Origin of the sequence: Mesorhizobium muleiense (assembly GCF_900099905.1) — a bacterium.
GTDB lineage: Bacteria > Pseudomonadota > Alphaproteobacteria > Rhizobiales > Rhizobiaceae > Mesorhizobium > Mesorhizobium muleiense.
Genome location: NZ_FNEE01000037.1, coordinates 1 through 43,123, shown reverse-complemented (window position 1 = coordinate 43,123; position 43,123 = coordinate 1). Strand labels below are relative to the sequence as shown.

Below are 43,123 nucleotides of genomic sequence, written 5' to 3'. Positions count from 1 at the left end.
GCCTTCAAACGTCTCAAGAGCCTGATCGGACTGCGCGCTCCCCCCGCCAAAGACCCAAGGATCGCAAAGCCTTGGATTCTTGCCCACTTCCTCATCGCGCTTGTGACCGAACCCCTCTCGCAGGAGTTTGGTGTCTCTCCCCCTTGAGCGACGGGCGCCCGCTCCTGTGGCGCGCCAGCCGCCAGATCGTCGCCTCCCTGATCGCGGCCATCTTTACTCAACCCCCCTTGGCAATCCTGCGCCAAAACCTCCGTGCCTTGCGACATCGATGGCGTGAGCCACCACGAAAGCGCAAATTTCAGGCCATGCCAAAGCTATCTTAGCGCATATGCCTAGATAGCGGTGTCACGCACCACCCAGGTCGAAAGCGAGGCGCTCTATCCTCTGAGCTACGCCACGATCTGCCTATGCATCGTTGTCCACGACCAGCTGCGGCTTCTTACGCTTCAACCGGTTCGATCTCTCCTCGGCCGCCTTCTTGATCTCGGCGGCCTTTTCCAGCGCAAACGGCTTGGCGGCCTCGATCAGGCCATCGAAATGATAGCGGTTCGTCATGCTGCCATTGGGCGTGTTGCGCCGTTCCTCCCGGCCAAGAAGTTTAAGGGCCTCGAGGGCGGCAATGCGTTTCTGAATGGTGCGGGGCGTCACCCCGATCGCCTTGGCGATGGTTTCGACCGAGGGGTGGGGAAGGTTGTCGGGCAGCCACCAGTACTGGACCAGGTGGATGATGATGTTCATGTCGAGCGCATCGAGGCCGAGAGCCTGCTGCTTCTCGATGATGATGTTGGGGAAAGCGCTCCAGCCCGTGGCCATGAGTGCCTTGGTCCACTTCTTCTCGTTGGTGCGTAGCTTGCCGACGTCTGCCTTGGCGGTTTCTGGCTGGGCCATCTGAGGCTCCCTGTGATGAACTGCGCCTAGATATGGTGGTTTCCCGTGATGACGCAAGGGCATTGGGGACGGTTCTGCATTCAGGGGGAGGGTGTTTCAAGGTTCGCCCGGCTTATGTCCCTGGATTCAGGGGCCGGGGAACCGCGCTGCACCCAAAGAAGAGGACTTGATAATATGAAGTGCCGATCAGACGAACCGTGCTATATGCAAGTGATAAGATAGGGACCCCCCGACCAGAGGTTCACCCGGGGTGTTGACAAAGAGAGCGTCAATACCCATACTTTGGGCGTGAGCATCGCTCCGGGGTTGGCGCCAGGCGCCAGCCGAACTTTTCAAAACGAAGGCCCGGCTAGTCCGGGTCTTTGTTTTTTATCCGTTCAAAGCAGCTGTATTTGATGCCGCAGGATGCCAGGTCCTCGGGCTGCAGGTGCGCGTCGATGAGACGCTTGTGGTCCATCAGGGCCCTGTAGGGCCGGTAGGACGGGTCATAGCCGCCCTTGGCCATCGGATAGAGGTAGAGATCGGCGATCTGCAACATCGGCGTGGCTTTGGTTCTGCCGCGGGGCTCCCCGCGCACGATGTCCCTGAACTCCTCGGCAGTTAACGACCCGTAGCTGGCGGAGTTGGCGCCGTCGAACGGCATCCCCTGCGTCTTCAGGATCCGCGTGTAGGCCACCAGGTCGCGGTCCTCGGCTTTGCCGGCGCGCTCGAAGAACACGCGCAGCTTGCGGTCCTGGCTGCGGGCATATTTGGCGGCGCGCTCGATCAGGATGCAGTAGGCGGTCTTGCACATGAACCAGAGCTGGTCCCGGTACCGGTCGCGGTAGCGGGCAACATAGCCCGGTCGGTCGATGACCGCGGCGATGCCGATCACGGGCAGCCCAAGCAGCATCCCCTGCAAGTCTCCCAGGAATTCAAAAGCGGACTCCGGCTTCTTCAGCCAGCCGAAGTCGCCACGGCCGCCCCGGATCGCCCAGGAGTGGAGCGGGTAGGTGATGCCGTGCTTCTGGCAGAAGGCCTTGTGGCGGGCATAGAGCTCATCGACGTCTTCCTCGTTGATGAGGATGCCGCCGAGGGCGAAATAATCCATTTCGTCCCGGCGCTTCTCTCTGGGCTCTCGGTCTGGCTCACGGCTGCCGCTGTCATCGAGGTAAAGGTGGATTTCGCGGTCGGTCACGGGCAGGCTTTCAATTTCCGCACCAGCTTGGCTCAAAAACCTGAACCTGTACAGCTTGGCGACACTCGTGCGCGCCACAGGGAACGTTGCAGCTCAGGCCGATTTCATCTGCACCATCAGCGTCTCGCAGCTGAGGGTGAGTTGGCGGGCATATGCCTTCGAGGCGTCAAGCGTGGCTCGCTTGGTGACGCCGAAGATCAGGTAGCCCGCATGCACGGCGGCGAGGATGCCGAGGGCCGCAAGCTTTCCATGGGTTAGCTCGGCAAACGATCCTCGTCGACATCAACATCCGCGCCGCCGCCGACGATCCCGAGGACGACACCTACGACGTTGCCCAGGATCTCAAGAGGCGCCTCTCCCGCGACGACAAGGGCCGGCTCTACGTCGACGCCTTCCTGCTCTCGCACCCGGATTCCGACCACGTGACCGGGCTCACGACGCATTTCCACCTCGGCCCGCCCGAGGATTTCCCGGAGGGTGACGAGAACCTCATCCTGATCCGCGAAATGTGGTCGTCGCCGATCGTGTTCCGGCGCGCCAGCAAGCAGCACAAGCTCTGCGACGAGGCCAAGGCGTGGGCCACCGAAGCGCGGCGCCGGGTCGCGCTGTTCAAAGAGAAGGGCCTGACCGGCACCGGTTCAGGCGACCGCATCCTGATCCTCGGTGAGGATAAAGACGGCAAGACCGATGATCTCACGGACATCCCGGTCAAGCAGGACGGCCTGCTGACCGCAGCTGACCGCGTGAACACGGGCCAGTTCGAAGGCCGCCTGCTGGCGCCGATGTACGTCGACGAAGACGACAAGGAGCTGATCGAAGTCCTCGAGAAGAACAACTCCTCGGCGATCGTGCGGTTCTCCATCGCCGGCGACGGCGTGGCCGACCGCTGCCGCTTCCTGACCGGTGGCGACGCGGACGTCTCCATCTGGGACCGGCTGTGGCAGCGCCACAAGGACAGTAACAAGGACTGGCTCAGCTACGATGTCATGGAGACGCCGCACCACTGCTCCTGGCGCACCCTGAGCCACGACCGCTGGTCCGAGATGGGCGAGAAGGTCAAGGTGTCCGAGGACGCCAGGAACGCACTCTCCCAGACCCGTGACGGCGCCATCATCGTCGCCTCCTGCAAGCCCATCAAAAAGGACGACGACAACCCGCCTCATGAGCGGGCCAAGCGGGAATATGTCTCGATCACCTCGGCCGAACGCTTCATCTGCACGACCGAGTATGCCGATGAGCACGACGGGCCGGTCGAGTTCAACATCACCGGCGTCGGCACATCCAAGCAGCTGGCGCTGACCCCGAAAAAGGCCGCCTCGATCGCCGGCGTGACCGGAGTGACGACGACGCCCAGATCCCACGGCTGAGCCATGGCCTCGGCAGACATGAAGCGGCACGCGGAACACTTTCTGCGTGTCGCAACAGAGATTCCGCAATGCCAGCGCTGTGGCCTGATCGCCGTCGGTGACGACGTGGCGACCCTGTTCCTTGATCTGGCCGTGGAGATGCCAACGCACTGGCACGCCAAGGGCACCGCCCCTAACGGCGTCCTGCCGGTCGAACGCGTTGAGGTCCTGCTTGGCGCTGACTACCCGTGGCGGTGCCCCACCTTCACCCTGCGCAAGGGCTTTCCGCGCAACCTGCACCATCTGACGCCCGGCTCGGAAAACGTGTGTCCAACCCCCTGTCTTGTGGATGGCAACCAGGACGAATATTTCAATCAGCACGGCCTGATCGAACTCGGCATCGGGGCCATCGTCAACCAGATGGGCGTTTGGCTCGGTCGCGCAGCAATTGGCACCTTGATGGATCCGGATCATGGCTGGGAACCCGTGATGCGCCAAGGCCTGCCGGACCGGCTTATTATCGATGCGGACTTCGCCCGAAGCCAGATCACCGACAAGTCCGGCTCGGTATGGCTTGCTACCAAATTCATGAAGGGCAAGGATCTCGCTGGCAAAAGGTCCTACACCCTCTCGGCGCACAATGAATTTGCCGCTGCCGTCGGCAACATGTCTGCTTTCCCCTTTGAGGCCGAAAGCGAAGGACGCTACAGCGGCATCACCGCGACGGTGCTGATCTGGCCGCCAAATGGCGCCATCACAAGTGCGGTGCTGCCTGAGACGGTAGCGAACCTTGACGACTTGGCACAACGCGCTGAGGCCTTCGGCTGCGGCGTTGAGTTTGCGAAATTCCTCGACAGGCTCCAGCGGCGCTGGGCGGGCAAAACCGATGACGCGACCTTCCCGATCGCCGTTTTGTTTGGCGTGCGGCGACCTTTTCGGCTGATCGGGCGGGCGTCGACGATCGAGTTGCTTCTTGATTGAAATCACGGCTCCGCAGAAGCGGGCCTCGCTGTTCGAAGGGCCCAACGCGAGAGCCGCCGTTGCCATGGAGCAACTGGGTCGCACGACGCCCGCGCTTCTCCGCGCCGTGTCGGCAGCTCCCTCTTATCCGCCATTCAGCCTGGTTGGCTGCGGCAGCGTCGGATCGAAAACCGCTCTGCATCTGGCCCGTGCCGGCGCCCAGATCTTGGCCGTCTCCGACAGCAACGAGCTGCGGCCCCACAACATGGCCCGGCACGCCCTCGTGCGGCCACCCCTGCCGTGGCCGAAGGCGTTTGAACTGTCTGACGAGCTGGCCCTGCTCGGGCAGAAACCGGAAGCCCATCTGATTGACGTGGTTAGGGGCCTGAAGCGTGCGGACAATCGCCTGCTGATTTCGCCGCCCGGGACCGGCACGCTGCTCAACACGACCGCATCGAGCCTGGTGCGCGATGCCCTGTCAATGGTGAGCCCTGCCGAGCTGCCGGCACGCATGGCGGAGATCGCCCTTTTCGGGCGCGGCCGTGGCGGTTTCGTATTTCATAAGGGAAGCAACCGCAATCCGAGCCTCGCCGACCTGCAGGCGGTGCTGTCCGCGACCGTGACGCCTTATGAACGGACATTGTTGTTCGATCCCGAGTTCGGGCTGACGCAAATTCAGATCGGGGAAGGCTGCGGCTCCATGACTATGCCGATGACCGACGCGCGCCTTTCGGCGATGACCGCCATGGCCACCGAGGAACTCATGCGCCTCGCCGGCGCCAATGCCGATGGCGGAGAACTGGTCGTGGGGGTGGCAGAGCCCGATAGCCCATCGACAAGTTGGCGCCGCCTCTCCGTGTCAAAATTCCTGGAAATCCCGGTCGAGGGCAGCGAATGGACTTTGCGTCTGTCGTCGCACGTCGCCGGCATGATCCGCGAAGAGACCGCGCGGTTTCCCAATGTCGAGACGGGAGGCCTTCTGATCGGCTCCTGCAGTTCTCTCATGAAGACTGTCACGGTGGTCGACCTGATCGAGGCGCCAGAAGACAGCGTGAGGACGCCGACGCTGTTCGTGCTTGGAACGAAGGGCATGAAGAATCGGATCGATGCCCGTTTCGAGGAAAGCGGCCGCTCGCTGCTTGATGTGGGTACCTGGCACAGCCACCTCGCCGAACAAGGTCCCTCGCCCACCGACCGCAAGACGGCCAAGCAGGTCGCCGTGGAGCGAGCGCCGCCGGCCATCCTTTCTCATTGCCACTCCAGCCACGTACCATGCCATCATGCATCAGGACGCGCCATGAACGATTACCTCGACGCCTACTCCATCAAGGCGCGCCTCGCGCCGGCAGCTCTGGCGATTGCCCCGGTCATTGTCCTGATTGTGCTGGCCTTCAACTGGGTTCAGCCGAGCCTCCCCGAGGCCATCATCGGTCTCGCCGTCATGGTCCTGTTCTTCGCTGCCTCGAATGTGGCCCGCCGCCTGGGCAAGAGGAAGGAGAGACAGCTGTTCGCGACGACCGGCGGGAGACCGGAAAATCGCGAACTGAACCACCTGGATAAGACACTCGACGAGCGGACCAAGGACCGCTACCGCAAATTCCTCGCCAAGCAGCTCGAGCAGCCGGCGCCGACGCGCGACATGGAAGTCGAGGACCCCGACGAAGCGGCTGCGTTCTATGTGCAGTGCTACAACTGGCTGCGCGAGAACACCCGCGACACCGAGAAATTTCGGATTCTTTTCAACGAGAACATCGCCTACGGCTATTACCGCAATCTCCTGGCGCTGAAGCCCTATGGCATCGTGCTCAATCTGCTGACCATCGCCGCCGCGGCCGCAATCATCTACTACAAGCCCGATTTCGCTTGTTGTCGAGGTTGATCAGCGCCATGTCCCCGTTGCCCACGGGGAAAAGGTCAGTTTTGCAGGCATCTGTGTCGGTTCCTATGGTTGGCCGGAACGGGCACGCAACGGATCATTTCCGTGTGCGCGCGCCGCCGGCAACTAGCCTGTGGCTTGTCAATGGAGCCTTGGGGCACTAGAACCGACTTGCAACGGTACGGACCTGTGGTCTGGGCAGTCTTACGGCGCCACGTCCGCAGGTACGCACAAACAGAAGGCAGGCGGTGGAATCACCGTCTGCCTTTTTTATGGCACAGCGTTAAAATGAAGTAAATACGTTCGTGCAGCGCGTTGCACTGAGGGTACGATTATTTGGCAAGTTGTCAACAGGCCAATCGGACCAAAACGCCGCAGGCGGCGATGCATGGCAGGTATGTCTTTTTACATATGGTAGCGGGACCCGAGAACGCAAGTCGCGCTTCACGTTGCTCGGTCGAGGGCCAGGTCGGTGAAGCTCCAGCTGCGCACAGGCCACGTTTGAGGCGCAAGCTTCACCGTCGCATGTGTGCCCTAGCATGGAAACGTCGGACGGCAGCGCCACCAGGGGGTATGTGGCTTCCCAGGCTTTCGTGGACAAATATCAGGCTCGCGGGCCGCTCAAAACATTGCTGCCCGCCCGCGTCGCTCAGGGCACCACGTTCAAGCCGACGCATCCGGACGCGGACGATGCCTACGAATGGATGGGACTGGAGGCCCGAAAAGAGATCTTTGCGCTTTTGGATGCAGCAGTAGCCGATCCTGCCGCAACGGTCAGCATGGTCGCCTACGACATGAGCGAAAGCGAAATCATGGACCGCCTGTTCGCGCTCGGTCCGCGCCTCAGGATGATCATCGACGACAGCGATAAGCATGGGCTCAAGACAAGTGGTGAGACCCAGTCCGAGACACTGCTCAAGGCTTCCGCTGGCGAGGACAACGTCAAGCGGGAACGGATGGGAGGTCTCCAACATAATAAGATGATTATCGTGGATGCGGCCGTCCCGCGCGCCGTCTGCGGTTCGACAAACTTCAGCTGGCGCGGGCTCTATGTTCAATCGAACAACGCCTTGCTGTTAACGGGCGCTCAAGCCGTCGCCCCCCTCAAGGCTGCGTTCGAGGCCTATTGGAAAAAGGATGGGTTCGCCAACGGTCCCTCACCCGACTGGCATCCGCTCGGCTTGGCGGGCATTGATGCCAGCATCACCTTTTCTCCCCATGACACAGCCCGTGCCCGCCTTGCGGAAATCGGCCAGGATGTCGAAAAGGCCCAGGCCTGCCTCCTCTATTCCCTGGCTTTCCTGAGCATCACAGGCGGTGCTGTAACCGACGCCGTGGAAGCGGCTACCAACAGCCCGGTTTCACCTACGGCATTTCCGACAACAACACCGGTGTCACCGTTCATAAGCCCAATGGCAACACTGCACCCGTCTATTTCGCTCGCCTCAACAAACACGTGCCGACGCCGTTTAAGGTCGAACCTTACACCGGCATCGGGCCAAATCTGCACCACAAGTTTCTGGTAATCGATTTCAACACACCTGACGCCCGCGTGTGGACCGGTTCTTACAACTTCAGCAAGCCCGCTGACCTTCAGAACGGAGAGAACCTGCTCCTCATCCGCGACCAAAAAATTGCGACATCGTATATGGTCGAAGGGATACGCATCTTCGACGACTACCATTTCCGCGTCACCCAGGAAGACGCTGCAGAGGCCAAAAAGACATCGTCCTTGCAAAAGGCGCCTACGGCCGGTGAAGACCCATGGTGGGCTGAGGACTATACAGACCCGTTCAAGATCCGAGACCGTGAGCTGTTCGCATAGAGCTACTCTTGCGCCAGAGCCCGGTTCTCAGGGGTTGGCAGGCACATTGCGATCTTTCAGGGTCTCAATGAGCTCCCGCAGAATGGCATTCGTTTCGTCCTGCCTGCGGCGAACTTCCTCGACAATTCTTCCGGTCGCCTGATCGTCGCGCTCCTTGAGCGCCTCAATTAGTTTCTGGTTGTCAGCGCTAGCCGCCCGATCGGCAGAAACCACCTCCCGCGTGAGAGCCTCGATCGCCGGAACGGTGCGATTTGGCGAAAAGTAATCAACGACCATCGGGGCGAAGGGACTCAGCGTGGCGATCACGAGCGCAAATACGCCGACAAGAATTGCTTTTTTGGCTGAACTGTCGGTCTGGCTGGAGGCCTCTTCGAACTTTCCTATAAAGGTCGTTGCCTGGGCTTGAATATCGTTGCCGATCCGCGCGGCGTTTGTCATGACATCCAGCATGCTTTCAAACTTCCGTTCGATTTCTGCCAGCTGCGCATTCGTGTCCAGAATGGGGTTTCTGGGCATCTGGAAATCCGGCATTCTAGGGGCCGAAATAGCTCGCTCGGTCAATAGCCCCCCGGCATCCGGCTTCGAGATTGAATCGAGCAGTCGCCTTTGGCCTTCCACCTGATCCAGTATGGACCTCATTGCAGGCGACGGCTGTGTGAGCGATTCAAAGCGCTTCCGAAGCGCCTCCGCCTCCTTCGAGGGCCGGAGCAAATCACTGAACTTGTCTTGCTGTTCCTGCAGGCGGATGGCCAAGTTTTTAGCAGGATTTACGTGTGACCCAATACCTGCAAGTGTTTTTGCAATCTCGCTCAATGGCTTGGCACCACTGCCGGTGCTTACCTTAAGGTCCTCAAGCTTGATGGGCTTGGGAGAGTCGGGAGAATCGTCACTCATCAGTCATGGTCCCCATGGGATAGCGCCGGTTAGATATAGGAATCCGGAGAACACAGTGCCAGTTCGAATGGCCCATCTCGCAGGCATGCACTCCGACAACCCACCGCCATTCCGGTGGTCTAAATCGGCAGCTTCGGCGCAATGTCGGCGACGAACAAGCGAAGCGCCATGGCGATCTCGCTGAATTCCTCCGCGGTGAAAGAGACCGTTTCCCCCAAGGCGAAGACACGAATACGCAAGTCTCTTTTGATTTTGATCGTCGCGCCCTTTTCAAAGTACTGGTTCTTGTGAACCTCGATCTCTTCCCCGTCGCTGACGGTAGAACATTTCAAACGGGGCAACTTCAGGCTAAGGGCCCCCGCGCCTTCGTCGCAGTCAATATGACCTACAACGCCATTGCGATGTTCCAGACAGTTCCGAGCCCTCTGAAGCGAGCGGTACTCCTCAAAGAAATCGAGCTTCGTCGCCAATTGCGCCTGCACGGCCAGCAGCAAATCTGGAAAATTGAGACTCGACGCCTTCTTTTCCGCCGCGAGATAAATGTCCTCGAACTCGCCCCAGGTCTCGACCTTGCGTCCTTCCCTCAAACCAAGCGTGTAGATGTAGGCTTGCTCGAGCGTAGCCCTCAGCCCCCTGGCCAGTTCCTGAAACGCCTTCCCCAATATCCACGCGCGATAAGCTAGCTTGGCCTTGGCTTGATCGGCGTGAGGCACGAAGCTCAGCCCGGAAAACCCGTCCCGAGGTAGATCGTTGAGATCTGTAGCCTCGATCGCTGACGTGCATACGGCCACCATTTCAGTCGCCAAGCGGATGGCCTGAAGCGCCGGCGCGATCACGCCGTCGCCGTTGAGGGTGACCGTTACACTGGGTTTGTCTTCTTCCGTCACGGCGTCAATGAATCCGTGTCGGCGATGCCGTCGCCCGTGTCGTGATGCCAAGGTAGGCTAATCTGCATGGGGCCATTTGTGCTCCATGGATTTAGCTTCACCACCTTAATTTTAGCTTTTGCACCCTTTTTCGGGCCGCAACTGCAGCCGCTTTTGTACTCCAGGTGAGTTGCTCGGCGGGGCCAAATGATTCACCGATTGGGGTCTGGGGTAAACGATCCCCTCCAGGCATTTTGCTGGTAACGACCCTTATTCTTTCACCCTGTTCGAGCGCCGCGATGTTGTCCAAAGCCGCACCCAGGCGAAATTCCATGACGTTCAGCATGTGCTTAACCCGCTCTTTGTCCGTGGTAGAGGGGAATGTCCGGCGGCCTTCGGAAAACGCTTGAGTTATGTCATCAAATTTCGCGTCTGTAGCCATCGCAAATAAGTCCTGTGGGAAGATGCGGTTGCGCCGTCCGGCCTGTAACAATCCGGGGGCACGGCGAGCATAGATCTTCTCGACCAAATCTGAGCAAAATGACGTTCGACTTGCCGCGTATTGCGAAAAACCCAGCAGGTAGTCATATCGCTGATAGCAAAAATAGAAGAAGTCATAAAACCAAGCACTTTGCTTGCTGATTTCGTGCTGGAGGGCGTCCAACGCGTTCTTGAATGACGGCTTTGGCCTCGCTCTCGGAAGTATGGAGGGTCGACGTAGGATGCGGAACTCTCCGGGAGCTAAGCTGTCGAAAATAGCTGACTCGGCGGCAATCATCACGCCGCTTTCTGGCGTTGCATCGGCCCAAATCCCGGAACCGACACAGACCATAACATGGGAGAATCGGGCCCCGTGCCTTCCAAGCGCTTTCTGCCCGATAACAATCAGCCGGCTCAACCAATCATGTTGATGAACGAACGCTATGTCGCCCACCTCGGAAAATGTGACGCCGGGAGGGATCGCCATTTAACGCCAATACGAGCGGCTTATGTAGGTGAGTGCAAGGCTTGTGAGAAACGCCACCAGCGCAACTGTCGCATAGATGAGGGCAGGGCTGGAAGTCGCGGCCGCTTCCGGCTTCAGGAGGGCGATGACCAGAGGATCGATTTTGCTGAACGCGTATCCGCTCAGAAATCCGTAAACGAGCTTTCCTAAGCTGGCAAACGCTTCGCGTTCACCATCCCCGTAAGGTGATATGAATATTCCGGCTGCCCATCCAAGGGATGCCCCGAGGGTGCCGCTGAGGAGACATGGGTAAAACAGTTCAGGCCTACTCGCATCGTAGTTCTTGGCGAACATAAAGAGGCATCCAAAAATCAGGATACTGGCGATCAAACCGACTATAAGATCTGAGCCATCGCCCCATTTTCCCCTTTCACGCCTGGCGCGCCGCTGATTGTCTGAGATCCTGGCGCGCTCATCTTCTGACAGTTGAGATGTCGACGGACTCGATAACTCAGCCATGACCCCCCTACGTCGTCTCCCGGTGGCCAGGCTTGCCTTGGTCCAGCAATCAACGGCCTTGCTGCGTCACCCGCCGACGGAGCAGCTAGGGAAGACGATGCCTGCGGTTTCGGGGATTGATAAAGCGGCTTGAACGTCCTGAACAAGCGTTCAGATGGGATGCTACAGGTCAGCCCAGGAGTGCGAACGGTTTAGAAGAAGTGTGCGGACGGGCGGCGACGCGCTAGCCCGGTGATGACGACCCGAAAGCGACCGTTCTTCAGAAAGTAAACCGGCAGGGTCTGGTGATCGAGTGCTCCGGTTATTCCGATACGGCAAGAACATTTTCCGTTTTTTATGCCTGTAAGCGCGCCGGCCATTGACCCGATGTTTCGAGCATGTTTCTAATAGAGTGAGGGTGTAATCTCGGTAAGTATTTCAATCGGTAGTGTTTGAAATACTAGGGATGGGGGAAATGCCATGTCGGGGCAATATACGGCTCCGCCTGTTCGCCGGTTGCGGGTCTATGCCTTCGACCCGCAGGCTTCTACGTCGGCTGCGACTGCAGGCGTTAATGTTGCAACAATTAAAATACCTTGGGAGCAGAGCTGGGAGGAAGAAATTCAGCCCGGCCCCATCAATGACTACCTTGAAGTTATTGATATCGATCCGGTCAGCGGCCAATTTTATGAGCCGGTGGACCTCAATCACCCCTACCTCCTGGCTCAGGACGGCTTGGCCCCCTCGGAAGGCGATCCCCGCTTTCACCAGCAGATGGTGTTCGCCGTTGCAATGAAGACTATTCGAACTTTCGAACGGGCGCTTGGCAGGAGAGTCTTCTGGGCTCCGCGTCGCGTTCCCAACGGGCGAAAATACGAGCCGGTCTATAAATTGCGTATCTATCCCCATGCCCTTCGCGAGCCCAATGCTTATTACAGCCGGGAAAAGAAGGCCCTCCTGTTCGGCTATTTTCAGACGTCCGCGCACAGCGCCGGCGCCAAATGGGTGTTTACCGCGCTTTCGCATGACATCATCGTTCACGAGGTCACGCATGCTATCCTGGATGGACTTCACCGGCGGTTTGCTGAACCGACCAGCGTAGACAGCTTGGCGTTCCACGAAGCCTTTGCCGATATCGTCGCTCTGTTCTCACATTTTTCGCTTGAGGAAGCAGTCAGCGCCCAGATTGCGAAAGACGGCGGTAGCCTCGACAACCGCTCCCTCCTCAGCGGCCTCGCCCGGCAGTTCGGCGAGGCTACCGGCCGGGACGGAGCCCTTCGCGAGGCGATTGACGATCACAGTGGCGCTGCGCCCGTGATCTTGCGCGACGACATGACGGAGCCTCACGAACGCGGCGCGGTCCTGGTGGCGGCCGTTTTCGATGCTTTTCTGTCGATCTATGAGAACCGCACCGCTGATCTGCTCAGAATCGCCGGCATCAGACCCGGCATTGGTCCCGACCAGAACCTCCATCCAGACCTGGTCAAACGATTAACCCGGGAGGCGAGCAAGGCGGCGGAACACGTGATGCGAATGTGCATCCGCGCCCTCGACTACCTGCCGCCAGTAGACGTCCGCTTTGGCGATTTTCTCCGGGCAATCATAACGGCGGACTATGACCTGGTGCCCGATGACGTGCTTAATTATCGGCTCGCCATCATAGAAGGGTTTCGGCGGCGCGGTATCATCCCGGAGGGCTGTCTCTCTTTGGCTGTCGACAGTTTGTTGTGGGAGGCGCCGGTCCATCATCTGGCGGCCGATTATGACGATTTGGACCTGGATTTGGAGCCAAAATTCGATCGGACGACGGCAATCAAGGCCGCTGAGGAGAACGCGGAGAGCGTGCATTGGTGGATCCTGGGATCGGAGAGCTTTCGGACCACCGAGGATAAGCCATGGCAAGAGGTGTGCGGAGTAGTCTTCCGACGAGGTTTGATCTCGTATGACGACCGCGAGACGATACTGAGCCGGCCAGGGGACCCGAAGGGATTTGCTCCGCCCGTGGAAATTCATTCTGTAAGAACCTCCCGGCGAACAGGACCCGACGGCCAGGATCTCCGCCAACTTATCATTGAAATTGTACAGCAGCGGCGCGGCTTCTACGATCAGAACGAACAGGAGCTTCAAGACAAGCACGGCGATAACCCGTCGGGCGCGGACTTTGTGTTCCGCGGTGGTGCCACACTCATCTTCGACCTTCGGGAGGGTCACCTGCGTTACGCAGTCCGAAAGCGAATTAGTGACGATGCCCGGCTGGAGCAACAACGCGATTTCCTTGCGGGTTACCGCTTCGGCTCGACTGCGTTCGGTTATGGACTGCAAGGGGGATCGACCGGCACTGCGTTGGACGAACCGTTCGCTCTGGTGCACCGGGGAGGTTAGGTGTGGGGATATTGAAGCTCTTGAGGATCAGGATGTATCGCGGCATCTTGGGCGATTGCTTCCTCATTCGCACCACGTTGGACGACGGCGGCGCGGAGTTGGAGCGATCCATACTTATAGATTGTGGGGTCCTCCAGAACGTTGCCGCTGGAGCCGATCTGATCGCCAAACTTGACCCGAAGGTCGTGAACCGGATCGGTAAAAAGCGCCTGTCCGAAGTTGAGGCAGGCCCGGCCCGCATTTCAGCGATCGCGAAAGACGTCCTGAAGACCGTCGGCAACCGGATCGACCTGCTGGTCATAACCCACGAGCACTACGACCATCTGTCCGGGTTTGCGTTCGAAAAAGGCGCATTCCTTGACGGTGCGGTTTCCATCGGCCGGCTTTGGATGGCTTGGACCGAAAACCTGAAAGATCCGCAGGCTCAGGTCCTAAGGGCACGATTTTCGAAGGGAAAGCAGGCTTTGGCGGCGGCGGCCACGCTGGCGCAAGGCGATGCGCATCCCGGCTTGCGAACGGCAGCGGCGCTTGCCGCTTTCGCCGGGCCAGTCGCCATAAACGGGCTAGGTGCATCGGGCGTCTTCGGGACGGCCGAAATCATGCAAATGCTGAAGGATAAAGCTGGTGCCGATTCAACATCTTATCTTGAGCCTGGACAGGTCATTGACCTCGACGAGTTCAATATCAAGGCCTTTGTTCTTGGCCCGCCTCGAGATGAAGTTTTGCTGCGAAAAGACACCCCATCCAAGGGACAGGCGAAGGAGGTATATCTGACGCGTCTGGACGCCGCCGCGGCGGCGGAAAGCACAGTAAATGCCCAGCTCTCGCTTCTTGCCAATCGAACCGACACAGTCCTGCCTTTCTCGGCCGTTTACCAAAGACCCCTGAAAGAGAAAACCCGTCGCAAGAAGGCGACCAAGTCGGGGGTCCGCAAACTGTATGACGCTCCGGCCGAAAAGTGGCGTAGGATTGACAGCGACTGGACAGGCTCCATCGAAGCTTTGGCCCTGAAGATGGATTCGGATACAAACAACACCAGCCTGGCACTGGCGTTTGAACTCCCCGATGGCCAGGTATTGCTGTTTCCCGGAGACGCCCAGGTGGGGAATTGGCTGTCTTGGAATGACCAGACCTATCCTCCCGCCGCGAAGACTATGTCCTCGGGCAAACCTGTCACCGCAGAGGACCTGTTGCGCCGGACAACCTTTTACAAGGTCGGACACCATGGGAGTCATAATGCCACGGTCAAAGCGCTCGGTCTGGAGCGCATGGTCGACCCACGACTAGTAGCCGCGATACCGGTCGTAGAGGCGGTCGCGGCCATTCAAGGTAAGGGTCGAGCGGAACCTGGAAGCGGGTGGAGGATGCCGTTCGAGGAGCTTTACAAGGCGTTGCAGGAAAAGACCAAGGGACGCATCGTTCAGGGCGACGGTAATCCAACCGTCGAAAAACGAGCTTTCCGAAACAACCCGACGTCAGCAAAGCGGCCGGTCAAGATCGAACACAGCGATCTTTTTGTTGAGATGACGTTCGACCTTTCATGATGCCAGCTGCTCGGGTCGGCGGGGAATTCTCAATGGGGGGTATACGATGGTCGTTCTAATCAACGGCGAAACCAAGAAACTTGGAATTGCGCTCTCGGGGGGCGGGTTTCGTGCTGCCGCGTTCCATGTAGGGACGTTTACGGCTCTCCAGGAACTCGACTTACTCGACAAGCTTGATCTCATCAGCTGCGTGAGCGGCGGGAGCGTGGCAGGCGCCTACTTGGCGCTGAATTGGGGCAAACAGGATGTGCTGAAGGGCCTTTCGGACTATCTGCTGACAAAGTCGATCGCCGTCTCTTCGATCATCGGAGGTATCCTGGACCCCTTCGAAACACGCCTGGAGAAGCTTGGCGCAAGCTACGATCGGGATCTGTTCGCGGGTGCACGGCTATCCGCTCTCAGAGATGGTCCACGAATCTATCTCAACGCCACCAACCTGGCCACCGGCAACATGTTTTTCTTTGTTGCAGGCAAGGCATTGGCGCCCGGAGAAGACGCTGGAGAAACGATGGGGGAGCACGAGAGCGGCACCGCGAATGCGAGTAACTATCCAATCAGCTTGGCCGTGGCAGCATCCTCGGCTTTCCCGCCCGTGTTTCCCCCGCTACGGCTCAATGCCGACATCTATCCCAATTCCCTCAGCGAATACGCGACGCTGAGCGATGGAGGCATTTACGATAATCTGGGCGTGAACCCGTTGATGCGAGCGCGGCGCAATCCCGTCGATGTGTGTTTTGTAAGTGATGGCGGCAAGCCGTTCGCCGTGTCCCCTCATCCGACGGAGTCCGGGACAATCGTGCTCAAGGAGGCGATCAACATCATGATGGAGCAGGTAAGAGGTCTTCAATTTGCTCGTCTGCAATTGTCGTACGACGCGAAAAAGGGCCCGAAACCCATCTGGTTTTCAATCGACAGCCGGGTAGGCGAGGAACGGCCTGGCGACGCCGCTTTCGCCTCGCTGGTGGCAACAGATTTAAAGAGATTGGAGGCCGAAGAGCATGAGGTTTTGGTGCGACATGGTCGGGCCCTCACGATGGCACGCGTCAAATCCTATGCACCGGAACTCCTTAAGTAGCAAAGTGTCAAACGCGCCGCCTTGCCGCTTACCCGACACGGACTGCAAGGACGTTATCGTTGGATATATCGCCTCATATTCTATCCAGGACAAGCAGTCCTCAACGCCAAGTGCCTGCCGCGGCGAGATTTGTACCCTCAGTCTCTACATCAGGGACAGCAAGCTCGACTGGGACATCCAGAAGCAAATTTCAGGCACTGGCAAGGCCATCTTCGTGAAGACCTTTGGTGAGCCCGACCCCGAGACCAAGTGATGCGCCATAGTGCCTCCAAATGGCCGCTGCTCTGGGCTGTCGGCGCCGCCATTCTCATATCTGCTCCGGCAAGGGCCCAGGAAGAACCAACGCAACCGAACCCGACACTGAGGTTCAAGCTCGACCGGCGCGACGGGTGCTTCCGCTACATAGGCGATGCCTGTCGAATTCATCGGCCGCTTCAAGACCGGGAGCTACGTCGGCGTGTCCATGATCACCATCGGCCGGCCCACGACCAGCAGCCGCGACTACTCGATCTTGTTCGCGCCTCGTGCCGCTTGGGGCAGTTCAGCCTTTGTCACCATCTGTGGCCGCGTTACCCCACCTTCTTAGCAACCGGACAGAATCTCCGGAGGGCGCTGACTTAGGACCGCTGGACAGCCGCCATATGTCGTGGTCTGTCTTCCTTTTCAAGGAAGCGAAATGGAATCATTATCGGCAGCGGGACCGGGTAAGAAGCGGCTGGCGGTTTTCCTTGATGGAACCTGGAATTCCGTGTCGGACAACACCAATGTCTGGCGCTTGCGCGCCCTGTGTTCAACGAAAGACACCGGAAACCCAGCCCAGCTCGCCTACTATGATATCGGGGTGAACGGAGTCATTGGCGGAGCCTTTGGGAAGGGGCTGCTCAGGAATATCCTTGATGCCTATGAGTGGCTGGTCGAAAACTACAACGATGGTGACGACATCTTCGTGTTCGGCTTCAGCCGTGGCGCCTTCACTGCGCGTTCTCTGACAGGCTTTATCACCAAGTGTGGCCTGTTGAGGCCGGGTGCCCCGTTAAGCGTCAACCAGTTGTTCGCCCGGTACCGCCGACGCGACGCGCTGACCGTGTGGAAGCTTCATGACGACTTGGTCGCAGGCCCGCTGAAGGCCTCTGCCCTGGAAGAACGCTGGATGCTGAAATACTCCCGCCGCGTGCCGATCAAGCTGGTGGCCGTCTGGGACACTGTCGGCGCGCTCGGCATTCCCGCGTTCAGCTGGGAAGGCATCAGTCGGACCAGTTTCCGATTTCTGGACACGGGCTTGAGGGTGCCAATCGAGAATGCGTTTCACGCCCTTGCCCTCGATGAGCATCGCAACAGCTTCATGCCGACGTTATGGACGAAGAGAATCCCTACCGATCCCCAGGCGGTGATCGCACCGCCGCGTCCCTACAGCAGTGTCGAGCAGCGTTGGTTTGCTGGCGCCCACGGTAATGTGGGCGGCGGATACCCGAATGATCTGCTTGCACAGGCTCCTCTCAGCTGGATCATCGAAAAGGCCCGGTCCCACGGTCTCGCGTTCAGGAGCGACATCGAGGTGGACGACGGGGCCCTCGACGCTCCGATTTCAGACTCTTACCGGGAGTTCATGCGCGGCTCCTACGCCATCCTCAGCAAGAGGCATCTTCGGCCCATTGCATCCCCTCCCGGCCGGGACCCGGATGCGACGTACATCAATGTCAATGAGACGATTGATGGCTCGGTCTTCGAGCGGTATCGCCACTCGTCAAGCTACCGGCCCGCCAATTTGGTTGAGTGGTCGACTCGCAAGGGCGTCGATCTTGACGCGGTGATGGGTTGGGTCGATGCCGAACAGCCTGGAAAGGCGGTTGGCGAGATCCACTGACCGCTGAGTGGCGTGCAGTGCCGCCGTCTGCTTCCAGGATCTGGCCGTTCCGGCTGACATGCAGAGCGCGAAAGATGCGCCGTGGGCGGAAATGGAGTAAACGTCGTCCACCTAGATAGTAGATGCTTTGCGCTCTGCCTCAGACGGGAGGGGGAGCGCGAGGGGCGGGCCAGGGGCACGCTCGCCTGGCCTTGGCGGGTTCGATACCGGCTCGAAAGACATTCCGGACGCATTCAAGGTCGGGGCATCGCTGCCCTGACCTTGAATGCGAACCGTGCTTAGTCGGCGGCGATTGCCATACTTTCGCTTTCTACTTTGACCGTCGCCCGCAACGCTGCGGGAAGCCAGCCCTTGCCGTCCAGTTCCTTCTCGGCCTGCAAGAAGCTTCGGGTTTCGGGGCGCGTTCCACCGTCGGCCCACGACTTGCAAAAATGTTTGAGGATGCCTTCTCGCAAAAAGGAACGTCGGCTGGCAGGCCCGTGGCCCGGGACTGGGTGGCTGCCTTGGCCGAACTTGAAGCGAACCTCAAGCAGTGCTCCGCCAATTCCAGCCACTGGTCACTTGGCTCATCGCCGTGCCCTTGGTGCAAAATGGAAGGCGCCACTGGCGTCCCGCTGTTCTCAACCGTTGTTCCCGCCAGCGGGGCGACGCTTTTCGATATCGCCGGATTCCAGCGCAGGTGGACGCCATCCCGCATCCCGGGCCGGTGCCGACCGTCCCCGAGAAGAATGTGACACCAGATCCCAACGCCTTGAAGCTCAAGGGGCACGCGCGCCGCACCAACTTCCGGGCAGGAGTAGCGGCCGCAGTAGTCGGCGTCGCTGGCTTGATGATGGCGCAGATCTGGGTGCTGGGCATTGCCTTGGGGGTTTTTCTGGGGTTGAGAGGTTTCTTGAACAGGGACAGTGAGGCTGCGGAATACCGGCGCATCGCCGGCGAGGCCGCCACCCAGTGGAAAAACGCGCAAACCACGTGGATGCAGAGAGCCGGGCCGGATGCCTTCGACAGGCAAAAAACGGTGCTCGCCGGGCTCAGGCGCGAATGGGACATCTTACCTTCCAAACGGTAGCCAGGATCTCGGAGCTCGAGCGCAACCGCCGTCAGGCGCAACTGCACCGGTTCCTGGACAACTTTGAAATCTCATCGGCAAAGATCGAGAGCATCGGACCGGGAAAGAAACAGGTCCTGGAGTCGTATGGCGTCGAAACAGCGCTCGATGTCGAGAGGAACAAGCTCTACAGCGTGTCCGGATTCGAACCCAAAACGGCGCAGAAGTTGTTAAATTGGCGAAGGTCCGTCGAAGCCCGCTTTGTCTTCGATCCCTCACGCGCGATCGATCCACGCGATATCGCGCAGATTGACCAGGATATTCTCGGCGACCGCAAGCGGCTGCAGGGCGCCTTGGTTCTCGGTCTTGAGCAACTCAAGCAGACAAGAGCCCAGATTCTTGCCGCCCGTGAACACAGTCGCCCGGAAATGGAGCGGTTGGCATTGGATCAGTCGTCGGCAAACGTTGCCGCGATTTCAGGTTGAGACGGCTAACGCTGGATCGCCAATCAGGCTCGGTGGGTTTTGGCATACCTTCATCACCCCGGGTTGCGCGTCAGTGTGAAATACCCATTTCACCTTGTTGGAGGCCTCGACGATTTTGGCCGGTCGGAGCGCTGACTCGAAGGAGAGGTGAACGGCGGCTTTGCGCCTCATTCCAGCCGCTCGAATTGCCCAAGCCATTTCCTGAAAGCTGCCGATCCAGGGGATCCGTCTGGACGTCGATGGCAAGGGTGGTGGACGTACGGCTTCGCCACCAAGCAGGCCGCAACGGATTTCAGGATGTTACGGGTTAGGCGGTGACCCTTGGGCCACTCATGCAGCCATGTCTCATGCTGTCTCGAATCACGTTGTTGACGGTGCAAGCATCGCCGTCAAATCGCTCAGTCCGAGCGTGGCGGGCGCGCAACACTCAATCAGGTATAGCAGTCGCTAGGGCTATATGCATTTAGTGACACGGCCACCCGATCTTTGCGGTCGCAAGTCTTTACCAAGTGTCGTTTCTCGGCAAGGCTGATCATTGAGGCACTCACGCCGCGAGGATTGAAGAATGCTTAACCAGGCAGAAACACTCTACCCATCTCTGACCCCTCTTGCGGTCCAGGTCCGCTGGAAGGTTCCAACCGAATTTCCGGCGTGCCCGGACGAATTCACCGACGACGCCCTTCTTCTTTATGAATCGCGCCTCTCTTTCGGAAGTATCTTCGCGCGCAACCAGCTCTCCACGAGCCTCGTCGTCGACCGGAATCTCAAGGACGATGACCTGATCGTACTCACTCATTTTGCCGGCGACGCCATAAAGAATTGGGCAGTGGCCCACATTTCAATCCATGATGGCCTTTTCCATCACCGAAGCGAATTCACCTTCTTCAGTCTCAAGGGCGCTCTGAAGCACTTCTGCGAACTAGCTGGAGAGGACCTTGGCGACTCGATCGATGACTATTGCTGATGACGTATCAGCTGATGTCGATGCAGAAATGTTGCTGCATATTGACGATTCCGGTTGAGCGTGGGTGTCGAGTGTGAGCGATGACCTTGTGACGTCGGTCAGGTTCGAAGTCATGGTGCCAAGCAGTATCAATAAGGATGATGCCGGAGGGGCCAAGATGGAACATGAGAACCTGCTAGTCGTCGGTGCCGACTTCTCGAAAATGCGCACGCGCTGAATACGACGTGGTGATCTGCAGACCGGAGGTGCGTTTGAGTTCCATATAGACCTAAACTCGCTATAAGATACGCATCATGCGTTGGAGTTGCACCTCCGGGCTGTGCGCAACGTCGTGGCGGATGACTCCTTTCTACCCAGTGGTCCGCAAAGCCGCCTGTCAGCTTGCGGGCCCAACGCGGTCATTTCGGAACATGCAAGCAGACTAAATAGCGATTGGAACTCAATAACCACGCGGCCACAGCGTTCATGGTTTGTACTTCTAAAGTCGCATAATTGGCAGACTGGAACATGGAACTTGGGTCGCGAGGTGGATCAAATGCGTTACGCAGGGTCGCAGAACGCGCAAGAGACATTGCAGGTCATCTATAATCGAGCTGTCGGCCCAGCCGACTTCCTATTCGTGCCAGTGAGCAATGGCAATCGTACCAGCGACAGCACCCATTGCTCGCTGCTGCTCGTTGATGGCCGCAACCCGGAGCGGGTCGCCTATCACCACGACTCCTCCCGGACAGGGCCACAACGACGAGCCTGCAAACCAGCTCGCAAGGGTGCTGAACGGCACCTTCGAGGCAGCCCCCATGACCCGACAGCCGAATGCTTATGACTGCGGCGTGTTTGTGTTGGCACGTGGGCGCCGATTGGACAATTGATGGCCGGGCAGCGGCGCCGGGTCGCTGCGACGACCTCGTCGCCGACCGGCAGGCGCTGCAAGACCGGCTGAGGCGGCGCTTCCACACGGGATTTGTCTAAAATTCCAAGGGGGATTTGTGGAGGTATGACGCCGACAGGCCGCCTACCGCCAGACTACCCCGCTCATGAACGCGACGCCGGCAGCACTCCCATCTCCTTGAGCAACCAGGCAGCGCCGTCAATCTTGTCCATGGTCCAAAGCATGAAGCGACTGTCGACATGGATGCTTCGACTGCGGTCTGCGGCATATGCCCAATCGGAGATCACTCCATCGAGCGTGCCATCAAAGGCGAGACCGACGAACTCGCCGCGCCCATTCAGCGTGGCCGAGCCGCTATTGCCATTGGTAATGTCGACCGTGGACATGAAGTCGACCGGCAAAGTGCCCAGCTCCGGCGCGACATAGGGGCCATAATTCTTGGCCCGGATCGCAGCGACGGCGGCGGCGGGCGCATCAAACTCGCCCTTGCCAGTGTGCTTGGCCAGAAGTCCCTCAGCCGTGGTGAATGGCGTCCAGATCTGCCCGTCGCGTGTTCGCCCCGACACCTTGCCCCAGGTGATGCGCAGCGATCCATTCGCGTCGGGATACACCGGCCGGCCAATCGCCTGCCAGTAGGCGCGCAGGCCCTGCATATAAGTCGCGCGCGCCGCCTGCGCTCGGCCAGCGCGGTCCTTCGCCGCGCGCTCCGCAGCTATGTCGCCGGGATAGAGCGCGACCGCCAGCTTGATGAAAGGATCGTCCGACGCCTCGAAGGCAGCAGCCCGCTTGTCGAGCCAGCCGAGCCGCGTGGCCGTGTCGGCGAGTTTGGTTTCTGCATAAAGTCGGTCAAGGCCGATTTGGTCCAGAGCCGTTTCGAACGCAGTATCGCGGTCCTTTGCGTCTAGCCGGCGATATTCATCGAGCGCGGCCTCAAATAGCTTGCGATCGATGTCGGGCAGGTAACCGCGTTCGATCTGCGTCAGTTGATCCACGGTCTGGTTACGGTCACGATCCTGAAAGCCGCGTTCGCGGTCTTCATCGAGCTTCTCGTGCTCCTTGGCCCAGCGATACAGAGTGCGCGCGGATGAGAGCATTTGCGCGCGGTTCAGCAGCGCCTGGCGCAGCCCCTCGAGCGAGGCCTGGCTATTCTCGTCCACCATGGCGCCCAGTTCGCCGATCGCTGCGCCATAGCGCGCCTGCCGCGCGGGATCGTCGGCGACCCAGTCGAGATAAGCTTTCTCCTCGATCGCCTTGCGCACGTCGAGCCCGATCGCATTGGCCCCGGCGAGATCGCCCGCCAACTTCTTCTTGTAGTTTTCCACGCCTTGCAGGATGGAGGCGTAGCGGATCTGCGCTTCTCGATTGCCTGCCGTGGTTTGGTTTATCTGGGCCGCATAATCCGACAGCAAATGCTGCAACAGCGGTTCGTACCGCGCGAAATTGAACCGTACTTCATCCGCCGTGCGGAACCGATTGGTTTCTCCGGGAAAGCCGACGACCATGACGAAATCGCCGTCTTGCACGCCTTTAGAGGCAATGCGCAGCCAGCTCTTCGGCCGGTAGGGCACGTTGTCGCGCGCATAAGGCCGGGAGGAACCATCAGGAGCGACATAAGCGCGGTAAAAACCGAAGTCGCCTGTGTGGCGCGGCCACGTCCAATTGTCCGTTTCGCCGCCGAAGTTACCGATGCCGAGCGCGGGCGCATAGACTAGGCGCACGTCCTGAATTTCGAGCTTCTGCTGGAGATAGTAGGAGGCGCCGCCATAATAGGACTCCACGTCGCAGCGGCGATTGGGCTGTTCTTCACATGCGGCGATCAGCGCCTTCCGGTTCCTGTCGAGCCGCTCATAGCGGGCAAAGCCGTTCAGCTTGTCCGATACGCCCTTGAGCATGTCGGCGGTCACATCACGGATATCCTCGATCACATAGATGCGGCTGCCGGGCACCGCGGGTAATTCTTCACCAAGGCTTTTCGCTAGAAATCCCTTGGTGAGATAGTCTTGACTCTCCTTGCTGTTGTACTGGATCGATTCCAGCACGCAGTGACGGTTGGTCGCAACCAGTCCTTGCGGACTGACGAAGGAAGCTGAACATCCGCCCAGTGATACGATCGCGTTGAGCGGGGCAGTGTCTAGACGGCTGAGCTGCGCGGGATCAAGCTGGAGTCCATTCGCGCGCATGGCCGCGCCAAGTTCCGTAATCTGGGCCGGCATCCACATGCCTTCGTTCGCCGACGTCCAGAGCAAGTTCATAGCGGTGGCTTGGGCCAAACGACTAAAATTCGAGTTCATGCTGATCTCGTTCCCATTCTGTGTATTGTTCTCCGCTGATCTGGATCGATGAGCTATCGGGCTGACCGGCGTCCGCAAGCGCCTGCGCGGCAGCCACTGGGTGAAGAGTGAGTGGACGGTCAACACAAAAATCTGGGTGACGCTCCCCTCACATTGTATCGGCAACGTTTGCGGATCATCCGTTGCACTAATCGTGCCAAAGGATGCCTGAGACGCCCTTCGGGTCCCGCGGAGAAGTCATTCGAGACGCCTCTAACAATATCTCCCGCATTGCGGGCCGGCCATTGGAGCGCCTCGTCAATAAAGCTTTCAATCACCTACGTGGTAAGGGCCTTGCGTGTCCGACCTCCGACATTTGGGTCCGACCTCCGACATTTGGTTGTAGACCCGACACTCTCGTCCTCGCTCGCGACGAAGCCCACTGCCGAACAGCCGTCGTTAATTGTGAGAATGCGTGCTATCGTTTCTGTTACGTGCGGTGTTGCGCGAGGACGAGGGTGCGAGGAGTGCCCGGACTTCCCCTTGCCGCAAATCCGCTCGGCGCTTGGCGACATAACCCGGCGGACTATGTGCGCGAGTGCCGGCGTGAGGCGCGAAAGTAAATCTGGGATGAAACGTCGACCATCCGAATCGAGCATGGAAACCTCATCAAAGCGACAACCGCCAACCGGGTTCGCGAGGCAGGCGCGTTCGTCGTCCCGACGAACATCACCTTTGCTGTCGTCGCTCGGGACGGAGCCAGATACGGCATGTCCGCCGAATCCCTTGAAAAGGTGAGCTTCGTTCTCGATGCCGGCTTGTCGGCGCTCGAAACGCTTCAAAGCGCTGGCGTGACCATGGGCTACGGCTCCGATCTGCTTGGCCAGATGCATAGGCACCAATCAGAGGAATTTCTTCTGCGCGGCCGCGTTCTCAAGCCTCGGGACGTGATCCGATCCGCGACGGTGGATGCTGCCCGCGTGCTCAACATGGAAGGCCTCATCGGCACCATCGCGCCTGGCGCTCACGCAGATCTCATCGCCGTCTACGGCAATCCGTTGAAGGACCTCGCGATTTTGTCCGATCCCGCCCGGCTTCGAAAGATCATCAAGGGCGGGTGAGTGGTGAAGAATGAATAACCAGACGCAGGTAATCCGTTGCCATTCAGGGGAATTACGCAACACATATACAGGCAGGAGCACAACAGAACGTATTGAGCAGCTACCGATGGTTCCGAAGGCATGACGCTGCGATTGCCGCCTTCGTGCTGCCGGTGCTCAAAACTCTCAATCGTCCCTGACCAGCCTTGAAATCTCGGCGCTAATATCGGCTCCTTCGTAGGGCAATGCCTGAGGACGTTTCTCGCACGCCTAGCCGTCATAATACACGCGCTCATTTGATTGCGTGGCATCGGTGGAGAGCGCTGTCACAAACGGCTGGACGACATTCCTCATATCGCGCCGGCGGAGCCTGTTTTCACCAAAGTCGAACTCGCGGGTGACGCCTACGGCCCCTGCCAAGTTAATCCCATTTGAGATCGAATGCGGTGGGCGTGCCGCTCCTAGCAGCGCCGTTTTTCCCATTGACGTGAAAACATCAGAACAAAGTACCTTATGTCTACAGATTTCGTAGAATATCGTTTGGTTTCGGTGGTGGCCTATGGCGCATGTGTGGGAGATAGATGACTTGGCACGATTATCGGTTCTTGGAATATCCGGCGGTGTAAGCAACCCGTCCCGCACCACGGCGGTCGTCAATGCGCTGGTCAAGGCGGTCGCGTTGCGCCTGCTTGCCGACACCGGTCTGATTGAGATCACGGAGGCAGCACCGTCGCTTTTCGCCGGACTATCCCGCGGCGCACTTGGCGCATCTGGAGAAGCGATTATCCAGCGTGTCGAGAAGGCCGATTTGCTCGTGGTCGGAACGCCTGTCTATAGGGCTTCCTACACTGGCGCTCTCAAGCACCTGTTCGACCTGGTCGACTATCGCGCGTTGACGGGCAAGACCGTGCTTCTCGCGGCGACCGGCGGGAGCCCATACCATGGCCTGGTGCTCGAACATCAGCTCCGGCCATTGTTCGGCTTTTTTGGCTCTGTCACCGTCCCTACGGGCGTCTACGGCACGCCCGACGATTTCGTCGATGGCGAAATCGTCGGCGCAGCCATCATCGAGCGTATTGCAAGGGCCGCTACCGACGCGGTCTCCTTGCTCAACTCAAGTCACGCAAATGCCGCCGTCGCCACCCGCGTCGGCTGAGCCAATCAACAGGGGAAACGACGACATGAGTTCGCATTCCGACGCCATCAAATTCGCCTACTGGGTCCCGAACGTCTCCGGCGGCCTGGTCATCTCCAACATCGAGCAGCGGACGGGTTGGGATATCGACTACAACCGCAAGCTCGCCCAGATTGCCGAGGCCAACGGGTTCGACTATGCGCTGAGCCAGATCCGTTTCACAGCCGGCTATGGGGCCGACAACCAGCACGAATCAGTCTCGTTCAGCCATGCCTTGCTTGCCGCGACCACAACGCTGAAGGTCATCGCAGCGATCCTGCCCGGTCCGTGGAACCCTGCGCTGGCGGCCAAGCAGATCGCTACCATCAACCACCTGACCAATGGCCGCGTCTCCGTCAATGTCGTCAGCGGCTGGTTCCGAGGCGAGTTCGCCGCGATTGGCGAACTCTGGCTCGATCATGACGAGCGCTATCGCCGGTCGGAGGAATTTATCCGAGCGTTGCGCGGCATCTGGACGGAAGACAGCTTCACGCTGAAGGGCGATTTCTACCGCTTCACCAACTATTCCATGAAGCCGAAGCCGATCGAGCCCTTGCCCGAGATATTCCAGGGCGGCTCGTCGCGAGCCGCTCGCGACATGGCGTCTCGTGTCTCCGATTGGTATTTCACCAACGGCAATACCCCGGAGGAGATCCGGAAGCAGGTCGACGACATCCGCACCAAGGCGAAAGCCAACGGCCACAAGGTTAGGATCGGCGTCAACGCTTTCGCCATCGCCCGCGAGAGCGAGCAGGAAGCGCGCGCCGTGCTCGACGAGATCATCGCCAAGGCGAATCCGGAGGCGGTGCAGGGCTTTGCCGATCAGGTCAAGAATGCCGGCAAGGCCTCGCCGGAAGGCGAAGGCAATTGGGCGAAGTCGTCCCTCGAGGATCTCGTTCAGTACAATGACGGCTTCCGCAGCAATCTCATCGGCACGCCGGAACAGATCGCCGAACGCATCCTGAAACTGAAGGACGCCGGTGCCGACCTGATCCTGCTCGGCTTCCTGCATTTCCAGGAAGAGGTCGAGTTCTTCGGCAAGCGCGTCATTCCTCTGGTGCGCGAACTGGAAGCAGCTCGCGACAGGGAGCTTGTCGCCGCGGAATAGGACGGGCGCGGCCCACGGGGCCGCAGCCGACACGCCTTCAAAAGCAGGAATGTTTCATGATTGGTGCTTCGCTGGGAGCGGCCGCATACGAGCGCGCGTCCGAAATTTCCGCCATCCTCGCGGTGGCTAACCCCGTCGGCGACAGGCGTCTGGCACGCCTGTCGTCACGGCCGGATGTGGTTCTCGCGCTGAGCGGGATCGGCATTTCCTTTGGCGGGGTCAAGGCGCTGAGCGATGTTGATCTCGAAGTGGAAGTCGGCGAGATCCGCGCGGTGATCGGCCCCAACGGCGCCGGCAAGTCCTCACTGATCAACATCATCAGCGGCCTCTATCACGCCGACCGCGGCAGGATTGCGATCGGCGGGCAGTCCTTCTCCCGGGTGCCGGCGAGCCGTCTAGCACGGCTCGGCGTTGCGCGAACCTTCCAGAACCTGGCGCTATTCGGCGGTCTGTCCGTGCGCAACAACATCGCGTGCGGCCGCGTCCACACCAGGCGCGCCAGTTTCGTCGAACATATTGCAGGTCTGCCACGCGCCCGGAGCGAAGATGCGGGAATCGCCGAAAAGACCGATCAGATAGTCGCCTTCCTGCATCTCGAAAGCGTCGCCGACCGCCTCGTCGCCACCTTGCCTTACGGCCTGCAGAAGCGGGTCGAGCTGGCGCGCGCGCTGGTCGCCGAGCCGAAGCTGCTGCTGCTCGACGAGCCGATGGCCGGCATGACGGCGACCGAGAAGGCCGAGATGGCCGGCTTCGTGCGCGCCGCGCGCGACCGGCACGGCGTCACCATCATCCTGATCGAGCACGACATCGGCGTCGTCATGGGCCTCTCCGACCGCGTCGCCGTGCTCGACTACGGCCGCAAGATCGCAGACGGGACGCCGGCCGAGGTCAGGGCCGATCCGGCAGTGATCCGGGCCTATATCGGCACCGCCGAGGGCGAGAATGGCGAGGACATCTGATGAGCTACTATGATTTCCTCTTCGTCATCGAAGTGCTGGTCGGCGGCCTGCTCTCTGGCGTCATGTATTCGCTTGTCGCCATAGGTTTCGTGCTGATCTACAAGACGTCGGGCGTGCTGAACTTCGCGCAGGGGTCGATGGTGCTGTTCGCAGCGCTCACCTTTGTCAGCCTCGTCGAACGCGGCATCCCCTTCGCGCTTTCGCTGCTCATCACCTTCGCGGTCATGGTCGCGCTCGGCTTCACCATCGAGCGGACCGTGCTCAGGCCACTGGTCAACCGCTCGCCGATGACGCTGTTCATGGCGACGCTGGGGCTCTCCTACATCATCGAAGGTGCCGCCCAGCTTATCTGGGGCACGCAGGTGCACGGGCTCGACCTCGGCATCGACGACACCCCCTTCGAGGTCGGCGGCATACTGATCTCATCCTTCGACCTGCTGGCGGCGGCGATCGCCGCCGCCATGGTCGCAGGCCTCAGCGCCTTCTTCTATTGGACGCGGATCGGCCTTGCGTTTCGCGCCGTCGCCGACGATCAGTTCGCGGCCCTCGCCGTCGGGCTGCGGCTGCCTCGCATCTGGGGCACCGTGTGGACGGCGGCCGGCTTCGTCGCGCTGGTCACCGGACTGTTGTGGGGCGCGCGTCTCGGCGTCCGGTTCTCGCTGTCGCTGATCGTGCTGAAGGCGCTGCCGGTGCTGGTGCTTGGCGGCTTCGATTCCATCCTCGGCGCCATCGTTGGCGGCCTCATCATCGGCGCCAGCGAGAAGCTGGCCGAGGTCTATCTCGGCCCGTTCGTCGGCGGCGGCATCGAGGGCTGGTTCGCCTATGCGCTGGCGCTGGTTGTGCTTTTGGTGCGCCCCTCCGGCCTGTTTGGCCAGAAAACCGTCGAAAGGGTCTGAACCATGGCCGTGCAAGCTCTCGACGCCGCAAGGCTTCCAGTCGACTGGGCGAAACTCGTTCAGAAGCTGGCGTTGGCGACCGCCCTGTTCGTCGTCGCCTACGGCGTGGTCCCTGCCTATGCTTCGGGCTATCTGGTCGAGGCGATCCTGCTGCCATTCCTGGCGCTCAGCCTGGCGGCGGTCGGCCTCAATTTGCTGACCGGCTATTGCGGCCAGCTCTCGCTTGGCTCTTCCGCCTTCATGGCGGTGGGCGCGTTCGGCGCCTACAATTTCAACCTCAGGGTCGAAGGCCTGCCGCTGGCGGTGACCATGATCCTGGCCGGAATTTCCGCCGCCGGCTTCGGCGTCGTGTTCGGCCTGCCCAGTCTCAGGCTGCGCGGCTTCTACCTCGCCGTCTCGACGCTCGCCGCCCAGTTCTTCGTGCAATGGGCGCTGACCAAGTTCGGCTGGTTCTCCAACGACAACCCGTCCGGGGTGATCTCGGCGCCGCACCTGGCCGTCGCCGGTCTTTCGCTCGACAGCGCGACCGGCCGCTATTTGCTTTCGGTCACCACGGTCATGGTGCTGACGGCCCTCGTCTGGCGCTTGGTCAACAGCGCGACCGGTCGCAACTTCATCGCCGTGCGGGACAACGAAACCGCCGCACGCGTCATCGGTGTGCCGGTGCTGCGAACCAAGCTTCTGGCGTTCGCCATCTCGTCGTTCATCATCGGTATCGCCGGCGTGCTGTGGGCCTTCACCTATCTGCGCACCGTCGAGCCGGCAGGCTTCAATCTCGACCGCTCATTCCAGATCCTGTTCATCATCATCATCGGCGGGCTGGCCTCGATCCGTGGCGCGTTTTGGGTGCGGCGTTCATCGTTGTCCTCCCGCTCTTTCTGTCCCGGCTCGGCGCATTCCTGTTCGGCGGCCTGTTCGATTCGGGCGTTCTCGACATGAGCCAGCGCATCGTGCTCGGCGCCATTATCATCATCTTCCTCATCGCGGAACCGAGCGGGCTGTCGGCCCTCTTCGACCGCCTCAAACGACGGATCGGCTCAAGGTCCAGCTGATTGCCGCTCAACTTCCTCCTCCGCTCGGACCAACCCATCAGGAGACGTAAGCAATGACCTTCTTCAGTCACCTAAGAAAAGCGGCGATCGCCACGGCCTTCGTGCTCGGCGCGACGGCGGTTCACGCCGAAGAACAATACTTTCCCCTGCAGAGCTACCGTGTCGGTCCGTATGCGGCCGGCGGAACCGGCTTTTTCGGTGGCTTCATCGACTATCTCAACCTGATCAACATCCGCGACGGCGGCGTCAATGGCGCCAAGCTGGCCTGGAGCGAAGGCGAGACGCAATATGAGGTCGAGAAGGGCGTCGAGGTGTATGAACGGTTGAAGAGCAATCCCGGCATCGCTGCCTGGAATCCACTCTCGGTCGGCATCGCCTATGCCATGATCGATCGCATCACCGACGACAAGGTGCCGCTGATCACCATCAACCACGGCCGCACAGACACGACCGACGGGCGGGTGTTCCCTTACGTCTTCCCGCTGCTGCTCAATCCTTACAGCGAGACCTCCGGCATCGTGAACTACATCGCGTCCAAGGAAGGAGGCCTCGACAAGCTCAAGGGCAAGAACATCGTCGTGCTCTATCACGGCTCGCCCTATGGGAAGGAGACGATCCCGATCTATGAGCTGCTGTCGCAGAAATACGGCTTCGAGCTGTCGCAGATCGAGGTGCCGCATCCCGGCAACGAGCAGCAGGCGCAGTGGCTGACCATCCGGCGCGAGCATCCTGACTATGTCGTGCTGCGCGGCTGGGGCGTGATGAACCCCGTCGCCTTGAAGACCGCGCAGAAGACAGGCTTCCCGGCCGATCACATCATAGGCAATGTCTGGTCGAATTCCGAAGAGGATGTCATCCCCGCCGGCGATGCCGCCAAGGGCTATACGGCCATCACCACCCAGGCCTCGGGTGAGCGGTATCCGGTGGTCCAGGAGATCGTCAAAACGGTCTACGGCGACGGCAAAGGCAATCTCGAGGACAAAAGCCGCATCGGCTCGGTCTACCACAATCTCGGCATCGTCAATGGCATCCTCAATGTCGAGGCGGTCCGCATCGCACAGGCCAAGTTCGGCAACCGCACGCTGACCGGCGACGAAGTGCGTTGGGGCTTCGAGCATCTCAAGCTCGATCCGGCGCGCGTCGAGGCACTCGGCGCCAAGGACCTGTTCCACTCGATCAACGTCTCCTGGGACAATCACGAGGGTGACGGCTACGTGACCTTCCAGCAATGGGACGGCAAGAAGTGGAATGTCGTCTCCGACTGGATCGCTCCCGACTGGAAGCTGCTGCGTCCGATCATCGAGAAGTCGTCCGAGGCGTATGCCAAGGAAAAGGGCATCAAGATCCGCACGGCCGAGGACGCCGACGCGGTGGTCAGCAACTGAATTTGGTATGGTGCGGCCGACAAATCTGGCCGGCCGCGCCATCCACCTTCCCGAGCGGAGTCATCGATGTCCATCCCGGAATACCCGATACTGTCAGTTAGCAGCGTGGAGGCTGTCTACAACGGCGCCATCGCCGCCCTACACGGCGTCGACTTGTTGGTTGGCAGGGGCGAGATCGTCGCGCTGCTCGGCTCCAACGGTGCCGGCAAGACGACACTGCTGCGCGCCGTATCCAATCTCCTCCCGGCCGAGCGCGGCGCCATTACCGCCGGTCGGATCACCTTCGGTGGCGAGGATGTTTCAAGGGCAAGCCCCTCGCACCTAGTCCGCAGCGGCCTTGTCCAAGTCCTCGAGGGCCGGCATTGCTTCCGCTCGCTGACGGTCGAAGAGAACCTCTTCACCGGCGCGCTCGGACGCTCGTCCTCTCGCACGGGCGTCAAGGCGGACCTGGATCGTGTCTATTCACTTTTCCCAAGGCTCGCCGAGAAGCGGCGAACCCGGTCCGGCCTCACTTCCGGGGGCGAGCAGCAGATGACGGCTATCGGCCGGGGTCTGATGTCGCGGCCGAAACTCTTTGTTCTGGACGAGCCGTCGATGGGGCTGGCACCGCTGATCGTCGACGAGATCTTCAGCGCCCTGAAACGGCTCAACCGCGACGAAGGCCTTTCGATCCTCGTTGCCGAACAGAATTCGGCGGTCGCGCTGAAATACGCCGACCGCGCCACCGTGCTCGAGAACGGCGTCAGCGTGCTGGAAGGATCGGCTGCCGACTTGCGCCAGCGCACCGATATCAAAACCTACTACCTCGGCGGCGCGCCGCTTCCACCGCAACATTTTCCCAAGGAGACAGCAGCATGACCATCCAATCCAGGCAGGCGTCGGATAGCCGCAGTGCCGTCCCGCCGGTCGAACGACCCTCTGCCAAGGCGCATGTGATCAAGGCCGATGCCGAGGCAATCGCTGTCGCCGAAAAACTCGCCGCCGAATTCGCCAGGGATGCCTCCAAGCGGGATCGTGAACGCATCTGGCCGAAGGAAGAGCTCGATGCGTTTTCGCAGAGCGGCCTGTGGTCGATCAACGTGCCGAAAGCCTATGGCGGGCCGGAGCTCTCCTATGTGACCCTGTCGAAGGTGATCACCATCATCTCGGCGGCCGATCCGTCGCTCGGCCAGATTCCGCAGAACCATCTTGGCGTCGTCGCCGCTATCCGCACCGTCTCCGACGAGGCGCAGAAGAAGCTGCTTTTCGCTGAGGTGCTGTCCGGCACGCGCTTCGGCAACGCGTTCTCCGAGTTCGGCTCCAAGCGCGCGGCCGACTTCGAGACAAAGTTCGTCGACGCCGGCGACCATGTCGTGGTCAACGGCCAGAAATTCTATTCGAGCGGTGCTCTGCTTGCCCATCTGGTTCCGATCGTGGCGCTCGATGACGAGGGGCGCGCCTGGTATGCCATCGCCGATCGCGGCGCGCCCGGACTGACGGTGATCGACGACTGGTCGAGCTTCGGACAGAAGACGACTTTGTCCGGCACGGTCCTGCTCGACAATGTCAAGGTGCCCAAAACGCATCTTGTCCCCGGCTACAAGGGCTATGACAGGCCGACGGCCGACGGCGCCATCTTCCAGATCATCCAGGCCGCGGTCGATCTCGGCATCGCCAAGGCGGCGATCGACGAGACTGTCGGCTTCGTGCGCACCAAGTCGCGCGCCTGGATCGACAGCGGCGTCAATCATGCCTGGCAGGATCCTTATACGATCCAGGCGATTGGCGACCTTCGCCTGCGGGCCAACGCGGCAGAGGCGGTTCTGGAAAGGGCCGGGCTTGCGGTAGATCGCGCCGTGGCCGACCCGAACGAGAAGACCGTCGCGGAAGCGCAGATCGCGGTTGCCGAATCCAAGATCCTCACGACAGAGATCGCCATCATTGCCACGAACAAGCTGTTCGAGCTCGCCGGCACACGCTCGACGCTGGCCGAGCACAATCTCGACCGGCACTGGCGCAACGCCCGCACCCACACGCTGCACGATCCGGTGCGCTGGAAATACGCGATCCTCGGCAACTACTACCTCAACGACGTAAATCCGCCGCTCCATGCCTGGAGCTGAGCGAAGCGCCTCCAAATCACAGAGGACCATTCATGAGCATTGCCACTCCCGACAGGATCAAGGTCCTGTGGTTTCTGCCGACTCATGGCGACAGCCGCTATCTCGGCACCTCAGAGGGGGGGCAGGGCGGTCGACTTGCCCTATCTCACCCAAGTCGCGAAAGCCGCCGATGCCATCGGCTACTATGGCGCGCTGCTGCCGACAGGACGCAGTTGCGAAGATAGCTGGGTCGTGGCGTCGGCGCTGGCACCGCTGACGCAGCGGCTTCGCTTCCTTGTCGCCGTCCGGCCGGGCCTGCAATCGCCGACGCTAGCCGCGCGCAGACCTCGACGCTCGACCGCATTTCCAGCGGACGGCTGCTCATCAACGTCGTCACCGGCGGGGATCCGGTCGAGAACAAGGGCGACGGCATCTTCCTCAGCCATGACGAGCGCTATGAGGTGACGCGGGAATTCCTCGACATCTACAAGGCGGTGCTTCGCGGCGAGACCGTAGCGTTCGCAGGCAAGCACTTCCGTATCGAGGACGGTCGCCTACTGTTTCCGCCCGTGCAGACGCCACATCCGCCGCTCTATTTCGGCGGCTCGTCCGATGCCGCTAACGCGGTCGCCGCCGAACAGATCGACAAATATTTGACCTGGGGCGAACCGCCGGCGGACGTCGCGGCAAAGATTGCCTATGTGCGCGGTCTTGCCGAGAAAGCCGGGCGCCAGGTGACCTTCGGCATCCGGCTGCATGTCATCGTCCGCGAGACCAATTATGAGGCCTGGGCCGATGCCGACCGCCTGATCAGCCGCCTGGACGACAACACGATAACCGAGGCGCAGAAGGTTTTCGCGCGCATGGATTCCGTCGGCCAGTCGCGCATGAGCCGGCTTCATGGCGGCCGCCGCGACAAGCTCGAAATCAGTCCGAACCTGTGGGCTGGCGTTGGCCTGGTGCGCGGCGGCGCCGGCACCGCCCTGGTCGGCGATGCGGCGACAGTTGCGGAACGGATCGACGAATACCGGCGCATTGGCATCGATAGCTTTATCCTGTCCGGCTATCCGCATCTGGAGGAGGCCTATCGGTTTGGCGAACTGGTGTTGCCGTTGTTGCCGCTCGATCATGAAATCTCGACGCGCCCGACGGCAGTGAACATGGGACCGTTCGGCGAAACGGTGGCCGGCGACCATCGGCCTTCGGCACTGCGCGCGAGTCAGTCTTGAGCGCCAGAGACTTGGGCAGGGGACCGGTCGTAGCCATCATCGGTGGCGGCTTTTCCGGTGCGGCGACCGCGTTTCATCTTGCGCGGCTGCTGCCCGCCGGTGCTGCCGATATCGTGGTCGTCGAGCCCAGAGAGGGGCTCGGCTATGGTCTGGCCTACTCGACGGCCGATCCTTCACACCGCATCAATGTGCCGGCGTCGAGAATGACGCTGATCTCCGGCCAGGACAGCCACTTTGCCGATTGGCTGGAGCAGACCGGCGCGATTCTCGACGATGCCGAGGCTATTGCCGCAAATGGAGCACTCTACCCACAACGACGCGTTTTCGGGCGCTACGTGGAATCTTATCTCCAACCCTTTCTGTTCGGCAAAGTGATCCGTCATGTCAGGTCCGCCGTCGCGTCAGTCGAGCTTAGTGGCCAGGGCTACATCCTGATTCTCGCTGATGGAAGGACGCTCGCAGCCGACGCCCTAGTGATTGCGGCGACGCATCCGCCACCGGCCTTGCCATCGGCCCTGCGGTCTGTGGCTGCTGCTGCCCGGCTGGTGGCCAATCCCTATGATCTCGGAGGGCTGCAAGCGATCGGCCGCGACGACCAAGTGCTCGTAGTCGGCACTGGATTGACGTCGGCGGATATCATTGCCACGCTGGACCGCAATGGGCATCGTAGCCGCATCGTCGCGCTGTCACGTCATGGTTATCGTTCGCGCAGCCACGCGGTGCTCCCGGGCGACCCGATTGGTGATTTCATCAGTCTGCCTTCACGCAGCGCAACAGTGATGCTCAGACGCATCCGGGCCACGATCCTAGATGCCAAGCGTCGGGGCGAAGACTGGCACCCGGTCCTCGATGCCGTCCGACGTCAGGGACAAATCATCTGGCAGGCCCTGCCGCTCGACGAGCAACGCCGCCTCGTGCGCCATTTGCGCACGCTGTGGGATGTGCATCGCTTCCGCATCGCGCCACAGGTCGCGGACGTGCTCGATCGCCGCGTTGCCGAAGGCATGCTCGCCTATCGCGCCGCATCGATCGTCGGCGCCGAGCAGGTCGACGGGCGCATTCGGGTCACGCTGCGGCCAAGGCGCCAACCCACTCAGACAACCGAGACGTTCGACAGGGTGGTCGTCACGACCGGGCCGGCGCATGCCGATATTTTCCGGACCAACACAGCAATTGCCGATCTCGGGCGAATGGGACTGGTCCGGCTAGACCCGATTGGCCTTGGCCTGGCGACCGACAGCCAAGGCCGTGCGGTCAGCACTTCCGGCCGACCGACCGACAGCATTTTCGTCAGCGGGCCGCTGGCGCGCGGCAGCGTTGGCGAATTGATGGGAATTCCCGAAGTCACCGCGCATGCCGAGCGTATAGCCGCTGAAATCCACCAATGGCTTGGATACCAAACGGCGTTGCGTCGTAAGGCGTCGTGAAGCTGCAAACACGATGAGGCTATCCAGATGACACTCACCGAGCGTATTGCGAAGGTGGAAGCCCATCGTGTCGTAAATAGGCCACTGGTCGCGTGCCGCTCCTGGCGCTTTTAGCAGATCCGCTCGACCTCGGAGGTGCCGATCTCCATGCCCAGACTTCGCACCGGCGTCCACCGCTTTGATGACGATCCGAGACGATCAGCCCACCGCGGCGGGTCGAGAAAGCACTGGGCGGGAAGACGCCTACAGCGAGGCTGCTCGCCTTGTGGCCGCAGAGAGGGAAAGAATCTGCCGCCGGACATCGACTTCAGTGGTTTAGAGAAGGCGGCTCGGCAGCGACCTCTGCGTGAACCCAGACGCCTTGAAAAGCCCGATGCGTCCGGATTTTGGCGGTGATCTTCATCAAATGCGATGAGCTGCAATTTCTGGCGACGGCCACGCTAAGGGCGGGCCTCCAGCACCATGTTGAACGGTGTCTCCGCGGCGCGACGCAATCGCTTGAAGCCGCCACCGGTCACCACCTTGCGCAGCCTCGCCTCACCGGCCTGGGCTCCAAGCGCGAGCCCGACTTCCTGCGACACGGACGCGGGCGTGCACACGAACGTGGAAGCGGCATAGTAAACGCGTCCGACGGGATTGAGGTTCGCCGCCAGATGATCATGCGCGAACGGCTCGACGATCATCCACGTGCCATCCGGCTTGAGCGATCCGTGGACATGGGTGGCGGCGCCCGTCGGGTCGCCCATGTCGTGAAGGCAATCGAAGAATGTGACGAGGTCGTAGGTTCCGGGATAGCTCTTGGCGGCGGCGACGTCGAACCGCGTGTTGACGCCGACGCCGGCTACCTCGGCCGCCTTGCGGGCGCGCTCAATCGAAGGGGCATGATAGTCGAAGCCGACGAAGCGCGAAATTGGGGAAGGCCTGTGCCATGAGCACGGTCGATGCACCATGACCGCATCCAACATCCGCGACGTCCACGCCGCGTTCGAGCTTCTCGACGACGCCCTCCAAGGCCGGCAGCCAGGAGTCGATCAGATTGGCATTGTAGCCTGGACGGAAGAACCGTTCCGTACCGCGAAACAGACACGCGCTATGATCGTGCCACCCGACGCCATTGCCGGACGGAATGCCTGCCTCACCTTTTCTTCATCGAGCCACAGCGCGGACAGGAACTCGAATGCGCCTGCCATGAAGGCCGGGCTGTCTTCATCGGCGAACACCAGCTCTTGCTCGGCGTTGAGATAGAATTTGTCGCTCGCTTCGGTGGTCGGGAATGACAGCCACCTCCATGCCGTTGAAAAGCAGGAAATCCGTCACGTTGCCCTCGTCGGTAACCGGCGGAGCCGGAGTGGTCGTCACCAGGGCAAGCCCTGTCGCAGCAGGTATCCTAGGGCAGCCCGTCAGAACATCGATGACTCCGGTTGTGGTGCCGGGGCGGGCGATCAGGGGCCAAGTGATTGTTCCGAGGCGGCTGTATGTTGTGGTAAGGTGATCATGCGAATTCTTGTTGGTCGGTCACGTGTTTTGCGGATGACCCGCATGTACTGTGCCAAATGAGAAAACCATTCAAACGCAATCCAGTAGATCTGACTGTATCCGACATTGTCGGAATTTGGACATCGCCGAACGCGAAGCGCTCGGGGCTTGTGACGATACTTGAGCGTGCTGCTTCGGAGGAGGGATGCGCCTCGAACCGGCCGCGAGGCCTTTTTCTGGCAACGGATATTCCGGCCGGGTTAGGCCGCGAGGAAAGCGACGGTGAATAAGAGGTAGAGGACCAACCGTTTTGAGCGGGTAGTTGCCGTGTTGCGCCCCCACGCAAAGGCCAGCACCACGGAGCAGTATTTCTGGTGGCGACACTACAACGCCTTTAAGTGCCGGTTACCCGTTTTTACCCGATGCTGGATACGACTACAACGACTCCTTCCCGAGCCTGCGTGCGGCGCTTACCTGGAAGATGGAAGCCGGTCAGATCGCAACGGGGGAGGGCGGCCAGATCTGGGCAATCCCGCATGCATTTGAGAACATCCAGCTGTTCTACCGCCTGTTCCCGCCAACGGCGGAGATCACGCCGTGTCACCCCAAGCACTTAAACCCAGCGTGCCGATGGCAGCCGAAGGACCTGGCGCGCGCGCCTCGTCCGGTTCGGCTTCGCTGGAGGGGCGTTCCATCGACTGTTTCAGCCTTGCAATCATCCAGGCGCTGGCCAAAAGCCAGATGGAGCGCCGGCTCAGGAACCGGCGCAAAAACTCGAGCCTGCCGGCGCTGATCGAGCTGGTGCTGGCGCGGCCGCTGGTGTCGGCAGGTCTGGTCGCGGCCGAGCTGAAAATTAGCCAGCGTGCTGCGCTCGGGCTGGTGCCGAACTCGGCATCCGTGAGGTGACCGGCAGGGGCGCTACCGGACGTGGGGCCCCGTTTAGCTGCGGCGGGCTTTGGCGAAAGCGACAGCACTGATGATTTTTAATGTACGCTCATTCTCCCTCATCTGCGCGTTGACAGAAAACCAGCAGCCGAGGGTCACTGCACGCTGTGCTCCCGCGATTTCCGGAAAACCAATGAAGAACGACTTTGATCTATCGCGCGGGACGTATCATTCAACCATGTCGAGAACGGGCGTGACGGCACGTACACTATGGACCAGAGAACTTTGTCTGGCGACTTTGCGCACGCCTGCAGAACTCTTCGGAAAACTTCCTTCTGTTGATCCAATGATCGTAATGAGCTGGAGTGGCATCGCCGCTCTCCCCGGTTCTTGCTCTCTCAGTTGAACTTGATGCTGGCCTGCACGAACACGCCGTAGCGCTTTGCCTTCCAATCGTCGGCCTGCGGGGAACCACGACCGCCCATTGCCTCTTCGAAATGAGCCGTGCCGTTATTCGCCACGGCCCAGTAGCGGGCGCCGACGCCGATGTTGAACAAATCCGTGACCTTGTAGTTCAACACCGCCTCGAGCTGGACGCCATGCCCATCGCCGTCTTCGGGAATTAGCTTGATCTTGGGGCGCATGTGGTGCTGATCTTTGCCGTCGAGCCGCGTGAAGAGGAACGCCACGTCACCAGAAAGGCTGAGTCGCGCGGTGAGTTGCGTCTGCCCGGCCAAGCCGAGTCGCAGCGAATGCCAATCGTTGTCCTGGCTGATGAGGTTGACGTAGGTCGGGACGGTTGGCACACAGGTCCTCCAGTTGGTCGCCTGCTGCGTGCAACCGAAAGCGTCGTAGCTCTCGTGCCAGAAATTGTTGCCAACAAAAGCACCGATGCGGTAGCGCGGCGCGTTCAAGAAATTATATCCAAGATCGGCGGTGAAATAGCTGACGCCGCCCCCGCGCTGATCACTGAATGTGTTTGAGTAGCCCCCCATTTCCGTAAGAAGTCCTCGTCATGAGAAAACCCTCCCTGATGCCGCCGGCACCGAGGAGGCCTTTACGAAAATGCCAGTCGGATTGTGGATCGCGTTGAAGAAGACTTCACTCGAATGCGCGTCTAGATCGTCATAGGTGAGCCGCGAGACCGGTGACGTACCTTTATGATTGTAAAGGTCCTTCGATGCTTGCCGGTACTGGGCCAGTAGCGTAGTCCACCCTCGAACGAAAAGACTGAGGCCGCCGCCCCGGCTACCGACGCCGACTCGAAATCACCGGCACTCGACGGCGGTTCGGAACTCCTCGGTGCCGCAGCGCCGGCCAAGCCGGGCCCGGTGAAAAATTCGTCGTCGAGGGCAAGGCGCCCGCTGCTTCGCCCGGCCGCGCCGACGATTTTTCTTGGCCGCCAAGGCGGCAGCCTGCGGCCGCGGCCACAACCGAAACGACCACGGCGATCGTCCGTAAACCTGCCCCCGGGACACCTGAAGGGCAAAGCGCCCTCAGATGGCCGCGGGAGTAGCGTTTCCAAACGGTCTCAGCGCGGCAGCACGCTCGATCCCATCAGCGCCTCGTCGATCGAACGCGCTGCCTGACGGCCCTCGCGGATCGCCCAGACGACCAGCGATTGACCGCGGCGCACATCGCCCGCTGCATAGAGCTTTTCGACGCTGGTCTTGTAGTCGCGATCATTGGCCTCGACGTTGTTCGAGCGGCGGCTGTCGATGGCGATCTTCATCTGGCCAGCCAGTTCCGACACTGGCCCGACGGCGGCCGGCCCGGCAAAGCCGATAGCGATGAAGGCGAGATCCGCGCGGATAACGAATTCCGTGCCGGCGATCGGCTTGCGCTTTTCATCGACCTCGCAGCATTTGACGCCGGTCAGCGCGCCGTCCTCGCCGATGAATTCGAGCGTCGCCACCTGGAACTCGCGTTCGGCGCCTTCCGCCTGCGAGGACGAGGTGCGCATCTTCGTCGCCCAGTAGGGCCAGACCGAAAGCTTGTCTTCCTTTTCCGGCGGCTGCGGCCGGATGTCGAGCTGGGTGACGCGAACGGCGCCTTGGCGGAAGGCGGTGCCGACGCAGTCGGACGCGGTGTCGCCGCCGCCGACGACGACGACATGCTGGCCGCCGGCGACGATCGGCGGCGACGGCCACGCCACCGACTGGATCGGCTCGCCGCCGATGCGCTTGTTCTGCTGCACCAGGTAAGGCATCGCGTCATGCACGCCATCGAGATCGTCGCCGGGAATGTTGGCCGGGCGCGGCGTTTCCGAACCGCCGCAATAGAGCACCGCATCATATTCGGCGAGCAGCTCCGCCACCGGCTTGTCGACGCCGACATTGATCCCGCAATGGAAGCTCACGCCCTCGCCTTGCATCTGCTCGATGCGCCGGTCGATATAGTGCTTCTCGATTTTGAAGTCGGGGATGCCGTAGCGCATCAGCCCGCCCGGCCGGCTCTCGCGCTCGTAGACGTGAACGTCGTGGCCGGCGCGGCCAAGCTGCTGGGCGGCCGCCATGCCGGCCGGCCCCGAGCCAATGATTGCGACGCGCCTGCCGGTTTTCCTTTCCGGCGGATAGGGCCGGATATGACCGGTTTCATAGGCCTTGTCGGCGATCGCCTGCTCGATCGTCTTGATGGCGACCGGAATGTCCTCGAGGTTCAGCGTGCAGGCTTCCTCGCAAGGCGCCGGACAGATGCGGCCGGTGAATTCCGGGAAATTATTGGTCGAATGCAGGTTGCGGATCGCATTGTCCCAGTCGCCATTGTAGACGAGATCGTTCCAGTCCGGGATCTGGTTGTGGACCGGGCAGCCGGTCGGCCCGTGGCAGTACGGAATGCCGCAATCCATGCAGCGCGCGGCCTGTTTCTCGACCTCTTTGTCCGACATCGGCAGCGTGAACTCGCGAAAATGCCGGATGCGGTCGGAAGCCGGCTGGTACTTGTGCACCTGCCGGTCGATCTCGAGAAACCCTGTTACCTTGCCCATAGTCCAGTCCCTGCTGTCCAGATGGCGCGTTCGACGACGCACCCGTTAACCTCATAAGGCAGCCATGGCAACCTTCAGTCCGAGGCCAGGATTGTTGATGAAGGCGTCGCCCGGGAAGCTTGGCTTCCCTGCAACTCCCAAAGCCTATTCCGCCGCAACGCCCATGCGCATGCGTTCCATTTCGATCAGCGCACGGCGGTATTCGACCGGCATGATCTTCCGGAATTTCGGCCGGAAAGTCGCCCAGTTGTCGAGGATTTCGCGGCCACGCACCGAACCCGTGTAATGGACGTGGTTCGAGATCAGCTGATAGAGCCGCTCCTCATCATGGCTGGTCATGTCGCCGGACACGTCGACGCGGCCTTTGTGGTCGAGATCGCCGCCATGATGGAGCAGTTTCTCCATCAGGTCGTCTTCTTCGGGAACGGGTTCCAGTTCGACCATCGCCATGTTGCAGCGCTCGGCGAAATCACCCACCTCATCGAGCACATAGGCGACGCCGCCCGACATGCCGGCGGCAAAATTGCGGCCGGTCTGCCCGATGACGACGACAATGCCGCCGGTCATGTATTCGCAGCCATGGTCGCCAACACCTTCGACGACGGCGGCCACGCCCGAATTGCGAACCGCAAAACGCTCGCCGGCGACGCCGCAGAAATAGGCCTCGCCCTCGGTCGCGCCGTAAAGCACGGTGTTGCCAACGATGATCGACTCGGCTGCGACAATCTTCGTGTTCTCAGGCGGGCGGATGACGATACGGCCGCCCGACAGGCCCTTGCCGACGTAGTCATTGGCGGCACCGACCAGCTCGAACGAAACCCCACGCGCCAGGAAGGCGCCGAAGGACTGGCCGGCGGTGCCGGTGAGCTTCACCGAGATCGTGTCCTCGCGCAGGCCCTTGTGCCTGAAGCGCTTTGCCACTTCGCCCGACAGCATGGCGCCGGTCGAACGGTCGACATTGCGGATCGGCAGCTCGATGCTGACCGGCTGCCTGGCTTCGAGCGCCGGCTTGGCCAACTCGATCAGCTTGCGGTCGAGCACGTCGTCGATCGGATGCTTCTGCCGCTCGGTCCAGTGCACCGCCTCATGCGGGGCATCCGGCTTGAAGAACATCCTGCTGAAATCGAGCCCGCGCGCCTTCCAGTGCTGGATCAGCGCCCGCTTCTCCAGGAGTTCGGTGTCGCCGATGATCTGGTCGAGATGGGTATAGCCCATCTCGGCGAGCAGCGCCCGGACCTCCTCCGCCACATAGAAGAAGAAGTTGATGACGTGTTCCGGCGTGCCCTTGAAGCGCTTGCGCAACACCGGGTCCTGCGTCGCGACGCCGACCGGGCAGGTGTTGAGATGGCACTTGCGCATCATGATGCAGCCGGCCGCGATCAGCGGCGCGGTCGAGAAGCCGAATTCGTCGGCGCCAAGCAGCGCGCCGATGACGACGTCGCGCCCGGTGCGCAGGCCGCCATCGACCTGCAGCGCGACGCGCGACCTGAGGCCGTTGAGCACCAGCGTCTGGTGCGTCTCGGCAAGGCCCATTTCCCACGGGCTGCCGGCGTGCTTGAGCGAGGTCA

35 protein-coding genes and 3 pseudogenes are annotated in these 43,123 nt (G+C 60.8%); 24 read left to right on the top strand and 14 right to left on the bottom strand.

What is annotated here, in order from left to right:
* Positions 1–405 precede the first annotated feature (405 nt).
* From BLT09_RS32170 to BLT09_RS34735, 4 genes are all read right to left on the bottom strand, one after another.
* Positions 406–888, bottom strand: a complete 483-nt coding sequence (locus BLT09_RS32170; RefSeq protein ID WP_091600499.1) for a helix-turn-helix domain-containing protein — start codon at positions 886–888, stop codon at positions 406–408.
* A gap of 349 nt (positions 889–1,237) precedes the next feature.
* Positions 1,238–2,101, bottom strand: coding sequence for a DUF3800 domain-containing protein (locus BLT09_RS32165; RefSeq protein ID WP_236473432.1), 864 nt, complete (start codon positions 2,099–2,101; stop codon positions 1,238–1,240).
* 57 nt (positions 2,102–2,158) lie between these two features.
* Positions 2,159–2,281 carry a hypothetical protein gene (locus tag BLT09_RS35605; RefSeq protein ID WP_268931439.1) on the bottom strand — a complete coding sequence of 41 codons (123 nt, stop codon included), beginning with the start codon at positions 2,279–2,281 and terminating at the stop codon, positions 2,159–2,161.
* A gap of 38 nt (positions 2,282–2,319) precedes the next feature.
* Positions 2,320–2,487, bottom strand: a complete 168-nt coding sequence (locus BLT09_RS34735) for a hypothetical protein (RefSeq protein WP_206533512.1) — start codon at positions 2,485–2,487, stop codon at positions 2,320–2,322.
* Here BLT09_RS34735 and BLT09_RS32160 point away from each other — a divergent pair, their 5' ends adjacent.
* The 5 genes from BLT09_RS32160 to BLT09_RS32140 all read left to right on the top strand — a co-directional run bounded on the left by BLT09_RS32160 (position 2,488) and on the right by BLT09_RS32140 (position 8,072).
* Positions 2,488–3,432 carry an anti-phage 6A-MBL system MBL-fold protein gene (locus BLT09_RS32160; protein WP_189347894.1) on the top strand — a complete coding sequence of 315 codons (945 nt, stop codon included), beginning with the start codon at positions 2,488–2,490 and terminating at the stop codon, positions 3,430–3,432.
* A 3-nt stretch (positions 3,433–3,435) separates the two neighbouring features.
* Positions 3,436–4,392, top strand: coding sequence for a hypothetical protein (locus BLT09_RS32155; protein ID WP_091600498.1), 957 nt, complete (start codon positions 3,436–3,438; stop codon positions 4,390–4,392).
* Entirely contained in the window at positions 4,385–6,250 is a 1,866-nt protein-coding gene (locus BLT09_RS32150) for an anti-phage 6A-MBL system cap2_3 protein (RefSeq protein WP_091600497.1), read from the top strand. The genes BLT09_RS32155 and BLT09_RS32150 overlap by 8 nt, the downstream gene beginning before the upstream one ends.
* A gap of 536 nt (positions 6,251–6,786) precedes the next feature.
* Positions 6,787–7,773 carry a phospholipase D-like domain-containing protein gene (locus BLT09_RS32145; protein ID WP_091600496.1) on the top strand — a complete coding sequence of 329 codons (987 nt, stop codon included), beginning with the start codon at positions 6,787–6,789 and terminating at the stop codon, positions 7,771–7,773.
* The gene (locus BLT09_RS32140) at positions 7,704–8,072 is read left to right on the top strand and encodes a phospholipase D-like domain-containing protein (protein ID WP_164748213.1); all 369 of its coding nucleotides are present in this window, start codon (positions 7,704–7,706) and stop codon (positions 8,070–8,072) included. Before BLT09_RS32145 ends, BLT09_RS32140 begins: the two co-directional genes overlap by 70 nt.
* Before the next feature lie 27 nt (positions 8,073–8,099).
* Here BLT09_RS32140 and BLT09_RS32135 read toward each other — a convergent pair whose 3' ends face one another.
* The 4 genes from BLT09_RS32135 to BLT09_RS32120 form a co-directional block, all read right to left on the bottom strand.
* The gene (locus tag BLT09_RS32135; RefSeq protein ID WP_091600494.1) at positions 8,100–8,966 is read right to left on the bottom strand and encodes a hypothetical protein; all 867 of its coding nucleotides are present in this window, start codon (positions 8,964–8,966) and stop codon (positions 8,100–8,102) included.
* Between the two features lie 119 nt (positions 8,967–9,085).
* Complete coding sequence (locus BLT09_RS32130; protein WP_091600493.1) at positions 9,086–9,853, bottom strand: hypothetical protein; 768 nt, start codon at positions 9,851–9,853, stop codon at positions 9,086–9,088.
* 97 nt (positions 9,854–9,950) lie between these two features.
* Positions 9,951–10,799 carry a hypothetical protein gene (locus tag BLT09_RS32125; RefSeq protein WP_091600492.1) on the bottom strand — a complete coding sequence of 283 codons (849 nt, stop codon included), beginning with the start codon at positions 10,797–10,799 and terminating at the stop codon, positions 9,951–9,953.
* Positions 10,800–11,132: a hypothetical protein gene (locus BLT09_RS32120; protein ID WP_091600491.1), complete on the bottom strand. Its 333-nt coding sequence runs from the start codon at positions 11,130–11,132 to the stop codon at positions 10,800–10,802.
* 624 nt (positions 11,133–11,756) lie between these two features.
* Here BLT09_RS32120 and BLT09_RS32115 point away from each other — a divergent pair.
* From BLT09_RS32115 to BLT09_RS32095, 4 genes are all read left to right on the top strand, one after another.
* Entirely contained in the window at positions 11,757–13,658 is a 1,902-nt protein-coding gene (locus tag BLT09_RS32115) for a gluzincin family metallopeptidase (RefSeq protein WP_091600490.1), read from the top strand.
* Between the two features lie 32 nt (positions 13,659–13,690).
* Complete coding sequence (locus tag BLT09_RS32110; RefSeq protein WP_126089952.1) at positions 13,691–15,202, top strand: ComEC/Rec2 family competence protein; 1,512 nt, start codon at positions 13,691–13,693, stop codon at positions 15,200–15,202.
* Positions 15,203–15,248: 46 nt separating this feature from the next.
* Positions 15,249–16,277, top strand: coding sequence for a patatin-like phospholipase family protein (locus BLT09_RS32105; RefSeq protein ID WP_091600488.1), 1,029 nt, complete (start codon positions 15,249–15,251; stop codon positions 16,275–16,277).
* Between the two features lie 676 nt (positions 16,278–16,953).
* On the top strand, positions 16,954–18,141 hold the full coding sequence (locus BLT09_RS32095) for a DUF2235 domain-containing protein (RefSeq protein WP_091600486.1): 1,188 nt from the start codon (positions 16,954–16,956) through the stop codon (positions 18,139–18,141).
* A 278-nt stretch (positions 18,142–18,419) separates the two neighbouring features.
* Here BLT09_RS32095 and BLT09_RS32090 read toward each other — a convergent pair whose 3' ends face one another.
* Positions 18,420–18,695, bottom strand: coding sequence for a hypothetical protein (locus tag BLT09_RS32090; protein ID WP_091600485.1), 276 nt, complete (start codon positions 18,693–18,695; stop codon positions 18,420–18,422).
* Between the two features lie 125 nt (positions 18,696–18,820).
* Between BLT09_RS32090 and BLT09_RS32085 the strand changes: the two genes are divergently transcribed.
* From BLT09_RS32085 to BLT09_RS32075, 3 genes are all read left to right on the top strand, one after another.
* Positions 18,821–19,210, top strand: a complete 390-nt coding sequence (locus BLT09_RS32085) for a hypothetical protein (protein WP_091600484.1) — start codon at positions 18,821–18,823, stop codon at positions 19,208–19,210.
* Complete coding sequence (locus BLT09_RS32080) at positions 19,183–19,674, top strand: hypothetical protein (RefSeq protein ID WP_091600483.1); 492 nt, start codon at positions 19,183–19,185, stop codon at positions 19,672–19,674. The genes BLT09_RS32085 and BLT09_RS32080 overlap by 28 nt, the downstream gene beginning before the upstream one ends.
* Positions 19,675–20,239: 565 nt before the next feature.
* On the top strand, positions 20,240–20,638 hold the full coding sequence (locus BLT09_RS32075; protein ID WP_091600482.1) for a hypothetical protein: 399 nt from the start codon (positions 20,240–20,242) through the stop codon (positions 20,636–20,638).
* 1,032 nt (positions 20,639–21,670) lie between these two features.
* On the opposite strand, the gene BLT09_RS32070 is transcribed toward BLT09_RS32075, so the two are convergent.
* Positions 21,671–23,818, bottom strand: a complete 2,148-nt coding sequence (locus tag BLT09_RS32070; protein ID WP_091600481.1) for a S46 family peptidase — start codon at positions 23,816–23,818, stop codon at positions 21,671–21,673.
* A 602-nt stretch (positions 23,819–24,420) separates the two neighbouring features.
* On the opposite strand from BLT09_RS32070, the gene BLT09_RS32065 reads away from it, so the two are divergent.
* The 11 genes and pseudogenes from BLT09_RS32065 to BLT09_RS32015 all read left to right on the top strand — a co-directional run bounded on the left by BLT09_RS32065 (position 24,421) and on the right by BLT09_RS32015 (position 36,208).
* The gene (locus BLT09_RS32065; protein WP_342028483.1) at positions 24,421–24,918 is read left to right on the top strand and encodes an amidohydrolase family protein; all 498 of its coding nucleotides are present in this window, start codon (positions 24,421–24,423) and stop codon (positions 24,916–24,918) included.
* 565 nt (positions 24,919–25,483) lie between these two features.
* Positions 25,484–26,053 (top strand): FMN reductase, encoded by a 570-nt coding sequence (gene msuE, locus BLT09_RS32060; RefSeq protein WP_236473434.1) that lies wholly within the window; start codon positions 25,484–25,486, stop codon positions 26,051–26,053.
* Between the two features lie 25 nt (positions 26,054–26,078).
* Positions 26,079–27,179, top strand: a complete 1,101-nt coding sequence (gene sfnG, locus BLT09_RS32055) for a dimethylsulfone monooxygenase SfnG (protein ID WP_091600500.1) — start codon at positions 26,079–26,081, stop codon at positions 27,177–27,179.
* 56 nt (positions 27,180–27,235) lie between these two features.
* Positions 27,236–28,138: an ABC transporter ATP-binding protein gene (locus BLT09_RS32050; protein ID WP_091600479.1), complete on the top strand. Its 903-nt coding sequence runs from the start codon at positions 27,236–27,238 to the stop codon at positions 28,136–28,138.
* Positions 28,138–29,034, top strand: coding sequence for a branched-chain amino acid ABC transporter permease (locus tag BLT09_RS32045; RefSeq protein ID WP_091600478.1), 897 nt, complete (start codon positions 28,138–28,140; stop codon positions 29,032–29,034). The genes BLT09_RS32050 and BLT09_RS32045 overlap by 1 nt, the downstream gene beginning before the upstream one ends.
* 3 nt (positions 29,035–29,037) lie before the next feature.
* Positions 29,038–30,086 (top strand): annotated as a pseudogene (locus BLT09_RS32040) (branched-chain amino acid ABC transporter permease).
* 53 nt (positions 30,087–30,139) lie between these two features.
* Positions 30,140–31,471 (top strand): ABC transporter substrate-binding protein, encoded by a 1,332-nt coding sequence (locus tag BLT09_RS32035; protein ID WP_091600477.1) that lies wholly within the window; start codon positions 30,140–30,142, stop codon positions 31,469–31,471.
* Between the two features lie 66 nt (positions 31,472–31,537).
* Positions 31,538–32,329, top strand: a complete 792-nt coding sequence (locus BLT09_RS32030) for an ABC transporter ATP-binding protein (protein ID WP_091600476.1) — start codon at positions 31,538–31,540, stop codon at positions 32,327–32,329.
* Positions 32,326–33,573 (top strand): SfnB family sulfur acquisition oxidoreductase, encoded by a 1,248-nt coding sequence (locus BLT09_RS32025; RefSeq protein ID WP_091600475.1) that lies wholly within the window; start codon positions 32,326–32,328, stop codon positions 33,571–33,573. The genes BLT09_RS32030 and BLT09_RS32025 overlap by 4 nt, the downstream gene beginning before the upstream one ends.
* Positions 33,574–33,605: 32 nt before the next feature.
* Positions 33,606–34,781 (top strand): annotated as a pseudogene (gene ssuD / locus BLT09_RS32020) (FMNH2-dependent alkanesulfonate monooxygenase).
* The gene (locus BLT09_RS32015; RefSeq protein ID WP_091600474.1) at positions 34,778–36,208 is read left to right on the top strand and encodes an FAD/NAD(P)-binding protein; all 1,431 of its coding nucleotides are present in this window, start codon (positions 34,778–34,780) and stop codon (positions 36,206–36,208) included. The pseudogene ssuD and the gene BLT09_RS32015 overlap by 4 nt, the downstream one beginning before the upstream one ends.
* 440 nt (positions 36,209–36,648) lie before the next feature.
* On the opposite strand, the pseudogene BLT09_RS32010 reads toward BLT09_RS32015, so the two are convergent.
* A pseudogene (locus tag BLT09_RS32010) lies at positions 36,649–37,470 on the bottom strand (class I SAM-dependent methyltransferase); the annotation flags it as partial.
* Positions 37,471–38,281: 811 nt separating this feature from the next.
* Between BLT09_RS32010 and BLT09_RS32005 the strand changes: the two are divergent.
* Positions 38,282–38,590, top strand: coding sequence for a helix-turn-helix domain-containing protein (locus BLT09_RS32005; RefSeq protein ID WP_236473435.1), 309 nt, complete (start codon positions 38,282–38,284; stop codon positions 38,588–38,590).
* Between the two features lie 377 nt (positions 38,591–38,967).
* On the opposite strand, the gene BLT09_RS32000 is transcribed toward BLT09_RS32005, so the two are convergent.
* The 3 genes from BLT09_RS32000 to BLT09_RS31985 form a co-directional block, all read right to left on the bottom strand.
* Positions 38,968–39,564, bottom strand: a complete 597-nt coding sequence (locus BLT09_RS32000) for an omptin family outer membrane protease (RefSeq protein WP_091600473.1) — start codon at positions 39,562–39,564, stop codon at positions 38,968–38,970.
* Between the two features lie 536 nt (positions 39,565–40,100).
* On the bottom strand, positions 40,101–41,555 hold the full coding sequence (locus BLT09_RS31990) for a glutamate synthase subunit beta (protein ID WP_023798073.1): 1,455 nt from the start codon (positions 41,553–41,555) through the stop codon (positions 40,101–40,103).
* A gap of 144 nt (positions 41,556–41,699) precedes the next feature.
* Positions 41,700–43,123: GltB/FmdC/FwdC-like GXGXG domain-containing protein (locus tag BLT09_RS31985; protein WP_244529183.1), on the bottom strand; the 1,424-nt coding region annotated here is incomplete at its 5' end.

What these genes read in the sequence shown, in the direction of transcription:
- BLT09_RS31990 (WP_023798073.1), bottom strand. Translation starts at nt 41,555, where the DNA reads ATGGGCAAGGTAACAGGGTTTCTCGAGATCGACCGGCAGGTGCACAAG.
- BLT09_RS32105 (WP_091600488.1), top strand. Translation starts at nt 15,249, where the DNA reads ATGGTCGTTCTAATCAACGGCGAAACCAAGAAACTTGGAATTGCGCTC.
- BLT09_RS32070 (WP_091600481.1), bottom strand. Translation starts at nt 23,818, where the DNA reads ATGAACTCGAATTTTAGTCGTTTGGCCCAAGCCACCGCTATGAACTTG.
- BLT09_RS32110 (WP_126089952.1), top strand. Translation starts at nt 13,691, where the DNA reads ATGTATCGCGGCATCTTGGGCGATTGCTTCCTCATTCGCACCACGTTG.
- BLT09_RS32050 (WP_091600479.1), top strand. Translation starts at nt 27,236, where the DNA reads ATGATTGGTGCTTCGCTGGGAGCGGCCGCATACGAGCGCGCGTCCGAA.
- sfnG (WP_091600500.1), top strand. Translation starts at nt 26,079, where the DNA reads ATGAGTTCGCATTCCGACGCCATCAAATTCGCCTACTGGGTCCCGAAC.
- BLT09_RS32080 (WP_091600483.1), top strand. Translation starts at nt 19,183, where the DNA reads ATGGGACATCTTACCTTCCAAACGGTAGCCAGGATCTCGGAGCTCGAG.
- BLT09_RS32125 (WP_091600492.1), bottom strand. Translation starts at nt 10,799, where the DNA reads ATGGCGATCCCTCCCGGCGTCACATTTTCCGAGGTGGGCGACATAGCG.
- BLT09_RS32135 (WP_091600494.1), bottom strand. Translation starts at nt 8,966, where the DNA reads ATGAGTGACGATTCTCCCGACTCTCCCAAGCCCATCAAGCTTGAGGAC.
- BLT09_RS32030 (WP_091600476.1), top strand. Translation starts at nt 31,538, where the DNA reads ATGTCCATCCCGGAATACCCGATACTGTCAGTTAGCAGCGTGGAGGCT.
- BLT09_RS32155 (WP_091600498.1), top strand. Translation starts at nt 3,436, where the DNA reads ATGGCCTCGGCAGACATGAAGCGGCACGCGGAACACTTTCTGCGTGTC.
- BLT09_RS32120 (WP_091600491.1), bottom strand. Translation starts at nt 11,132, where the DNA reads ATGTTCGCCAAGAACTACGATGCGAGTAGGCCTGAACTGTTTTACCCA.
- BLT09_RS32045 (WP_091600478.1), top strand. Translation starts at nt 28,138, where the DNA reads ATGAGCTACTATGATTTCCTCTTCGTCATCGAAGTGCTGGTCGGCGGC.
- BLT09_RS32035 (WP_091600477.1), top strand. Translation starts at nt 30,140, where the DNA reads ATGACCTTCTTCAGTCACCTAAGAAAAGCGGCGATCGCCACGGCCTTC.
- BLT09_RS32095 (WP_091600486.1), top strand. Translation starts at nt 16,954, where the DNA reads ATGGAATCATTATCGGCAGCGGGACCGGGTAAGAAGCGGCTGGCGGTT.
- BLT09_RS32000 (WP_091600473.1), bottom strand. Translation starts at nt 39,564, where the DNA reads ATGGGGGGCTACTCAAACACATTCAGTGATCAGCGCGGGGGCGGCGTC.
- BLT09_RS32075 (WP_091600482.1), top strand. Translation starts at nt 20,240, where the DNA reads ATGCTTAACCAGGCAGAAACACTCTACCCATCTCTGACCCCTCTTGCG.
- BLT09_RS32170 (WP_091600499.1), bottom strand. Translation starts at nt 888, where the DNA reads ATGGCCCAGCCAGAAACCGCCAAGGCAGACGTCGGCAAGCTACGCACC.
- BLT09_RS32115 (WP_091600490.1), top strand. Translation starts at nt 11,757, where the DNA reads ATGTCGGGGCAATATACGGCTCCGCCTGTTCGCCGGTTGCGGGTCTAT.
- BLT09_RS32025 (WP_091600475.1), top strand. Translation starts at nt 32,326, where the DNA reads ATGACCATCCAATCCAGGCAGGCGTCGGATAGCCGCAGTGCCGTCCCG.
- BLT09_RS32145 (WP_091600496.1), top strand. Translation starts at nt 6,787, where the DNA reads ATGGAAACGTCGGACGGCAGCGCCACCAGGGGGTATGTGGCTTCCCAG.